Origin of the sequence: Bacillus sp. N12A5 (genome assembly GCF_026790125.1) — a bacterium.
GTDB lineage: Bacteria > Bacillota > Bacilli > Bacillales > Bacillaceae > Bacillus.
In genome coordinates this window covers 1-57,671 of sequence record NZ_JALAMR010000007.1, presented here as the reverse complement: position 1 = coordinate 57,671, position 57,671 = coordinate 1, and the positions used below count along the sequence as shown (strand labels likewise).

The window sequence follows — 57,671 nt, the reverse complement described above, 5'->3', positions numbered from 1 at the left end:
TCAAGCGGACAAAACGGCCATTTGGAAAAGCGGGCAGCGGGAGTTTAAAACGAAGGCCGATTATGTGCTGGTCGCGATCGGCAGAAAACCCCGTCTTGACGGATTACAGCTGGAGCAGGCTGGAGTTGATTTTTCCCCAAAAGGCATTCCGGTGAACGACCACATGCAGACAAACATTCCTCATATTTATGCATGCGGGGACGCAATCGGAGGCATTCAGCTGGCGCATGCAGCTTTCCATGAGGGCATCATCGCTGCCTCTCACGCTTCCGGCAGGGATGTCAAAATCAATGAGAAACATGTACCGCGCTGCATCTATACATCACCGGAAATCGCGTGTATCGGAATGACAGAACAACAGGCAAGAAGCATATACGGGGATGTGAAGATTGGCGAATTTCCTTTTTCCGCAAACGGCAAGGCGCTCATTAAACAGCAAGCAGAAGGAAAGGTCAAAATCGTGGCCGAACCGGAATTCGGCGAAATCGTCGGTGTCTCGATGATTGGACCGGATGTGACCGAGCTCATCGGCCAAGCGGCTGCGATTATGAATAGCGAGATGACGGCTGACATGGCGGAGCACTTTATTGCCGCCCATCCGACACTGTCGGAAACATTGCACGAGGCGCTGTTAAGCACGATCGGGCTTGCAGTGCATGCGTAACAAGGAAAAAAGCAGGCGCAGGGAATATACGGCGTCTGCTTTTTTTATTGTTGAAAGCGCTTTATTTTTCCCCTACAATAGATGAAAACGGCGTGTAAGGGAGGAGCGATCAAGGAGATGAATTCGGTCCCAAACGATTTGCAAACCTGGAAACGTTTTGTGAAAGACGGTGTGCTTGACGAAGCCCGTTTAAGAAAACGGATCGCCGAGTCATGGCATCGCTGCAAAAAAGCTGAGGTCAATCCTTATTTAGAAAAAGGCCCAAAGGTTTTACAGCAAACCGAGCTGGATCAGCAGTCAAAAAAGCATTCATTTTTCCTGACGACCGCAAAGCCTTACCTTGAAAAACTGCTGCCTGCCATAAAAGAAATGGAAATGATGGCGCTGTTAATTGATTCAGACGGCGTTGTTTTGGCATTGGACGGACATCCCCGTGCACTTTATGAAGCCAAATGCATCAACTTTGTTGAAGGCGCATGCTGGACGGAAACGGCTGTCGGAACAAATGCGATTGGCACGGCGCTTCACATTAGCGAGCCGGTTGCGATACAAGGATCAGAGCATTATTCAATTGCTTCCCATCAATGGAACTGCTCAGCCGCTCCGATTCACCATGAGGATGGCAGTCTAGCGGGTGTGATTGACATATCGTGTCCGGCAGCAGGCGCGCATCCTCATATGCTCGGTATTGCAACAGCGATTGCCTATGCCGCGGAACGGGAACTGGCAGCTAAAAGCCGTGAGAAAGAGCTGGAGCTGATCAGCCGTTTTGGGGATAGGGCTGCATCCCGTGTGCCAATGGTGCTCTGCAATACCAAACAGCATATCATCAGCGCGAGTGAAGCAATTCGAACCTCAATGCCGGATTGGCAGGGAAGGCACCTGTATGAATTGAAGGAAAGGGGCTTTTCAATCGAAAAAGCCGTCACTATGGGGGATGGCGGCACTTGTTTTTATCTCTCGGAACAAGAGAAAAAGACGGCGTTTCGATTCAATGGAGTCATCGGGAAAAGCGGCAGATCGCAAGCGATGCTGAAGAGCCTTCAACGAGCAGCTGCAGCGGATGCCACGGTCTGTCTGTCGGGTGAAACTGGAACGGGAAAGGAAGTCGCGGCACGTGCGCTTCATGAGAACAGCGGGCGGCGGCACGGCCCGTTTATTGCTGTCAATTGCGGAGCGATCCCGTCTGATTTGATTGAAAGCGAGCTGTTCGGCTATGCGGAGGGCGCTTTTACGGGAGCGAAACGAAGCGGCTACAAAGGCGCCTTCCAAAAAGCCAATCAAGGCACCTTATTTTTAGATGAGATCGGAGAAATTTCCCACTCGATGCAGGTTGCGCTTTTACGGGTGCTTCAGGAACGCAAGATTACGCCGGTTGGCGGGACGAAAGAAATTCCGGTTGATATCAGAGTCATTGCCGCCACGCATTGTGATTTGCGCGAGCTTGCCGAAAGCGGCAAAATCAGAGAGGACTTGTTTTACCGCCTGCATGTCTATCCGGTCGAACTTCCTCCTTTACGCGAACGCCCCGAAGATATTCCGGATCTTTTTCAGTACTACAAACAGAAACATCATTGGCCCGGAGAACTTCCTCCTGCTTTTTTGGAGGTGCTGAAGCAATGGAGGTGGCCGGGAAATATTCGCGAGCTGTTTAATGTGTTTGAACGTCTTTCTATCAGATTTCCGGACGGCAGGCTGAGAGATGAGCCGCTTACCGCTTTACTGGAGGCTGCCGGACTGCCGGTCAGCCCGGCAGAAAAAAAGCCGGCTGCTGCCGGCGCGCTGACTCTTCGTGAGAAAATCCAAAAAGATATCATCATCAAAGCGCTCGAATCTGCAAAAGGAAACGTCTCTCAAGCAGCCAAAATCAGCGGGATACCCCGCAGCACTTTCTACAAACGCCTGAAAAAATTCAATTTGTCCGCTGAATCATAAAGCATACTTCCTTCGGGAAATGGAAACATTATGTATGAAGGAGGGTGTTGCTATGAATATTCAAAGGGCGAAAGAAATTGTAGAATCTCCCGACATGAAGAAAGTAACATATAACGGCGTTCCTATTTACATTCAGCACGTAAATGAAGAAACTGGAACAGCAAGAATTTATCCGCTTGACGAACCGCAAGAGGAGCATGAAGTGCAGCTGACTAACTTAAAAGAGGATTAAACAAAAATGGCCCGCTTCATAAGCTGGCCATTTTGTTATCCGCGCGGCGCAAATAAGATGACGCAGACGCCGATGAGACAAATGAATGCACCGACCCAGTCATACAGATCAGGTGTTTTTCGGTCAACAAGCCATCCCCACAGGACCGCAAGCACGATGAATACCCCGCCATAAGCGGCATATACACGGCCGAAGGAAGGAAAGGACTGAAGCGTCGGAAGAATGCCATAGACAACAAGGATCAGCGCTCCGGCGATCCCATAGCCGACTGGCTTTGCCTCTCTCAGCCACAGCCAAACCAAATACCCGCCGCCAATTTCGGCAAGCCCCGCCGCGAGAAATAAAAGAATGGTAATCAGCATCACGCGCACTCCTCAAGTTGCTTTTCTCTTTCATTATAAAGGAGGAGAGCTGTTAAAGCTTTGGATGATTCTCAAATTCCTTTAAATACGCGCTGCGCTGAATCTCCGTAAATTGACCGATCCAATTGCTTTTCGCCTCTTCATTCAGATGGGGAAGGATATAGCGTTCAACCGCTTCGAAAAACAACGGATTCGGAATGATGTTCCAAGTGGGAATGCGAATGGTCTTCTGATCAACGGTTTGGATCAATATATCTTCCTGGAAAATTCCTTTTAGACTAAATTTATGGCGGCTCATCTCAATTTTCTTGATATCAGTAAACGTAACAGACACTTTGTCAGTGAACACTTCTCCATCTTTTCCTGTCTTGATGCGGAAAATGGTATTTCCCCGCGGGGTGAAAGCCGGAAAGAAGATGATAAATAAATATAAACAAAACAAGGTGAACAGAAAGCCAGCAGGAATGGCTAATAGGTAATATTTCGTTTGAAACGTAATACCCATATAAAAGAGCCAGAAACATGCTAATCCCATACCGGCAGATCCGACAAAAGCCCATATTCTCAGGAACATTTTGCTTTTGACTTCAATGATTTCTTGGTTTTTCAATGCTTTTCTCCTTTTGTTAATTCAATTCTTATCATTTTGAAATGATTTGATTTACAACATCCTTATGAGCAGGGAGGATAGAAAATTCATTCTGGGTGATGCCTGTGACAAGCCAAGTATGGTGGGCCCCCGGCAGGACAAATGCCATGTCAGCCACTTCAGGAGTGTTATCTTTGCCATATGCCAGACGCATAAGTGTATCCATTTTCCCTTTCCGCAAAGCCAGATCATTTACAAATCGGGTAACGTCCTCTTGGTGGTCATGTTTTTCAAGGAACTCTTTTAGATGTGAAGGGTTGTCTGAAGCGCCCTCCAAGAGCTTTTCAAATTCATTTGATGTCAATGTCACAATCGATTCTCTTTTATCCTCTGTATCTATTATATGTAAAAACTCATCTGTCTTAGCAAGTAACCCTTCACTTGATTCCATTTTTGTAATGCGATGGACTTGTTCATCAAAAAGGAGTTCGTGAGAGTACGTGCCGAATTTTGATACATGGCAGGACACATTCTGTTCGGCGCCTTGCCCGTTAAATTTAGAAAGCTTCACTGTATAGTCAGCGTCGTTTAATACATGGATAAACGGACAGTACTCGTCCTTTAACCGATATTGATGGTTCCGATATTCCGCCGCATCTTTGGCTAAGAGTGAGCGGCACGCTGCTTCGAACAAAGCGCCGAGCTGTTCATCTTCTATTTCCGGAAAATAGGCCTGCTTCAAGGCCATTCCCTGTTCAAAAAACCCTTCGCTGTAAAAACAAAATAAGAGTTCTTCTATGCTGATCGTAAACTGCTTCATTGTTTATTCTCCTATCCAAATGAAAGTTTCCCTTTGAGGAAATGGGTTGCGCCGTGTATAAGCGAATCCGCTGTTTTCTTTGCTTTTTCCATTCCTTTTTTCGCGCTGTCTATTCCTTTATGGATCGTTTTATTTGCCGCATCTATGCCGTCATTCACTGATTTCACGACTTTGCCGGCTGATTCCAGCCCTTTCTTGGCTGTATCGACGACAGCATGGATCGGTTCTTTCAGCTTTAAGGCTGCTTTTTCGGCAAAACTGGCTGTATATTTGGCGATTCGTTCTCCGACGACTCCGCCAATGTATGAACCTGCTGCCCCAAGAAGGACAGTACCCACAGGTCCTGCAAAGCTTCCGATTGCACCGCCGATGACAGCACCAGCTGTGGCACCGCCGGCAACAAAAATCGTATTATTCACAGCATTCCCGACGGCCTTGGCGTTTTCACGCTTGAGAACTTCCGGTTTGTTTTGGTATTTCGCGTAATTTTCAGCTATTTTCAAGCCCGCTCCGAACGTTTCGGTTGCACCGGTAATCAGTGTCGCGGTAATGGCATTTCCTTTAGCGAATTTCAATCCTGTTTTTCCGACATCCTTTAAAGTTGAGCGTACGCCGGCTTCATTAAGAAATCCTTTTGTGTAGCTCCTGACGCTGTTTGAAAAATCCACCGTATCCTGAGGAAAGTATTTTGTAAATTTTTTATGTACCAAATCCGAAAATGGCCGGTTAGTCTTTTTAAAGAAATATTTAGGATTCAAAAGCACTCTGGCGGCTTTTTGATAACGCGAGCTGTCAACAGCCCTGGAAATATCCAATAGAAGTTTTGAGTGCTGGGCGGTATGCAAGCCGCTTGGCTGTTTCACAAATTTCGTAAGCCCTAACCCGTAATATTTTCCCTGCGTCAGCATAAGGGCGGTTAAGCTTGTCAACGTACCGTATTTGTCGTAGGCATTGTAGAGCTTTCGCAAAATATCATCTTGTTCCACAAATTTATCGCCCGTTTTTCTGATGAAAATCTCATTGTCACTCAGTTTGGTGACGAGCGCCTTTCCTGAGCTCCACGCATCGCCCACTCCAGAAAAACAGCTGCTGTAGCGGGGATCGCATTGCAAAATCATCTGCCCCAGCTCCACATGCAGGTCCTTATATTTGTTTTCCATATCAGTTAATTCCGTGACTACATCATTTGCAAGCTGTTCGAGCTTATCCGGATCAACTGCAATGTTTCCTGACACACCGTTCACCTCCCGAGTTTATGTCTTTCCTCTCTTGCTTTACGTTCCATTTCTTCCATTCTGGCAATTTCAGCTTTTCGTTCTTCTATTTTGACTGCGGCTGCTTTTAGTTCCTGGCTTGTTTCAAGCAACTCCTGTTCAAATTGATCGTAGGCGGCTTTCGTTTCCTCGAAATCCTGGTCGAATGACTCTCTGGCTTTTCCCTGCCAGGCATCTCCCAATGCAGATAACCGGGATTCAAGCAGCATTTTGGAGCTTCTGACCTCTTCTGCGGCCGCACTGTACTTGTTTGCCAGCTCAATGACTTTATATGAGTCCAACTTTTGTCCCCTGCCTTTTCTAAATTCACGCACAATTGGATGTTTTATATAAATGATTATAAATAATTCGGCATGCATCCGAATCGTACAAAAGAACCTTTTCATAAGAATTGGAAGGGCGTATATTCACTTAAAATTCACAGTTGGTGAGACTTTAAGATTACAAAAAAGGTAAAAAAAAGAATCTGCAAGAGGGAGTCAACTTAATATTAGGAGTTTCTACGTTTGGAAGACGAATGTTTTCGAGGTAACCGTATATAAAAAAGAGCCTAAAATAGGCTCTAAACAAATTGCGTATTGCTTACTAATCATTAAAAATAGATTTTATAATCTTATTTATTGCTAAATAAACAAAGAATATAAACAAGCCACTCATCACATACATAATTACCAGTAAAATCAATTTTTGTTTTAATGTCATGTCGGGGACTGCTGAGATCCCGAGTGTCATGCCAATCATAGGAAGCAAATAGAGAATTAAAAAGATTTTTTTCTTATATGTATTCCAAGTGTTTTTCATTGTCTATCTCCTTGTTCTTTTAAAAGCATCTTATTGGTAACTTTATAACCTGTATAGATTGTTACAGTAGTGATCAAATACAATAAAAAAAGTAAAACGATCCTTATACCGATTTGGATGCCAGGTAGCATAAAAGTAATTAATGTCATACAAATCATGAAAAACAGATAATATAGTAAAATGAATGGTTTTTTATACTTTTTCCAAAATCGTACTATTAAATAGTCCATTTTATTAGCCTTTAAAAGTTTCTTGAAAAGCTTTTTCCTTTTAAATCTTGATATTCTGAGTTTATCTCGTCTCGAATAAGTTCGAATTTATTTGCTAAACTTCCCTGCCATGTATCCGAGGACAGAGATGGCTCAGTTATTTTATTTTTTGACTCCAAAAATTCTTGCTGGATATTTGTCAAGTTAGTTTTGCAAGCTTTGAGATCTTCTAAATTCTCCTTTTTTAAACTTAGTTGTGTTTTTACAAAGGATAATCCCAACATTTCACCAAACAACTTAAACACCTCATTGTCACATAATATGTAATTCTTTTGAACCGTTATTAAAAACAAAAGGGAGACTTTCCTAATGTTACATGATGGTATGTAATGGATGAATAGGAAATATAGATTATATTAATGATTTCTTTGTTATGTTGGTTTTAAATTAATGGAGGTGTTAAGTATGAATAGGCCTATTAGATCAGTTGTTTTACCTATTGTAAGGATTCCCTGCAAATGAGAAATTTCCCGCTCTGTGGGAAAAAACACTAAAGTTGATCAAATGACCTAAGTGCGTCAAACGTGTTACGGGACGGACCCTTTCATGGTATAAATGAAATGTAAACGTTATCAAGGAGGTCGTCATATGAAGAAAAAATCATTCTCAATCGTAATAGCGGGCGGAGGGAGCACTTTCACTCCAGGGATCGTTCTGATGCTCTTGGACCATTTGGAGGAGTTTCCGATCAGAAAGCTGAAGCTATATGATAATGATAAGGAAAGACAGGATCGCATAGCAGGTGCTTGTGACGTTTTTATCAGAGAAAAAGCGCCGGACATTGAATTTACAGCGACGACTGACCCAGAAGAAGCTTTTACAGATGTCGATTTTGTTATGGCGCACATAAGGGTAGGAAAATACGCGATGCGTGCGCTGGATGAACAAATTCCTTTGAAGTACGGAGTTGTCGGCCAGGAGACGTGCGGGCCGGGCGGTATCGCATACGGCATGCGTTCCATCGGCGGCGTGCTTGAAATATTAGATTACATGGAAAAATACTCGCCGGATGCGTGGATGCTGAATTACTCCAACCCGGCGGCGATCGTAGCCGAAGCAACGAGACGCCTCAGACCGAATTCAAAAATCCTCAACATCTGCGATATGCCGGTTGGAATTGAAGACCGGATGGCGCAAATTCTTGGCCTGGCCTCTAGAAAAGAAATGAAGGTCCGCTATTATGGATTAAACCATTTCGGCTGGTGGACATCAATTCAGGATCAAGAGGGCAACGATTTAATGCCGAAGCTGAAGGAGCATGTATCTCAATACGGGTATATTCCGAAAACAGAGGCTGAAGCTGTTGAAGCGAGCTGGAATGACACGTTCGCCAAGGCGCGTGACGTGCAGGCCGCAGATCCTGACACATTGCCGAATACGTATTTGCAATATTATTTGTTCCCGGATGACATGGTGAAAAAATCAAATCCGAATCATACGCGGGCAAACGAAGTGATGGAAGGGCGAGAAGCCTTTATTTTCAGCCAATGTGACATGATCACACGCGAGCAGTCCTCGAAAAACAGCGAAATTAAAATCGATGATCATGCTTCATATATCGTAGATCTAGCCCGGGCGATTGCTTACAACACTGGTGAACGAATGCTCTTGATCGTTGAAAACAACGGTGCGATTGCGAACTTTGACCCGACTGCGATGGTCGAGGTGCCGTGTATCGTCGGCTCAAACGGGCCTGAACCGATCACCGTCGGCACTATTCCGCAATTCCAAAAAGGGCTGATGGAGCAGCAGGTATCTGTTGAGAAACTGACTGTTGAAGCGTGGGCGGAGAAATCGTTCCAAAAGCTCTGGCAGGCGCTGATCCTCTCAAAAACAGTACCGAATGCGCGTGTGGCCAGGCTCATTCTTGAGGATTTAATTGAGGCCAACAAAGACTTCTGGCCTGAGCTTGACCAAAGCCCAACCCGCATTTCATAACTGAAATACCCCCCGTTTTCGAATCTGTTATTGTATATAATAGAAAGAAAATGGGGGGATCTGATATGAAGCTCGACGAACTGATTAATCAGCACTACGGCAAATTAAATGACAACGATTTTCATATTTTAAAATATATATTGAATCACAAGCACACGTGCTATCATCTTGGAATTGACGCGCTGGCCAAAGCTTGCAGTGTATCGCGTTCCTCGATTTTGCGGCTTGCCCAAAAGCTCGGTTTCAGCGGCTACAGTGAATTTCGCGTCTTTTTAAAGTGGGAAGATCAGCCGGAAGAAGGCGAGAGTATGAGTTTTCAAAAGCTGCTTGACGATATTGAATCAAATCTGAAATTCTTAAGGTCAAAGGACATGACGGAGATGTGCCAGCTGATTGATGAAGCCGACCGCATTTTCGTGTATGGATCAGGAAATGCGCAAAAGATATGCGCCCGTGATTTGCAAAGAATGTTTATTCCGCGCCATCGGTATCTTATTTTGATTGAAGACAGAAATGAATTTAAACTGATGCGCGATGATTTTAAAGTAAACGATCTGTTTATCATCATTTCTCTTTCCGGAGAAACACCGGAGCTGATTCCTCAGGCAAGAATGCTTTCTGCAAAGGGTATTCCCTTTATTTCCATTACGAATTTAAAAAACAATGTCCTCGCCCAACTGACTCCGCATAATCTTTATGCGGCAAGCAAACCTGTGACATTAAGTGATAAAACGGAAATTGTTGCTTTTGCACCATTTTTTCTCGTTGGCGAAGCATTGTTCCGCGCATATGTTGATTACAAAGAGGCAGAAAAAAATGACATTGAGTAGCAGGGGGTTCTGGTATGATGCAAAAAATTCAGCGCTTTGGAAGCGCGATGTTTGTGCCTGTTCTATTATTCGCGTTCGCCGGCATTATCGTCGGTATCAGTACGCTTTTTAAAAATAAAACCCTCATGGGCCCGCTTGCCGATCCTGACGGGTTTTGGTATCAGTGCTGGTATATCATTGAGCAGGGCGGCTGGACAGTATTTAATCAAATGCCGCTCTTATTCGCTATCGGCATCCCGGTTGCTTTGGCGAAGAAAGCTCAGGCGCGCGCTTGTTTGGAAGCGCTTACGGTTTATCTGACGTTCAACTACTTTGTCAGTTCGATCTTGACGGTATGGGGAGGCGCATTCGGCGTCGACATGAACCAAGAGGTCGGAGGAACAAGCGGGTTAACGATGATTGCGGGCATCAAAACACTTGATACCAATATTATCGGTGCCATCTTTATTTCTTCGATTGTCGTCTTTTTGCACAACCGCTATTTTGATAAAAAACTGCCCGATTTTCTCGGCATCTTTCAAGGCTCAACGTATATCGTGATGATTTCCTTCTTCATTATGATCCCGATCGCTTTGGCCGTGTCTTACATTTGGCCGATGGTTCAGACGGGAATCGGATCTCTTCAGAGCTTCCTGGTTGCTTCCGGGGCAGTGGGCGTCTGGATTTACACATTTTTGGAACGGATTTTGATTCCGACCGGCCTTCATCACTTTATTTACACGCCGTTTATTTATGGGCCTGCAGTAGCAGAAGGCGGGATCGTCACATATTGGGCACAGCATCTCGGAGAATATTCGCAAAGCGCCAAACCGCTGAAGGAGCTTTTCCCGCAGGGCGGATTCGCGCTTCATGGGAACTCGAAAATCTTCGGCATTCCGGGGATCGCCCTGGCGTTTTATGCCACAGCCAAAAAGGAAAAGAAAAAACTGGTCGCAGGGCTGCTGATTCCTGTTACGCTGACGGCGATTGTCGCGGGCATTACTGAGCCAATTGAATTCACTTTCTTATTCATTTCTCCTTTCTTATTTGCGGTTCACGCTGTGCTTGCCGCAACAATGTCGACAGTCATGTACATGGCCGGTGTCGTCGGTAATATGGGAGGCGGGCTGATCGAAGCGGTAACCTTGAACTGGATTCCGCTCTTTGGCAGCCACGGTATGACGTATGTGTATCAAATTTTGATTGGGCTCTCTTTTACAGCTATTTATTTTTTCGTCTTCCGATTCTTAATCCTCAAATTCAATATCGCCACACCGGGACGGGAAAAGGATGATCAGCAGGAAACAAAGCTGTATTCGAAACAGGAATACAGAGAAAGAAAAAACAAGGACGAAACGGCCTCCGCTGCTGAAACGGCAGATGATACCGCTTTTCTGTATATTGAAGCGCTGGGCGGAAAGGACAACATCACTGAAGTGACAAACTGCGCCACCCGTCTCAGAGTCAGCGTCAAGGATGAAACAAAGGTTGAGCCTGACAGCGTGTTCCGAGCGCTTGGCGCGCACGGCGTCGTCAGAAATGGGAAGGCGTTTCAGGTGATTATCGGATTGAGCGTGCCGCAGATGCGGGAGCGTGTGGAGAAAATATTAAATCAATAATGCCAGCCCTCCTTTTCGGGAGGGTTTTCGTTTGCCGTCAAAAAGAACGTCATAGTAAAGTAAGAAAGAGATAATCGAGTAAAAAAGGGGTTTGGAGGCTTTTACATGCAAAAGGCTTTATCGTTTTTAAAACCATACTCATTGCTGGTGGGAATTGCGCTGATTCTCATGTTGACGGAGCTTGCGGTTGAACTGATGCAGCCTTTACTGATCGCAAAAATCATCGATGATGGGATATTAAAGCAAGATATGCAGCGTGTATGGACATGGGGAGCGGTCATGATCGGACTGACGGTGTTATCATTTGCAGCAGGAATGCTGAATTCCTTTTATGCCGCCCATGTCAGCCAAAGCTTTTCTTATGATACGAGAAAAGGGCTTTTTCAAAAAATCCAGTCCTTCTCCTATTCTACATTTGGGCAGTTTTCGTCCTCTTCTTATATCACAAGGCTGACAAACGATGTCACACAGGTTCAAAACATGATTTTTATGAGTTTGCGGTTTATGCTGCGGGCACCGTTAATGATCGCAGGCGGTATTGTGCTGTCGCTCGCCGTTAACGTGAAGCTCGGCCTTTTTCTGCTTGTGACCATTCCGATCCTGATCGTGTTTTTGCTTTGGGTCCTAAAGAAAGGCGGGGCGCTGTTCCGCTCAGTGCAGAAGCGGCTCGATCAGGTGAATACCGTCATGCAGGAAAACCTAACAGCGATTAAGCTGATCAAAGCGCTGCTCCGCGGCAGCCACGAGGTCAAACGATTTATCAAAGCGAACACGAGGCTGATGGAAAAAACGGTTTCAGCCTTTCAGCTTGTGGAATTCACAATGCCTGTGCTGATGCTGATGATGAACCTCTGCATCCTTTTGGTTTTGTGGGCAGGGGCTTACAGTATCGCGGGCGGAGGCACTCAGGTCGGAGATGTTGTTGCAATTATTAACTACGCAACACGAATTACGGGCGCACTTTCGATGTTTCCGTTTTTGATTATGATTTTTACCCGTGCGAAGGCTTCAGGAGATCGAATTGGCGAGGTGCTTGAAACGGAAGGTGATGAGCGGGAGGAAGGCGCCATATCTGATCGTTTGGCGGGACGGATTGAATTTCAGCATGTATCCTTCCGTTATCCCGAAATGGACAGAGAAGCGCTGCGGGATGTAACATTTTCCGCAAAACCAAGAGAAACGATCGCGATTCTCGGCGCGACGGGGTCTGGCAAGTCTACGCTTTTTCAGCTCATTCCGCGGCTTTATCAGCCGGATTCAGGCAGCATTTACATAGATGAAAAGCCGATTCGTGATTTCCCGGCTGACGGGCTTCGCAAGCAAATTGGATATGTACCGCAGGAGGTGCTCCTGTTTTCCGGCACAATCAAAGAAAATATCGCTTGGGGCAAAGAAAATGCTTCACTTAATGAAATAATGGAAGCGGCCAAACATGCGCAAATTCATGAAACGATTATGAAGCTCCCAAATGGGTATGACACCGTATTGGGGCAAAGAGGCGTCAACCTGTCCGGCGGCCAGAAGCAGCGGATTTCCATCGCGCGGGCGCTGATCCGAAAGCCGGCCATCCTTCTTTTGGATGACAGCACAAGCGCGCTCGACCTGCAAACGGAGGCGAAGCTGCTTGAGGCGATCAGCACATATGAGTGCACAACTTTGATCATTACGCAAAAAATGACCACGGCGATGAAAGCTGATGAGATTTTGCTGCTTGAGGATGGCGAATTGATTGAAAAAGGCACGCACAATGAGCTGCTTTCTGAATCACAGCTATACAAGCGCATTTACGAGTCGCAATTCGGAAGGGAGGGGAGCGAGTCATGCTAAAAGACATCCGCAAGCCTTTCCAATATCCCAAACTGCCAATCGACAAAAAAGAGGGCGCGAAAAAGCGGGCAAAAGCAAAGGATACAAAAGGCACACTCAGGCGAATCTGGTCATACTTGGCTGAACGTAAAGGACTGCTGATACTTGTCATGCTGATGGTTGTGATCAGCGCGATATTCGGGCTTCTCGGCCCCTTTGTGATCGGAAAGGCCATCGACCACTTTATTGTTGGGCGAACGGTCAGCGGATTGCTTCCCGTTTTGCTGCTTCTTCTCGCCATTTATATCATCCAGTCCCTGTCGCTCTGGTTTCAAAACTATTGGATGATTACGATTTCTCAAGGCACTGTTTTCAGAATGAGAAGCGAGTTGTTCACCCATCTGCATGAGCTGCCGATTCCGTTTTTTGATAAACAGCGGCACGGCGAGCTGATGAGCCGGGTGACGAATGACATCGAAAATGTCAGCTCTACCTTAAATACGTCAGTCATTCAAATCTTGTCAAGCGTGATTACCTTTGTCGGAACAATTGCGGTGATGCTGTATATGAGCCCGCTCCTTACATTGATTACGCTGACCATTATTCCGGTAATGGCAGCGAGCCTGAAATGGATAACCAACCGAACGGGAAAGCTGTTTAAAGAACAGCAGAAAAACCTGGGTGAGCTGAATGGATATATTGAGGAATCTGTTTCCGGCGCAAAGGTCATCAAAGCCTATTCGCGTGAGAAGCAGATCACAGCCGAATTTCTCGAAAAAAACGCTGCGCTCAAGACGTCGGGTTTCTGGGCGCAGACGATTTCCGGTTTTATCCCGAAAGTCATGAACTCTTTGAACAACTTAAGCTTTACGATGATTGCCGCAATCGGCGGTTTTTTCGCGCTGAAAGGCTGGATCTCCATCGGCTCCATCGTCGTCTTTGCCGAGTATTCAAGACAATTCACACGTCCTTTAAACGATCTGGCCAACCAGTTTAATACGATGCTGTCTGCAATTGCCGGCGCTGAACGGGTATTTGACGTGCTTGATGAAAAAGAAGAGCGCGAGGATGAAAAGAATGCCGTGCATCAGCCGATCCAAACAGGAAGTATTGAATTCCGGAATGTGTCCTTCGGTTACGATAAAGGGCAGCAGACACTAAAACATTTACAGTTTACTGTGCCTGCCGGGCAGTCCATCGCGTTTGTCGGGCCGACGGGAGCTGGGAAAACAACTGTCACCAACCTGCTTGCCCGTTTTTATGAGCCTGACGAGGGAACGATTTTAATCGACGGTATAGATATTAAAACCCTTACCAGAGCAAGCCTGAGAAAAAACATGGGATTTGTCCTACAGGATTCGTTCTTGTTTCAGGGAACAATCAGAGAAAATATTCGATACGGCAGGCTTGATGCTTCCGATCAGGAAGTCGAAGCCGCTGCAAAAACAGCGAACGCCCACGGCTTTATTGAACGGATGCCAAAAGGATATGATACAGTGCTGACGCAAAACGGCTCGGGCATCAGTCAAGGACAGAAACAATTGATCTCCATAGCAAGAGCCGTGCTGGCCGATCCGGTTCTGCTCATTTTGGATGAAGCGACTAGCAACATTGATACTGTAACAGAAGTGAAAATCCAAGAAGCGCTTGCCCGTTTAATGGAGGGGAGAACGAGCGTCATCATCGCCCATAGGCTGAATACCATTCAAAGAGCGGATCAGATTGTCGTATTAAAAGACGGCGAAATGATTGAAAAAGGCAGCCATGATGAACTGATGCGCCAAAAAGGATTTTACTGTGACTTATACGATAGCCAATTTCAGAAATAAAGAAAAAGACCTTTGTCCCTCACAAAGGTCTTTTTTGTTACAGTTTTATAGTACTTTTATTTCATTTTCGTAAAATGTAACAAAATTACTTGACGTAAACAAGTTATGTATATATACTAGCTTACATTAAGTAAGTGATAACATTTATCAAGGAGGATCACATGAATAAATCATTTGAAATTGGCACATTACTTTTAAGGGTAATGACAGGTATTATCTTTTTTGTTCACGGTTTATCAAAGTTTCAGGGAATGGAGGGCACCATCCAATTTTTCGGCAGCATAGGCCTTCCAAGCTTTATGGCGTATGTCATCGCAGTGATTGAACTCGTTGGCGGAGTGCTTGTCTTCTTCGGATTGGCTACACGCATTGTCGGTGTTCTCTTTGCTCTGACGCTGGTCGGCGCCATTATGACAGTTAAGCTGAAAGCGCCATTCATGGGCAATTCAGAATTTGATTACCTTCTGCTTTTGACATCTGTCCACCTTGCGCTTTCCGGAAGCCGTTTCCTGGCGCTGGACCCGCTTGTGTTTAAAGCAAAAAAGAGCGATAACGTATCAGCATAAGAAAAGAGGCATACACAGCATGACCAGCATTCATGAGGATACAAACATTGGCTATGCCAAACTTACAATCCGCAGCCTGGAGCGCTCTCTTCAGTTCTACTGTAATGTCATCGGCTTTCAAGTCTTACAAAAGACTGACCGCCAAGCCGAATTAACGGCTGATGGAAAACACGTCCTGCTTGTTCTTGAAGAAAATCCGAGTGCTGTCGTCCTGCCTGAACGATCTGTAACCGGCCTTTATCATTTTGCGATTCTTCTTCCGAACAGGAAGGAACTTGGTATCGCGCTCGCCCGCCTGATTGAACACGGCATTGCCATCGGACATGGAGACCATGCTGTCAGCGAAGCGCTCTATCTGTCTGATCCTGATGGAAATGGCATTGAAATGTACGCTGACCGCCCCCGCAGCACGTGGCAGCGTGATCGTGAAGGAAACTACGTCATGACGACAACCGCGGTGGACATCGAGGGTCTTATGGAAGAAGCCGGAGCTGAGCGGAAAACAGCACTTCCGAACGATACAATGATCGGACACATTCATCTGCATGTCAGCGATCTGAAAGAAGCAAAAGCGTTTTACACAGATGTGCTGGGCTTTAACATTGTCGGAGACTATGCGGGCATGTCTGCTCTCTTCGTTTCAGCCGGGGGCTACCATCACCATATCGGCTTAAACATTTGGGCGGGACGAAACGCGCCGCCTAAACCGACAAATGCCAGCGGATTAGACTATTACACGGTTGTCCTGCCTCATCGGGGGGAACTCGATCGAGTGGCAGACCGGGTCAAACATGCCGGATATTCGATTGAAGAAACGGAAAACAGCTTCTGTGTGAAAGATCCTGTTTCCGGGGCCCATATTGTATTTGTGATTTGATTATAATCCCCTTTGCTGAAAAAACAGCTAGGGGATTTTTTATTTTCCGGAAACTCCTGTCAAAAATGCCTTGAGGCAGGTATGATAAAAAGGGAATTGGGTATTCGGGAGTGATGGGCGTGAAGGCTCTTATATTTACTAGAATTTTCACCTTAATGGTAAGCTGTTCGGTTTATTTTTTCCTTGTAGAGGACGACCGATGGTATGAGTATTTGTTCATAGCTGCGGGTGCGGGTGTTTTCTTAGCAAATCATCTTATATTAAGAGTAGAGAAATATGGCATCTTGTTTTGCCTCATTGATATTGCAGTTGGCTTTTCGTTCGGTTTCATGTTTCCGGGTACAGGTTTATATATTACATTGCTCAGCCCGGTTGCTGTTACCTTTTTTCTGAAGGGATTTGACCGCAAAACTGTGTGGTTTGTCCTTTGTTTTTGTTTTATGATGTGGCTGATTGTTCTCATTCGCACATATCGTATGTTCGGTGATGAATATGTGATGGATCATTGTATCAGCATGACATTTGTTGTCTTCTGCGGAGTCGTAGGCAAATTAATCCGCAAGCTGATGGATGCGGAGGAAACGGCAAAACAGCAGTATCAGGAACTGACGGAGTCCCACCTGGCGCTGTCTGCTGCACACCAGGAGCTGCATTTATATGCGAAACAGGTTGAAGAGCTGACCGCCATTCACGAGCGGAACAGAATGGCAAGGGACATCCATGATACAGTGGGGCATAAAATGACGGCTCTTCTCGTTCAGCTGCAGCTTCTTCGTGAATGGCAAAAAAGAGACGGCCAAAAAGCGGAGGAGACGGTCGGGATATGTGAAACGCTGGCACGTGAAGCGCTTGATGATGTCCGCTTATCAGTGCGCACTCTGCAAACGGAAAACAGTCCTTCATTAATTGAATCCCTAAAACAGCTGACAGAAGACTTTTACAAGAATGCGGGAGTTGCAGCCGAATTTGCGGTCAGCGGTGATCCTGCAATGATCCCGCTGTCTCTTCATCCGACTTTGGTCAGAACGGTGCAGGAAGCACTGACCAATGCCAAACGGCACGGCGGCGCCACAGCCTGTTCAATCCAGCTTGCCTGCACACCGGACAGCATCCGCCTTGTCATTAAGGATGACGGAAAAGGAAATCCCGAGACTGCACTCGGCTTTGGCCTGTTGAATATGAAAAAGCGCGCAGCGGAGCATGGGGGATTGATCCGTTTTGAGAGCGAACCGGATAAAGGATTTACTGTAATCGCCGAATTTTCACTGGCTAATAAAAAATGGAGCTTCGGGCCCGCGCAGCAAAAGGAGAGTTTATCATGATTAAGATCATCATTACCGACGATCAGGATATCGTCAGAGAAGGGCTGGCCTCCTTGCTTCAGCTCAGAGACGAGCTCGATGTCATCGCCACGGCGCGAAACGGACAGGAAGCCTACGAAAAGGCGAAGGAACTTAAGCCGGATATTGTGTTAATGGATATCCGAATGCCGGTGTCCAACGGAGTTGAAGGAACAAAATTGATTACAAGCTCGCTGCCCGGCGTAAAGGTTTTGATGCTGACGACCTTCAAGGATTCAGAGCTGATTGCAGAAGCGCTTGAAGAAGGTGCGAGCGGGTATCTGCTGAAGGATATGTCGGCAGATACGATTGTAAAAGCAGTGATGACTGTTCATTCGGGCGGAATGGTGCTTCCTCCGGAACTGACTGCCCAAATGCTGAATGAATGGAAGCGTGAAAAACAGCTGAAAGGAATAAACGAGATAGAAAAACCTAAGGAGCTCTTCGACCTGACCGAGCGTGAAATGGAAGTTCTGGCTGAGCTGGGGTACGGGCTGAATAACAAAGAAATTGCCGAAAAGCTGTTCATTACAGAAGGTACAGTAAAAAATCACGTTTCAAGCATTATCAGCAAGCTGTCTGTCAGAGACAGAACCCAAGCCGCCATCTATTCCGTCAGATATGGTATATCTGTCTTTTGACATATGACGTTCAGCATATGCGTTTCTTTGAAAAGGCCTTTTTCCAGGCCTTTTTTTCATGCCTTATGTTCTATCTGCCGCTACATGCCGCATGCCTCTCTTTTTTCTACAATGGCAATGGGATTAAAAAAGGAGTGAAACGACATGCTGCAAGCAGAAAACATCAAAAAGGCATATGGAAAAAAAACAATCGTGAAAGGCATTTCTTTTTCCCTTCAAAAAGGGGAGTCGTTCGGGCTGCTCGGCCCAAACGGAGCGGGAAAGTCCACAACCATCTCGATGATTTCCGGCCTGGTGCCGCATGACAGCGGGCGCATCACAGTCGGCGGCTATGTCATCGGAAAAGAAACGGCCAAAGCGAAACAAAAAATCGGCGTTGTCCCGCAGGAAATTGCTTTATATCCGACGCTGACAGCCATTGAGAATCTGATGTTTTGGGGGAAAATGTACGGACTTTCACACGGCGAGGCCAAAAAAAGATCGGCAGAGGTCCTTGAATATGTAGGCCTGACTGAGCGGGCCAAAGATAAAATTGAAACGTTCTCAGGCGGAATGAAACGGAGAATCAACATCGGGGCCGCCTTAATGCATAAGCCAGAGCTGCTGATCATGGATGAACCGACTGTCGGCATCGACCCTCAATCGAGAAATCATATTTTAGAAACGGTGAAACAGCTTAATGAAACAGGCATGACAGTGATCTATACGAGCCATTACATGGAAGAGGTCGAGTATTTATGCGACCGGATCGGCATTATAGATCGTGGAGAAATGATTGCGATCGGTACAAAAACCGATTTGTGCAGCCGTCTTGGAGGCGATACCATCATTCAGCTCACGGTTAGCGGGATGGACGAAGCGTTTCTTTTTGCGATCCGTTCTTTGGCTCATGTCAATAATGTCACAGTACAAGAATCAGAGCTCAAAATTGACATTTCTGCGGCCCGCCATGAGAAGGTTGTCACCAGTCTGCTTGCTGAAGCCGCTGCCCACCATATAAATCTGCTGTCTCTTCAGGTGCAGGAACCAAATCTGGAGCGCCTATTTCTGAATCTGACCGGACGCACTTTGCGGGATTGAGGAGGGACTTCTATGAAAAAAAGCATATGGATCGCATGGAAAGATGTCAAAATCAGAATCAAGGACAGAAAAGGATTTATGATGCTTATCTTAATGCCGCTGATCCTAACGTGTATTTTAGGGGCGGCGCTTGGATCGGTTGTTGACGGAGGCAGCCAGATTGATGACATCAAAGTCGGCTATGTCCAAGCTGATCAGTCAGAAGCAGCGAACATGTTCAAAACAGATGTACTCAAAAAAATAAAGTCGATAAAGGTCACACAAGCCGGCAGTGAAGATGAAATGAAGAAACAGCTTGATGAAAAGAAAATCGATGTCGGCATCGTCATTCCGAGCCAATGGGAAGCCGGCAAAACTTCAGCTTTTGTCTATGCTGACCCTGATCAAACCTTAAAAAGCGCCATTATCAAAACAGCCGCCGGCTCTTTTATAGAGCAATATAGAGCGGTAAAGGAAGCCGCGTCAGCCTCAATGGACTACCTCAGCAAAACAGAAGCTGTCAAGCAAGGAAAGCTTGATCCTTCACATTTTGCAGAAAAGCTGGTCAAGACGCTCGAAAAAGAAACGGGTAACAAGCCCACTGTGACGGAGAAATCAGTCGGCAGCAAAGCCGTTACCAGTTTTCAATACTATTCTGCGGCAATGCTTTGCATGTTTATGCTGTTTCATATGACAGTCGGGGCGAAATCGTTCTTACAGGAAAAGGATACGGAAACGCTTGCCAGAATGCTGCTGACGCCTGCGCAAAAATATGCCATTCTCTTTGGAAAATGGCTCGGAACCTATCTGTTTGCCATCTTACAGTTTTTTATATTTGTCATTGTCACAACCTATGTATTTAGTGTGGACTGGGGCGGCAATCTGCTGTTAGTAAGTGTACTCGGGCTTTCTTACGCTGCCGCTGTATCCGGCATTTCTATGCTGCTTGCGTCGTGCATCAGCGATATGAAATCAGCAGATGCGATAGGCGGATTCGGTATTCAATTGCTTGCGGTTCTCGGCGGGTCCATGCTGCCGCTGTACCAATTTCCGGACGTCTTGCAGTCTGTATCCAAAGCGGTGCCAAATCGATGGGCGCTTGACGGCTTTCTTTCTTTAATGGAAGGGGGAGGCTGGGCTGACCTTCAAATGCCTGTCCTTCTTTTTGCGGCGATCGGCCTTTGTTCACTCGTGCTTGGTATCAGACGGCTTCATACAAGATAAGGAGGTACACCAAGTGAAAAAAATCATAGCCATTTGCGGCATTGAGCTTTCTCTCATTTTCAAGAAACCGCAGAATTATTTGATGATGTTCGCTGCCCCGCTTTTGCTTACCTTTGTATTTGGGAGTATGCTTGGCGGTAATGATGATAAGCTGCGTCTTGCAATCGTTGATCAGGATGATACGATTCTCTCACAGCATTATATTCAGCAGCTGACGGCACACGATGAGATGTATACGTTCGAAAACATGTCTGAAAGCAAAGCATCAGAAAAGCTGAAACAAAAGAAAATTGCCGGGATCATTGTCATTTCCCGCTCCTTCCAAGCACAGCTGGAAAATGGAAAACATCCTGAGCTGATCTTCCGCCACGGCCCGGAGCTGTCGGAAGCGCCGATGGCGAAACAGTACGCAGAAAGCACATTGGCAAAGCTCAATATTCAGATTGCAGCGGCAAAAGCGGCGGGTCAGGCTGCAGGGGAGAACTGGAAGGCGGCTTATAAATCAGTTATCGCAATAGAGCATGAAGATGCAGTGCCAGCCGTAAAACAAAAGGCGCTCAGTGATAAAAAAGAAGGCACGGGCATAAGTGATACAGCTTCCAGAGCAGCAGGCTTTTCTATCCTGTTTGTCATGCTGACCATGATGGGGGCAACGGGAACCATCTTAGAAGCAAGAAAAAACGGCGTCTGGTCCAGATTGCTTACAGCCTCCGTCAGCCGAGCGGAAATTGGTGCAGGATATGTGCTGTCCTTCTTCGTCATTGGCTGGATTCAATTTGGCATATTGCTTCTCGCAACCCATTGGCTGTTTGGCGTTAACTGGGGGAATCCGGCTGCGGTTATTGTGTTAGTGTCGCTTTTTCTGCTGACTGTTGTCGGCTTCGGATTGGTGATTGCGGCCAATGTCAGAACGCCGGAACAGCAGCTTGCGTTCGGCAACTTATTCGTCATCGCAACATGTATGGTAAGCGGAATGTATTGGCCGATAGACATTGAGCCGAAATTTATGCAGTCTATTGCAGAATTTCTTCCGCAAAAGTGGGCGATGAGCGGGCTGACTGAGATTATCGCAAACGACGCGCACGTCACAGATATTCTCGGGATTTGCGGCATCCTGCTTGCTTTTGCGGCAATTACCTTCACAGTGGGGCTGAAAGCGCTCCGCGCGTAAAAAACATCTGCCGTTTAGGCAGATGTTTTTTTGCATGTGGGTAAACCGCATTCGTATGGGTGCAGCCTGAAGGGCGCTCCCGGTTAATCCTTATCGATCATAGCTAAAATTGATTCCAGCCAAGAAACATAATTTTTCTCTCTCTCCAGCGCTTTCGTCAGCACAAGATAGTGGCCGAAGTCTGGTGAAGAAAACGACATCGGCTCCGCTGAAGCCATAAGCTTTTCATAGCTTCCCTGCAGATCAGACAGCTTGGCTTTGCGTTTTTGCAGCTGGTCTTTGAACAACTCAGAAGCCTCCTGTCGCGATAGACAAGAAATGAAATAAGCCTTCAGCATAAATTCATCCTTCACCGTCTCCGGTATCGGCTGGTGGCGGATCAGCCAGTCATGCAGCTCCTGCTTTCCGCTGTCTGTCAGGGTGTACATTTTTTTCTCAAGCTTTGTGCCTTGAATTGTCGTCCGGAACGTGATAAAACCTTCATCCGTCAGCTTTTTGAGCTCAGGATAAATCTGGCTGTGCTTGGCGCTCCAAAATTGGCCGAGCTCCTCTTTAAAATAACTCGTAATATCGTATCCGCTCAATTCGCCTTTTCGCAAAAGCCCTAATATGGCGTATTTTAATACTCTCATGCTTTCCTCCGTGTCTATGGCTGTTTCACAAAAAAGATGAGCCAATGCTCAACTGTGATCCTAACTGCCTATTCCCCTTATTATAGAAAAGGGAGGAAGGGAACACAACCTGTCTACTTGGGAAATAAAGATGATAGGTACGAAATGAATCGAAGAATATGGGATTCAGCTTCATTTATCATTTGAAAAAAATATATATAATTAATTTTCTGAAAAAAACATTAACAAAGTAGATGTTTTATGTATAATAGGAAATTGGTGGTACAAACATTTTAAGGGGGAAATAAACGTGAAAAAAATACTTTTTGCATCCACTATCTGTTTATCACTGATTCTATCTGTTCTAGCCGCGCCGCCGTCAAGCGCAAAAGCTGAATCAGTACATAATCCTGTTGTTCTTGTTCATGGAATAAGTGGTGCCTCATACAACTTTTTCGCTATTAAAAACTACTTAATTTCTCAAGGCTGGCAAAGCAACAAACTGTATGCAATTGATTTTTATGATAAAACAGGGAACAACCTAAATAACGGCCCGCAGCTCGCTGCATATGTTGACCGTGTTTTAAAAGAAACGGGAGCCAAAAAAGTAGATATTGTGGCTCATAGTATGGGAGGCGCCAACACGCTGTATTATATTAAATATTTAGGCGGGGGCAATAAGATTCAAAATGTGGTAACGCTTGGAGGGGCTAATGGTTTAGTTTCATCAACAGCACTGCCGGGCACAGATCCAAATCAGAAAATCCTCTATACATCTATCTACAGTCTAAATGATGAAATTGTAATCAATAGCTTGTCTCGTTTACAAGGAGCCAGAAACATCCAGCTTTATGGCATCGGCCATATTGGCTTGCTTTCTAATAGCCAAGTGAACGGCTATATCAAAGAAGGATTGAATGGCGGAGGCCTTAATACAAATTAATAGTTCATTGCCAAAAACCTGCTGTAACAAGACAGCAGGTTTTTTCGATTCTCTAAAACAAGAATTTTTAAGACCTTAGTCTATAATTCATATTCTAATTTATGTCATCAGGCACTTTTCCAAAGTGGTTCAGACATGTTAAGGTACAACCATCGATTTCTAAAAATTTGAAATAAAAGGAGCGCTGTTATGCAAATTAAAGAAATTTTTATGATCCGCTGCATTTCGTGCTTAAGTGTCGTTCTGCTCCATATCATTTCAATGGTCCTGATGCTTCAGGCAGAAGCTCTCGCTGATATGTCTCACACTATTGATTCGTTCCGCACACTCCTGATGTTCAGCACGCCTGCTTTCATCTTCATCTCTGAATTTTTGCTGGCGCGTTCTTATCCTGACGGGGTCCCGGACGGTTTTTTAAAGAAGCGGGGGAAAGTGATTTTCGTCCCTTTTTTATTTATCGCGGCTGTCGATGCGCTGCTGATGACAAGTGCGATGGGGGGAGAGGTAACCTTTCTTGCGTTCGTGCAAAAGTACCTGGCGAATGTATTCTTAGGAAACTTTATTGGATACTTCATTCTTGTTATTTTTCAATTTTACTTTCTGCATATGCTGTTTCATGAGTATCTGAAAAAAGCATCGCTGAAATGGGTGCTGTCCATTTCATTTGTGGTGACAGCGGCATATTTAAGCTATTTCGCTGTAGTCAGTCCTGCTTCTGCTCCTGCTCCTGAAGAGGGCGGGGGGTTTCCATTTTTCTGGGTTCCGTTCGCAGGCTGGCTTTTCTACTTTTGTCTTGCCTACTATTGCGGAAAAGAGTACAAGCGCTTTTTAACGCTGCTGAACCAATACCGCTGGGTGGTATACGGCGCCGCAATTGCTTCTGGCGCGCTGGTTGTCACTGTTTCTTATGTTGGTGAAATCGGCATGATCAGCTCAAAACGGCCCGATATCATGCTGTACTCAACAAGTATGATTTTCCTGTGCTTTCACTTGTTTTCTAAAATAAAGCATGTGCCGAAAATCATGATGTTTATCAGCAACTACTCCTTTTCGATTTATCTGCTCCATGCCTATTTTATGATTATCGGCTACGTGCTGCTTTTGAATATGCCCGAAATACCTGCCGTACCGGCTGTTCTCCTGTTGTTTGCCGTGTGCACAGCCGGCCCGATCCTGACCTCATGGGCGCTGAATAAATGTAAATACGGTTATTTATTTGTAGGGAAGGTCTATCAGCCAAAACAGAAGAAAGTAACAGTAGAAGTGCGTGATCACGCGGGGTGAAAAATAAGCGGCAGGAGAGAGGCTCCTGCCGTTTGTAATGTGTTATTCTGTTTACATTATGATTGCAGTCTCCATTCCTTCAACCTTCAGCGGGTTTAATTTATGCACGTGCACAATCTTTTTCTTGTAAAATAAAGGAGAAGATTGAACCGAAGGGAGAACATACATGACAACAGCCAATCTAAGCTATCCAATAGGAGAATACCAGCCGAGGGAATCCGTATCGAAGGAGCTGAAAGAAGAATGGATTCAGGCGCTTGAAGAGGTGCCGGCCAAACTGATGCAAGCCGTTGAAGGCTTGACAACCAGCCAGCTTGACACACCCTACCGGGACGGGGGATGGACCGTTCGCCAAGTTGTTCATCATCTGGCTGACAGTCATATGAACGGCTATACTCGTTTTAAATTGAGCTTGACGGAGGAGACACCGGCCATCCGTCCGTATGATGAAAAAGCATGGTCAGAGCTAAAGGACTCGAAAACAGCAGATCCGAGCGGTTCACTAGCACTTTTACAGGAGCTTCACGGACGATGGACGGCTCTTCTCCGCAGTCTAACGAAGCAGCAATTTCAGCGCGGGTTTTACCATCCTGATACAAAGGAGATCATGACGCTAGAAAACGCGCTAGGGCTGTATGTCTGGCACTCACATCACCATATCGCTCATATTACGGAACTTTCCAAACGGATGGGGTGGTCTTAACGCTTTTGCCGGCGGAAAGCCGGAAGAGTGATAGCAGCAATCACCAGCAGTGAAATCACAGCAGCAGCGGCATATAAATGATGATAGCCGCTGGCGATACTTGCATGAATGGCGTCGCTTATCGCGGTTTGGACTTCAGGCACGGGAATGCGTTCGATTTGTTCTTGTAAAGAAGAAACATCAGAACTGTTGATTTCCGGAATCATCTGCATCGCCTTTTCTGAATGTCCGCTGTCCGGTAAGCGGCTGCTGATCTCATCGTCGATTTGGTTAAACCCGGCTGTGATAAAGCCTGCATAAAGAGTAGGTGCCAATGTCAGGCCAATTTGCCTTACCAATGAAAGTGTGCCGAGCGCTGTGCCCTTATTCGTTTTCGCTGCCTCTGATACAAGGACGTTCAGCGGCGCGCCTAACAGAAAGCCAAAACCGATCCCAGCTATCACACTTGCGATCACAAACTCCCATTTCTCCGTCACCCAGAGCGGAAATAAAGCAAATCCCACACATGAAATGATTCCCGAAAGAACAATGGTTTTCACCGGTCCTTTTTTGTCTGTGAGAACTCCGCCAAGCCAGGCCCCAATTCCGGAAGCTAACGCAAGCGGCGTCATCCAATAGCCTGCTTTTGCCGCGGGGACGCCTAAATACTGCTCAACATATGACGGGATAAAAATGACCGCCGCCAAGAGTCCGCCGGATAACAAACCGATCATAAGCGTGCGCTGAAACGTGCTGTTCCGCAGCAGAGAATACGCCAAAATCGGATCGCCCCCGCGCATTTCAACCTGTTTTTCAAACCAAACAAGCCCTGCAAAACAGAGAATGCCAAAAAGAATACACCCATAAACCTCCGGATCTCCCAAGCTGTTTAAAAGATGTGCTCCGTCAAGATTCGTCATGCCGTACATCACAGCTAAAATCGACAGGGACAGAAGGAAGATTCCAGCCGCATCGAGACGTTTAGCTTCAGGCGCTTTTGTTTCCGCAATAAAACGTGCACCGAAAACAACCAATAGCACCGCGATCGGCAAATTAATCAAAAACAGCCAATGCCAAGACCCGGTCCAATCTAGCAGAAAGCTTCCAATATTTGGACCGAGCACAGCAGCCATCCCATTCATCGCGCCAAGCAGCCCCAGCGCCTTCCCCTGTTGTTTCTTTGGAAGGGTCGCGAGAATGTGCGAGCTGCCGATGATGAAAATCCCGCCGCCCCCAAGCGCCTGAATCAGCCGAGAGATTAGAAAGAGCGGAAAGCTTTGGCTCAAAGCAACTAGCAAAGAACCAAGCCCGAACAGACAAACCTCAATGATAAATAGTTTCTTTCTGCCGTAGCGGTCGGAGAGCTTTCCGACGATTGGCACACTGACGCTAAGACCGAGCGTATAAAGGGTAATGCCCCATGATCCCCAGGAAGGAGAAACGGCAAACGACTCGTTTATTGTTGTTAAAGCAGCCGAAATAATTCCGTTATCAAGCGCAGCCATAAACACACCAATCGTAAACAGGCTGATTGCCCACTTTTGGCTTTTCTGCTCTGTTAATGCTTCAGACATATTCATCATCCCCTTTTTTAATTCACTTTGAATATATTATTCATTTTAAATGAACTAAATGTCAAATAAAAAAAGCCTGCGCCCGCAGTTTGCGGATGACAGACTTTAACCTTATTCCTTTTTTGCTTTTTCCAATGCTTTGGAAAGGATAGAAAGCCCTTCGGAAACGGCCTGCTTTTCTTCGGGAGAAAGCAGTTCCAGTGAACGCTTTAATTTCAGGTGGCCCTTTTCATACAGACCGCGAAAAATTTTTTTTGCATTTTCTGTCAACTGAATAACTACAGAGCGGCGGTCTTCTTCAGAATGTGAGCGTTTGACAAATCCTGATTTTTCAAGGCGGTCAAGCAGTCCTGTTGTATTGGACAGGGAAGCCCCCATTTTTTCAGCGATGTCGCTCACTTTCAGTGTTCCGTGATTGTTTAATAGCATCAGCACTTTCATCTGCGGCATGCTCATATCCAGCTTCATCCACTCAGACACATCACCGAGTCCGGCAGAGGTTAAGACCTTCATATAGAGCACCCATATTTCCCGCTCCTCAGATGAAAGAATGTTTTCGTTTAAGACTGTAGTATCATGTAAATTATATTCCATTTCATCACTTCCTCATCATTCGCTCCTTTTACCATATTACTCGATTTTCACTGCTGAAAGAAAGGGAGCAGAAACTGTATTAGGGACTTTGTCCGAAAAATAGCGGTAGTGTATAATGAGTTGGAGATTATTGGGGGAAAAAGATCGAACTAGAATATGATTGGAGAGACCATTGCTGATTAAAAAAAATGCTTTATCAATGTTAAAAATCGTTTTTCCTATTGCTGTTTTGCTATTTGTTATTTATCAATCGAAAAAAGAACTGACAAATCTGTCATTCAAACGTACACTCATGGTCATCAACGGGCTGGAACGAACGGACTTATTCATCCTTGTATTGATCGGCTTGCTGGCTGTGGCGGCCATGTCGCTGTATGATTACGTCCTGAAATACTCGCTGCGCCTATCGATCACGAACGGAAAGGTATTCAGGGTTTCCTGGATCGCCAATTCATTTAATAATGTGCTCGGGTTTGGCGGTTTGGCCGGAGTCGGGTTAAGAATGATGTTTTATAAGGAGCATACGAAGGACCATAAGGCCCTTGTGAAAGGAATCGCCTGGCTGACATCATCTATGCTGCTCGGGTTATCTGTATTCAGCATATTCGTCGCTGCACGAGTGCTGCCAGTGGATGAAGTGATTCATGAAAAGCCTTGGCTGTGGGCGGTCGTTATCGGTTTTGCGCTAATTTTGCCAATATCCCTGGCAGTGTCCAAAATAAAAGGCAAAAAAGGCGAAGATGAAGAGAATGCGGATAAAGTGAAAAATCCGATTTTCGCATATATTGGCGCTTCGGTTGCCGAATGGCTTATGGCTGGAGTCGTCATCTACCTGTCTTTGTTTGCGATGGGCATTCATGCCGATATGAGGTATGTGTTCGGTGTATTCGTCATTGCGGCGATCGGAGGGATGATCAGCCTCGTGCCGGGCGGCTTCGGCTCGTTTGACCTTTTGTTTTTGCTCGGGATGGAGCAGCTTGGCTATCACCAGGAGGCGATTGTTACATCAATTGTTTTGTACAGGATCGTCTATTCATTTATCCCATTCGGTCTCGGACTGTTCTTTGCTGCCGGCGACCTGACCGAAAATACAATGAAACGGCTCGAAACGAACCCGCGCATCGCACCGGCTATTGAGACGACAAACGTTTTGCTTATCGTCCAGCGGGCAATCTTAGTGAGAATTTTGCAAGGCTCGCTTTCGCTTATTGTGTTTGTTGCCGGCTTGATTGTCTTGGCGTCAGTATCCTTGCCGATTGACAGGCTTACCGTCATTCCGCACATTCCGCGCCCGGCGCTTTTGCTGTTCAACGGGCTGTCCTTAAGCTCAGCGCTCATTCTGCTGATTTTGCCGATCGAGCTTTATAAACGGACAAAACGATCCTATACGATGGCGATAACAGCCCTCGTCGGCGGGTTTGTGTTCAGCTTCTTAAAAGGACTCAATATCAGTGCCATATTCGTATTGCCGATGATTATTGTATTGCTTGTGCTTTTGAAAAAACAATTTGTCCGGGAACAGGCATCCTATACGCTGGGGCAACTGCTTTTCGCTGTAGCGCTTTTCACTGTGGCGCTCTTTAACTACAACGTCATCGCAAGTTTCATTTGGGACCGGATGAAGAAGGTGATGCGGCATGAATATTTCGTCCACAGCGATTCTCATATTACGTATGCGACGATCATGGCAATTATCATCGTGCCGCTGTTCTTCTTCATATTTACAATGGTGTATCATAAGAAGACAAAACCCATCGGGGAAAAAGCTGATTCCAAACGCCTTGCTTCGTTTTTAAATGAAAATGGGGGCAACGCGCTGAGCCATCTCGGCTTTCTTGGAGATAAGCGGTTTTATTTTTCAAGTGACGGAAATGCAATGCTGCTGTTTGGAAAAATCGCCAGAAGACTGGTCGTGCTCGGCGATCCGTCAGGCAAAAGAGAATCATTCCCGCTCGTTCTGGAAGAATTTCTAAATGAAGCGCATCAAAAAGGCTTCAGTGTCCTGTTCTATCAAATTGAACGAGAGGACATGGCGCTGTATCACGATTTTGGCTATAACTTCTTTAAACTGGGCGAGGAAGCCTATGTGGATTTAAATACATTTACCCTGACAGGGAAGAAAAAAGCCGGCCTCCGGGCTATCAATAACCGGTTTGAACGGGAGGAATATACCTTCCATGTGGATCATCCCCCATTTTCCGAAGCGTTTTTGGAGGAGCTGAAACAGATCTCTGACGAATGGCTCGGCCCGAAAAGGGAGAAGGGGTTCTCGCTCGGATTTTTTGATCGCTCCTATTTACAGAAAGCGCCGATCGCCTACATGAAAAATGCGGAAGGAGAGATCGTTGCATTCGCAAATGTCATGCCGATGTATCAGGAAGGGGAGATATCAGTTGATCTGATGCGCTACCGCGATGACGCCCCAAACGGCATTATGGATGCATTGTTTATCCGGATGTTTTTATGGGCGAAGGAGGAGGGCTTCACGTCGTTTAACATGGGGATGGCGCCCTTGGCCAATGTTGGCACGGCTTTTACATCCTTCTGGTCAGAAAGATTTGCCGCCATCATTTTTAATAATGTCAGATACATGTACAGCTTTAGCGGACTAAGAGCCTTTAAAGAAAAATACAAACCCGAGTGGCGCGGCAAATACTTGGCGTACCGAAAAAACAGATCTCTTTCTGTCACCATGTTCCTCGTCACGCGTCTGATCGGCAAAAGCAAAAAAGACTCCGTCTCGTAAGACGGAGCCTTTTTTATTTTGTTTTTAAGAAATAGGTTTCAATATCATCAAGCAGATAGTTTGCGGCTTTAATACCGCCTGCGGTTGTCCACACCACATCATCAACTTCATGGGCATTACCTGACTTCACGGCCTTCAGGTTTTTCCATAGTGAACTGCTAGTCCACTGATTGGCCCATTTTTCATTTTCTTTTGCATTATCGGCTTTATATGTAAAATAAAACAGCACATCTGCATCCATATCAGGAATGGACTCTTTACTGTCTGTTGAGAATGTAAATTGGTCCTTCTGTTTCTTAAACAGCTCCACTTGTTTTTCAGGGCGTTTGAAGCCAAGCTGGTCTAAAATAATCCCCGAGAATGAATCGGTATAATAGATTCTTGACTCGCCGGATAAAAAGCGTACGACAGAAACGGTTTTGTCAGTCTGGTCGCCAAGCTTGTCTTTTAAATCAGAAGCGCGTTTATCAAAATCGGCAATCACTTCCTTGCCTTTGTCTGCCTTATTCACCGCGTTGGCGTACAGAGTCAGGTTGTCCTTCCAGTTCCCGGCTAAAGATTCAGCGAAAACAGTCGGCGCAATTGCGTTTAACTGATCATAAATTTTTTCCTGGCGCACTTTGTTTCCGATAATTAAATCAGGCTCTAATTCTGCGATGGCTTCCACATTCGGTTCTGTTTCAAGACCGACGTTTTTAACACCTTTCATGTCATCTTTCAGATAGTCATACCAAGGGTCGCCCTTCCATGACTTTACGGCTCCGACCGGCTTCATGCCAAGCGCTAAGAGCGCTTCTGTTCCTTCATTTGTTAAAACAACAATCCGTTTTGGATTGGCGGGAATGTTGTCTGATGTCCCCATTGCATGTTTGACCGTTCTTGTTTTATTGCTTGATCCCTCGCTGTTGCTTGAACTTTCTGAACCATTACAGGCAGAAAGTACCATAGCGGCCATTAAAATAACGAATAGCATGCTGATATGCTTTTTCATCTTTTTCCTCCTGATATTGAAATTCATTATCATTTAGATCATAATAAGCAGTGTTAAGAGTGTCAATCCCTAATTGAGGATTATTCTCAAAAACAAACATTACATAGTAAGTAACTAGGAGAATTAGATCATGATCTGCAAAAAGGCATCTTCAAAATGGATTGTGTTAGTATGTCTGATTTTCATTTTACTGGCGGCTGTCTGCGCAAGCGTCGTTTTCGGCTATACAGGTACGTCATGGGGACAGGTTTATCAGGCGTTTACTTCCTTCAACGGAACAAATGAGCATGTCATCATCAAGGATGTCAGGCTTCCGCGCGCTTTGGTTGCGACAGTCGTCGGCGCCTCGCTTGCAGCCGCGGGAGCTCTCATGCAGGCGCTCACAAAAAATCCGCTTGCGTCACCGGGCATTTTCGGGATTAATGCCGGTGCCGGGTTTTTTATTGTTGCCGGATCGTTTTTTCTGCATATTCAGTCACCCCAGGCGCTGGTATGGAGCTCGTTTCTAGGGGCAACATTTACCGCCGCGATCGTCTATGCCGCAGGATCGTTTGGAAGGGAAGGGCTGACGCCAATCAAACTGACGCTGGCGGGGGCTGCCATGGCGGCCATGTTTTCTTCTCTCACCCAAGGCTTGCTTTCTGTCAATGAACTCGAGCTTGCTCAGGTGCTATTTTGGCTGACCGGCTCTGTGCAGGGCAGGAGTCTGGATCTGCTGATGACAATGCTCCCGTATGCAGCTGCAGCGCTTGTGATCTGCTTCTTTCTTGGCCAAAAGATTAATCTCCTCGTCATGGGAGAAGATGTGGCAAAAGGACTCGGCCAAAAAACGGGCCTGCTGAAATGTGTGATGGCAGTTTGTGTTGTTTTGCTTGCCGGATCTGCTGTTGCCATTGCCGGGCCTATTTCCTTTATTGGCATCATTATTCCGCATTTTGCCCGATTTATCGTCGGCAATGATTATCGCTGGGTTCTGCCGTTTTCCTCGGTTTTGGGTGCGATTTTGCTTGTTGCGGCGGATATCGGTGCGCGATACATCATTATGCCCCAGGAAGTTCCTGTCGGGGTCATGACCGCAATAATCGGTATGCCTGTGTTTGTGTACATCGCTAGAAGGGGGGCAAAACTATGAAACTTCGTTTTGGCGTTACCGCGGCTGAAAAAAAAGCATGGATCGTCTTTTTTGTGTTACTGGGATTAACTGCAGCTGTATTGATCATAAGCGCTGGTCTCGGGCAAAGGTTTATTCCTCCCTGGGATGTGGCAAAAACATTTTTTGGTGCAGGTTCGAAGCTGAACGAACTGATGATTATGTCATTCCGCATGCCAAGAATTTTGACCGCATTATGCGCCGGCGTCTGTTTGGCGGCGGCAGGCGCAATATTGCAGGGGCTCGTCAGAAACCCTCTCGCATCTCCGGATATTATCGGAATAACGGGAGGAGCGGCGGTAGCAGTTGTGCTTTTGATGATGTTCTTCTCAGATCGCAGCAGTACACTTACGATCAGTCTGTCATGGCTTCCGGCGGTTGCTTTTATCGGCGCCTCAGCAGTCGGACTCGTCGTCTATTTATTGGCATACAAAAATGGTGCCTCTACATTTCGGCTGGTGCTCATCGGGATCGGATTTTCCATGTCGGCACAAGCGATGACCACCCTCCTGATGATCAAAGGCCCGATTTACCGGGCATCCCAAGCTAATGTGTATATTACTGGGTCAGTTTATGGGTCAAACTGGCAGCATGTAAAAATAGCTATTATTTTATCTGTCATTCTCTTATTGATTTGTATGATTGCGCTAAAAAATATGAATATACAGATGCTGGGCGAAGATATTGCGGCGGGTGCGGGAAGCGCCGTGCAGCGAAATCGTTTTTTCTTGCTTCTTTTGAGTACGGCTCTTACGGGCTGTGCGGTTTCGGTGGCCGGCACAATCGGTTTTGTCGGGCTGATGGCGCCCCATATTGCAAGGCGGCTCGTTGGCTCGTCTTATGGTGCGCTGCTCCCGGTGTCTTCACTCATCGGGGCTTTGCTGATCTTAACAGCAGACATCGCCGGCAGAACCTTATTTGCTCCGGTGGAAGTGCCAGCCGGCGTTTTTACTGCAGCTATCGGCGCCCCGTATTTTATTTATTTGCTCTATAAAACGAGAAATTCTTGATCGTCAGCACTCCCATTTTCTTAAAAAGAAAATGGGTTTTTCTGATAATTACTGAAAATTCACAATCATTTTTGCTATACTGACAGAGACATTGATAAAGAAAGGGCGGCAGACAAGTGAAAGAAATAAAGGTATTAAAATATGAAGCATTTACAAGCAGTCCCGGCAAAGGAAACCCTGCAGGCGTCGTATTGCAGGGGGGCAATTACACTGACGAAGAGATGCAGACCATAGCTGAGCGTGCCGGATATTCAGAAACCTCCTTTATCCGCAAAAGCGAGTCGGCTGATCTTGAACTCCGTTACTTTACCCCTGGACACGAAATGAATTTGTGCGGTCATGCAACAGTCGCTTCTCTGTACGCATTATGTGAAAAAGGAATGCTGGAGAGCGGAAAAACGTACAGCATCCAAACGAAAGCCGGTATCCTGCCTGTGAAGATTGCTGAAAAAGGCGGCCGCATTCATATCACGCTTGAACAGGCTTCTCCGCAATTCAAACCATTTACCGGCGATCGGGAAAAACTTGCCGGCGCATTGGGAATCACCGAAGCGGATTTTCATGAAGACCTCCCGATTGTGTTTGGCAGCACCGGCATTTGGACAGCTATCGTTCCGCTACGATCATTAGAAGCTTGCAAAAAAATGGTTCCGGATAACAAGCAATTTCCGGAAGTGTTAGTTGATCTGCCAAAGGCTTCAGTTCACCCGTTTACCTTTGAAACCGTTCATTCCGACAGCGACCTGCACGGACGCCACTTTTCATCCCCGTATTCGGGAACGGTAGAAGACCCCGTGACCGGAACAGCATCCGGCGTAATGGGGGCTTATATGAAACAGTACGGCAATTCTGAGCAGCGTGAATTTATCATTGAACAAGGGCAGGAAATCGGGAAAGACGGAAAAGTGGAGATCGAAATGAACGAAGTCGGCAGCCATGTGAAAGTGAACATGACAGGAACAGCCGTTTACTCAGAAACCCGTATTCTCAAAATCTAATACGGATGATGGTTTACAAAAAGATGCACTTTCCGTTATCATTATGAAATGATAATCATTTTCAATTACTTAGGAAGGTGAGACGGTATGCCTCAAACCGAACAGATACATCAGCATTCAGCACTGCGGGACATCATACGCAGCAGAAGATCAATTCGAAAATTTAAACAGGAGCCAGTTCCTTCAGCAGTCATTCTTGACATGCTTGAAACGGCAAAATTTGCGCCAAACCATAGAGTGACAGAGCCGTGGAGATTTATTTACGTTTCCAGTGAGACAGGAAAAGCAAACCTGATCAACACATTTGCAGCGTTCTCTAAGAAATCCAAGCCGGATATGACAGAGGAAAAGCTTCAAAGCTTCAAAAACACACTTGGACGCGTCCCGGGCTTTTTGCTTGTCGTGTTTCAGGAAGATGAAAACGAAAGAGCGCGCGACGATGATTTTGCGGCAACCAGCTCATTGATCCAAAACCTTCAGCTTCTTGCCTGGGAAAAAGGAATCGGCATGGTTTGGAAAAGCGGAAAAATCCTTTACGACAAAGAAGTTCATCAAGCCTTTGGTTTACAGGATAATGAACGATTCGCTGCCATCATACAAACGGGCTATCCTGACGAAGCGCCGAAAGTGAAAGAACGCACGCCGATCCGTGAACGCTTCACCGAAATGTAAAAAACCCCCTGTCTCAAACGGAGACAAGGGGTTTTTCATTAACGGGTTTTCTTTTTCGCTCTGTTGTCGGCTGCTTTCGCACGCTCTTGCGCTTCGCGGTCATTCGCATCAGCAAGCTCGCTTGAATATTCTTCGTAAACGCCGTCAGTTTCCCTTTTTAATGCATCGGGAACTTGAGGAAGTTTTTGTTTGTTTTTATCACGGTTTTTGTGGATATGATTTCTGCCCATATCAAATTCCCCCTAAAAAGTGATATCAAACAAACATAGTATCTGGCTTTAAGGGGCTATGTATTCCTACTTCCGCTTAGCAGCTTTTTCCGCTTTTTTAAATTCGCCTGAATAAAGAACTTCCTGCATTTTTTTCAGGTTGGCTCCTTGCTGATGCTTCTCCCTCTTCTTTTCCATAAAAAGGACCTCCTTCAACCATGTTATTCTTAAGGTTGACGCTTCCTTCTGTTTTTATACAGCCAATCGGTTCGTTAGCAGCTGTGAGAGTGCAAATTCAAGATCCGAATAGATAAAACGAAACCCAGAGGTCATCGCTTTTTTTGGGAGAGCGCGCTGTCCTTTGACAATCAGAAGACTCATTTCACCCAATGCTTTTGATAAAAAGAATTCTGGAACAGGGAGCCAGTGCGGACGGTGCTTGACCCGTGCAATCGCTTTTCCGAATGGCTTCATTTCCACAGGGTTGGGTGCGGTGACATTGATTGGACCTGAGATGCGGGCGTTTTCCATCGCGTATCGGATCATCTGGGCCGCATCCTCTACGTGAATCCACGACAGCCACTGTCTGCCCGTTCCGATTGTGCCGCCGGCCAGAAGCTTATAGGGAAGAACCATAAGCGGGAGAGCGCCTTTTTCTCCAAGCATTACGCCAAATCTTGCATAAACTGTCCGGATGCCCATCGCCTCAATGTTCTGTCCTTCCTTTTCCCACAGGTGCGCAGTATGACTGAGAAAATCCTCATCTGACGTTGCAGAATCCTCTGTAAAGGTTTTCTCTAGGCTTGTGCCGTAAATACCCACGGCACTGGCTTGGATCAGTGTCTGCGGCTTCTCCTTCTGTTTATGAATAAGCCGCTGCACTTCACGCGTCGCATTGATACGGCTGGAGAGAATGTGCTGCTTCGTTTTCTCTGTCCAGCGGCCAAAAATCGATTGTCCCGCAAGATTTATCCAGACATCTATCTGAGGAAGCTCCTGCTCCGGCGCGGCTCCATCTGTTAGCCATTGGACATATGTCATATTTTTTTGTTCAGTTTCCCTTGCGTTTCTTGATAAAATATAAACATGGTGTCCTTGGCGGGTAAGAACGCCTGTCAGATGCTGGCCGAGAAAGCCGGATCCGCCCGTTATTGCGATATTCATGAACATCTCTCCTCATCGTTCTGGTAAATATACTTTACCTCATTTTCATAAAAGAAAACGCGTTTCAGGCCTGAGAAGGGAGATAAAGATGCCGTTTATTACAAAAATATCAACGCAAAAAAAGAATACGGAACGCTTCAATATTTTTCTCGATGATAAATACGCCTTCAGCGTGGACGCGGATGTGCTCGTGAAATTTGAGCTCAAAAAGGGAAAAGAGCTTGATGACCTTGACATCATTGAGATTCAATACGGCGATGAAGTAAAGAAAGGCTTCAACCGTGCGCTTGAATTTTTATCCTACCGAATGAGGTCAACAAAAGAGGTCAAGGATCACCTAAAGAAAAAAGAAACCCCGGCGCCCGTCATTGCAGAAGTCATCCATAAGCTCAACGACTATAAGTACCTAAACGACCAGGAATTTGCCGCAGCCTACGTCAGCACCCACAAAAAAACGAACGGAAAAGGCCCTGACGTTTTGTTTAGAGAGCTGAGAGCGAAGGGAATTGACGACGATACAATTAAGGACGCGCTAAGTTCCTTTTCCTTTGAAGATCAGATAAGAGAAGCGGTCAAGCACGTTGAAAAGCTTCTCAAAAAAGATAAAAAGCTTTCGACGAAAGAACTTAAACAGCGCGCCCAGTTGCAGCTTCAGCGCAAGGGCTACTCATTTGATGTCATCAGCGCGGCGCTTGAGCAGATTGAATATGAAAATGATGAAGACACAGAGAAAGAGGCGCTTCGCCTTCACGCTGAAAAGGCGTTTAGAAAATACCGCTATGACGGCTCATATGAAAGCGCCATGAAAGTGAAACAATTTTTATTCCGCAAAGGATTCTCACTCGATTTAATCGAGCAATTTCTGCAGGAAGAGGAGTAGCTAAAAATGGAAAAACGATACAGTCAAATGACAACGCACGAACTCAATACCGAAATCGCATCACTTTCTGAAAAAGCAAGAAAAGCGGAACAGCATGGAATCATAAACGAACTGGCAGTGCTCGAACGGAAAATTACGATGGCAAAAGCATATTTACTGAACCCGGAAGATTACTCACCGGGAGAAACATATCGTGTGGAAGACACTGAGGACGAGTTTACCATCAGTTATTTAAATGGCGTTTTCGCATGGGGATACAGGACCTCTTCCCCTCAGCAAGAGGAAGCGCTGCCAATTTCAGTATTGAAAGAAAAAGAATAAAGCGTAACAGGAGGCTGATTATCAGCCTCTTTTTTTGTGCAGCACATTTACACGAAATCTTAAAGAAAAAATCATTGAATTCACTCCAAAAATCTTTTAAGATGAAACTCGTTGTTTTTTAAAACTAAAGGAGGCGATGACGTTGAGTATCAAAAACCCATCTGTAAAATTCATTATATTTGTTCTTATGATTTGTACATTTTCAATCGGCTATACAGAATACGCGGTGATGGGTATTTTGACGTCGATTGCCAATGACTTTCATATACAGGTTTCATCTGCGGGTCTTCTCGTCACGGCTTATGCGGCAAGCGTTTGTTTGACAGGACCGATCGTCACCATCATTTCCGTCAAGCTTCCGAGAAAGCCTGTGCTTCTTGGGCTGATGGCGGTTTTTATCCTTTCCAACCTGATGAGTGCGCTCGCGCCTAATTTTGCAGTATTGGCCATATCAAGAATTTTATCTGCGTCCATTCACGGCGCTTTCTTCGCGATTGCCATGGTATTTGCCAGTGAAATGGTTCCGCCTGAAAAGCGTGCCGCTGCCGCTGCATCAATGAATGGCGGGCTGACAGTGGCTCTGATGCTTGGGGTGCCATTCGGCTCTTATCTCGGAGATGTCCTGAATTGGAGAGCTGTATTTTCTATCATTACCGCCCTAGGTGTCATCGGATTCTTAGGCCTTATGGCTGCCGTGCCGAACAGAAAACCAAAAGTGATCCCGATGCTTATGAATGAATGGGGAGTATTTAAACACAAACAAGTGCTGTATTCCTTCGCGATTACGATTTTAGGCTATTCTGGCGTCTTTATCGCCTACACCTTTATCGAGCCGATCTTGAGGCATTCAGCCGGATTCAGCACGGTTGGCATTACAGGCGCCCTCTTTGCGTATGGCTTGGGGGGCGTTGCAGGGAATTTCTTTGCTGGAAAAGTGCCGCTGCCTTTGCTGACTCGGACGATGATCGGCGTAATGATCGGTTTAATCGGTGTTCTGGCTGTATTTCCTTACATCGCCATTTACCCGGCTGCAGCCATTGTGGCAACGTTCCTATTCGGGGCATGCGCATTCGGCACGCCGCCTCTTCTGCAAACAAAGGTCATTTCCTCATCTGAGGGCGGCACAACCATTGCCGCAGCTGTCAGCGTATCAGCCTTTAACCTTGCCAATGCCCTTGGTGCATGGATCGGCGGAATGATTTTAAACGGAACAGGCTCTTATTCCTGGCTGTTTGCAGGAGGTGCGCTTATGACCGCATGCGGACTTGTGCTTTCTACCTTCTCACACTTATCAGAAAAGAAGAGCGTCTACGAATATCAAGTCAATAAAGGGTAAAAACAGCTGCAGCGCATGCAGCTGTTTTCTTTACCGTTTGCCGGAGGCTCTCATTCTTTCTTGAGGATGCTGATTGATTGATCCGTCAGCACGTTTCGAAGCATAATCGTCCTTTGCTCTCGGTTCGCCCTGAAATTTGTTTTCGTTTTCGTAAGGAAATCCTTTTTCTTTATTCCGGACCATGTCATTTCCCCCTAGGTTCGAGATCAAAAAGTTGCGTCTTTGCAGATGAAGACGTAAGGTTAGTATATGGAGAACAACACGTTTTAAAGCGTCATTTTTTTCCTGAAGAAAGGAGACTGCACATATGAATACGTACATTGAGAAACTGACAAATCTGCTTCTGGAAAAGAACGATATGATCAGCTATATACAGGCAAAGACATGGGTGGAATTGTTATGGAGCGATTTCGAAGCCACCTATGCGAAAGCGGGACACGCCTATCAGGGTGAAAAAATGACCGAAAAAATCGTTTCGCAATGGATTGAAAACTATGGCAGCCAGCTTCACCTTTTCCAAAGCTCCCGTCATGATGTAAATGATTACTTAAACCAAAGCAGAGGCCTTTTGCATTAAAAAACCTGCCGTTAGCATCCGGCAGGTTTTTTGTTTTCTTAAAATGAACTTAACAGAGAGAGAAAAATAAACAAAACGGGTTTCACCCGCCGGTCAATCAGGGAATACCACTTATATCTTGTCAAATGCGAGGAGGAGCTTTATATGAAAAAGAAACAAGTGATGCTCGCTTTCACAGCTGCCGCAGGACTGGGTTTGACAGCACTTCATTCCGCTCCCGCAGCAAAAGCTGCGCCCCTTCACGACATATCTGTCAGCATGCCATCATCCGATTCTTACATCATAAAAGCAGGAAAGCTGAATGTCCGGACAGAGCCAAATCATAAAGGTGAAATTCTTGGCACTGTATCATCAGAACAAAAAGTCACAGTTAATGGATTCGCAAATGCCGATTGGGCTCAAATTCAATTCAAAGGAAAAAAAGCATATATTTCAACACACTTCTTAATGAAAACCGCAAGCCAAGTGAAAACAGTAAAACAGACAGCCTTCTATGCACCGACACCCGAAAACGGAAAAGCCAAACAACTCTCATCCGGAACGGAGGTGACAATACTCGGATGGGGATTCAGTGACAACGGCGGTTTTGACTTTAACTGGGCATTTGTTGATTACGGCGGTGTCCAAGGCTATATTCACACAAAGGATTTACAAATACGATAAAAAGGCAGGCAGAGGCTTGTCTTTTTGCCTGTGGATGAAACATTTCTTCTTTCTGCACGTAACAATGAGAAAGGAGATGATGATATGGCTGGTTTGGTCGGCGGAGGGCTCATGATCATTGCGGGTATACTGATCAAACTGTTTCCTCCTAAATCAATCAACAGTATGTACGGGTACAGAACGAGACGCTCAATGACAGATCATAGATTATGGAATGAAGCGAACCGTTACAGTGCATCATTGATGATCCTTTCAGGGTTGGTGATTGCGGGAACGGGTTTGCTGCTGAGATCAAACTGGATCGTTTTTCAGCTGATCCTGCTGCTTGCCGCCTGTGTCATCACGTTTATGCTAACGGAGAAAAGGCTAAAAAACATGACGCAAAGTCAAGGAGGAGATATATGTGGACGGAGTTAAATGCCAATTTGTCAAAACAAACGGAATCACGCTCCATGTTGCAGCCGCAGGGCCGGAGGATGGCCCGTTAATCGTCCTGCTTCACGGGTTTCCTGAGTTTTGGTACGGCTGGAAAAATCAAATCAAACCGCTTGCCGACGCTGGTTACCGGGTCATTGCTCCTGATCAGCGAGGCTACAATCTCAGTGACAAACCGGACGGTATTGAGGCATATCGGATTGATACATTAAGAGATGATATCATTGGCATTATTACGCAATTCACAGAGCGAAAAGCGATTGTCATCGGTCATGACTGGGGAGGTGCTGTCGCATGGCATTTGGCTTCCACACGACCGGAATATCTAGAAAAACTGATTGCCATCAACATCCCGCACCCGCACATCATGAAATCCGTAACACCGGTTTATCCGCCGCAATGGCTGAAAAGCTCGTATATCGCTTACTTCCAGCTGCCCGATATACCGGAGGCATCGCTAAAGGAAAATGATTATGAAACATTAGATAAAGCGATTGGATTATCGGACCGTCCAGAGCTTTTTTCTTCTGAGGATGTCAGCAGGTACAAAGAAGCGTGGCGACAGCCGGGCGCACTGACTGCTATGCTGAACTGGTACAGAGCCCTCAGAAAGGGAAGCCTTGCAGAGAAAACCCCTTACGAAACAGTACCTTACCGGATGATCTGGGGAATGGAAGACCGCTTTTTAAGCAGAAAGCTGGCGAAAGAAACGGAAAGGCATTGCCCGAATGGACATCTCATTTTTGTAGATGAAGCCTCCCATTGGATTAACCACGAAAAACCAGCCATCGTCAATCAGCTGATTATGGACTATCTTACAAAGTAATGAGTCGGGATTCTTTCGATCCGTCTGCCATAATGGCAGACTTTTTCTGTGCGTTTTTTTCATAGTCTGTTTTAAACATGACAAAATAACAATAAAAATCATGAATGTCACCTGAAAAATGTAACAAAAAACAGGTTTAAACGACTTTAAAAAAAGGAATAGCCTTACTGAAGATTTGTGCAAAAACTCCCCTAAGGCAATGCTTAAAAAGAATAATAAAAAGAAGGTGCCTTAATGAAGCAAGGATTAATCTCAATTATTATCCCGTCTTACAATGAAGGGTATAATGTCAAGCTCATTCATGAATCTTTGAAAAAGGAATTTAAGAGCATTCATTATGATTATGAAATTTTCTTCATAAACGACGGAAGTGTTGATGACACGCTTCAGCAGATCAAAGACTTGGCCGCCGTATGCAGCCGGGTAAAATACATATCTTTTTCTCGAAACTTCGGAAAAGAAGCCGCGATTCTGGCAGGCTTTGAGCATGCCCAAGGCGAGGCGGTTATTGTAATGGACGCCGATCTGCAGCATCCGACCTATTTGCTGAAGGATTTTATTAAAGGCTATGAAGAAGGCTATGATCAAGTCATTGCCCAAAGGAACAGAAAAGGGGACAGCCCTGTCCGCTCACTCTTGTCCTCTCTGTATTACAAGTTCATCAATAAAGCGGTGGAGGTTGATTTGCGTGACGGTGTCGGGGACTTTCGGCTGTTGAGCCGCCAAGCCGTGAACGCCCTTTTGAAGCTGAGCGAAGGCAACCGCTTCTCAAAAGGTTTGTTTTGCTGGATCGGCTTCGATCAGAAAATTGTGTTTTATGAAAATGTCGAACGAAAAAACGGCACATCCAAATGGTCGTTCAGCAGCCTGTTTAACTACGGGATGGACGGCGTTGTATCATTTAATCATAAACCGCTGAGAATTTGCTTTTATACCGGCATTTTCATTTTGCTGCTTTCCATCATTTATATCATTACTACATTTGTTAAAATTTTGACAAACGGCATTTCTGTGCCAGGATATTTCACTATCATCTCAGCTGTGTTATTTCTCGGCGGAGTACAGCTGTTAAGCCTCGGAATCATAGGGGAATATATTGGCCGAATCTATTATGAAACAAAAAAACGCCCGCATTATTTGATTAAAGAAGCGAATATCCCGAACAAAGACATGCCTGAAACGAACGAATTGAAAAGCGTGCGGCGTCTGACAAAAATGCACTGAAATCACCAATACCATTGGCAGTGCTTTTTTTGCGTGTCTACTACCATCTCAAAAGCAAGACTGGAGAATGTATATGAAAAGAAAATATGTCATGATCTATGCGGCCAGTCTGCTGGTCTCCATTCTGGCACATGCTTTTTTTGTGAAAGAATGGGCGGACGGCAGATATATGACAGGTCCGGGTGACGGGCTTGCGCAAATGATCGTATTTAAACAATTATTATTTGACCAATATTCACACGGGAATTTTTTCTACAATTACTCATTCGGACTTGGCGGCGGCACATTCAGTCAGCTTGGCTATTATTTTTCTGCTTCCTTTCTTTTTCTTGCGGTCTCTGCCGCCGTCTGGCTTCTTCAAGCCGTACAGCTGATTGGAGAAGCGGATACGCTTTTTTGGGCAGAGTCAGCTGTTTTTATCAGCATTTTCAAACTGAGCGTGATCATCTTTACGGCCGCTTCAGTTTTTCACTACCTTCTCAAACATAGAGCAGCGTCGTTTACGGGGGCCGTGTTATACGGTGTGTCGATCATTTATTTCCGCCACGAAGCGTATTGGGAATTCTTTACCGATACTATGATTTGGCTTCCTCTGCTTGTGCTCGGAGCAGAAAAAATCATGAGAGAGCGGCGTCCGGCATGGTTTATCGTTGCGTGCTCGCTGACGTTAATCAACAATTTTTACTTTGCATACATAAACCTCATATTCATCGGAATCTACGTGCTGTTCAGGTGGCTGATCAGACTGGAGGAACATGAAGAGAAAAGATGGATTCAATGCAGAATGTTTTTGGTTTCGGGCATCGTTTCCTTTGGCATCAGTGCGGCTGCGTTTGTGCCGGTGGTATACGGTTATTTAAACAACCTGCGCCCTCCGTACAGCCAAAAAATAGAGTGGTTCAATTTCGATGATAATATCTTATTTTCGAGCCGGATCATCATTTTGCCGGCTGCCTTTCTGCTGTTTTTGTTTATTGTGACGTTTTACAAAAACCGCGTGTTTCGACTCTTTGCCGGATTGAGCCTGCTGTTTATTCTGTTTCATTTCAGCCCGTATGCAGCAAGTGTGTTTAACGGCTTTTCCGCCCCGCAAAACAGGTTTGAATATGTTCTGGCCTTTACGATCGCCGGTGCGGCAGCGGCGGGCCTGTCACAGCTTGCCAAGCTCAAGCGCAAAGAACTGCTCCCGGCCGCCGCTCTTGTTCTGCTTCTTTACTTGTATCATATCCAACGGTATGAGCTGGATCTATGGAAGCCTGCGAATGAAAGCATTCTATTGCTTTTATTCCTGACAATCGCTGCCTTGTTTGCTGCGGCTTTTGCGAAGAAATGGGCAACGGTGGCTGTGTACGGTGTGATCATTCTATCCTCTCTCTTTGTCGCCAACACCTATCAAAAGCACGCACTCTCTGAAGGTGGCGGCCTGGACAGTGTGACAAGGGCATATCTCACAGGTGAGGAATACAGAGGACAAGAATCAGCTGAACTTATCAGGCGTTTACAGAGGGAAGACGATGATCCGCTCATGAGAATCGACTGGATGAACGGGGTTCGCAATAATACGCCAATCATTTACGGATTCAATGGTTTCAGTGCCTATTCCAGCATTTTAAACAAAGATTTGCTGAGCTTCTATTGGAATGAGTTGAGCATCGATATGGGGAGGGAAAGCGTCAGCCGTTATGCGTCATTGGGAGACAGGGCGAATTTGTACAGCCTGCTTTACGGCAAATACTATATGACGGAAAAAACAAACGAAGCCAGCGTCCCGTACGGCTTCAAAAAGTATTTGGAATCGGAGCATTATGTCGTTTATGAAAATCAATACATGCTTCCTTTCGTCAAATCAGCCGATGCCATATACAGCGAAAGCGAGCTGGACAAAATGCCCGCACTTTCGAAAGAACAGGCAATGCTGAAAGGGATTGTAATAGCAGATCCATCGGGAAAAACGGAGCAGGCACCAAAACTGACCAATCTTCTTCCTGAATCTGACATCACCGCAAAACATGCCCAGTATCAAAATGGACTGTTTACCGTAACTGGAGAAAGCGGAGGAGAACTAATGATCACTCCGAAACAGGCGTCATCCGCTCCGGGAGACTACTATGTCAGCTTTTATTTGAAAAGCAAAGCAAAAGACAAAGGATTTACGTTAAAGGTAAATGATTATGTCACGACGAGGAAATCAAACCAATCGATTTATAAAACCGGAGTAAATGATATCACGATCAGAGTGCCTAAATCAGGCGCTATCTCAATCAAACTTCCGAAAGGAACGTATGAGCTGAGAAACATAGCGCTTTATGAAGAAAACTATCAAACGCTGAATAGCGCAGTACTGCAAAATAAGACAGAGAAAGCAGACGACCTGAAATGGGATAAAAATAAGCTGACGTTTGCATATCGCCTTCCGAAAAATGAGTACATCATGCTACCGATCCCCTATGAAAAAGGCTGGGAGCTGAAGGTCAACGGGAAACCGCAGACGATCGAAAAAGCAGATTATGCTTTTATAGGCTTCAAAGCGCAAAAGGGAGACAATCACATTGAACTGACCTACTATCCGCCATACTTCAAAATATCGGCGCTCATATCTTTCGTCAGTCTGCTGCTTGCTGTTTTATATATAAGACGAAAAAAAGCCCGGCTCTAAATAGAGCCGAGCTTTAGTTTTTTCTGAAGCTTTTCTTCGCTGAATATCCATCCCGTATAAGAAGATCGAATTTTGAGGTCATGGCCGATATGAACGATAGCCACAAACGGATAATGGCCTTTGCTCCGATAACGAAGGTCAATAAACCTCACCTCATAATGATCTTTAAACGTATCCACTTCCCACCGGTAAACCGGAGAAAACGACAGAAACGCCGCGATGTTATCATCCTGTTTTGCCGCTTGCATCACTTCGGTTTCAGGAACTGGCACGCGGTTAAACGTATCCAGAATCACCACATGTCCTTCCATGCTTCTTCCTACATAAAAAGCATGGGCTGTCGTCACGGCGATCCGCCATTGTCTGAATTTCATCGTTGGGGAAATAATAATGCTTTCGATCTCATCATGAATCATCTCATGTAGCTTCCGTTTAATTCTCAGCTGCATGATCAGGCGCACCAAATAATAGCCTGCCAATATGATATATAAGCTGAGAAATGTGATGCCGGGACTGCCGCCTGCATACCAAACCGCAATCGCCGCCAGATGGCTGATAAAAATAAACGGATCAAACGTATTAATCAGGCCGAGCGCAACCCATTTTTTCGAAAACGGACGTATCGCTTGCGTTCCGTACGCGTTGAAAATATCAACAAAGACATGCAGCACGACTGCCAGCAGTGTCCACAGCCACAGGTGCAGAAAATCGGCCTGCGGATAAAATATATACAGAATGGCCGGGATGATGACAGACCAAAATAAAACGGCGGGAATTGAATGGGTAAATCCTCTATGATTTCTTATATAAACCGCATTATTTTTAAGCTTTAACACAGTATCAATATCCGGAGCCTGAGAGCCCGCAAGCGTTGCGATCATAACAGCGTGAGCCATTGCCGGATCTGATCCGACTACAGGATCAAGCGTTGCAATACCGCCCAGTGCGATGCCCATGACGACATGTGTGCCTGTATCCATAGGTGACCTCCTTGCAGGATTGTCCTGCACATTCACTTTTGTAAGATATTCCCCATTTTCATATACCCAATTTTTAAATCGATTCAATCGTTCTCATATGTTTCCGCTTTTTCTTTACTTCTATTTAATGTAACATATTATCGTACTGTGCCCTTAGTGTACAACAAAAAACAGTCGAAAGAAAAGCGGGGCGCGAAAGACTGGGGAGAAACATATATGAACGTACTTGAAGACAAATTAAAACAAAAAGACATACAGCAATTTCGCGATGATTTAATCTCATGGTTCGAACGGGAGCAGCGCATGCTGCCGTGGAGAGAGGACCAAGATCCATATAAAGTGTGGGTATCTGAAGTGATGCTGCAGCAAACGAGAGTAGAGACGGTGATTCCATACTTTCTGCGGTTTGTGGAACAGTTCCCAACAGTGGAAGCGCTCGCTGATGCTGATGAAGAAAAAGTGCTGAAAGCATGGGAGGGGCTCGGCTATTATTCCCGAGTCAGAAATCTGCAAAGTGCGGTAAAAGAAGTGAAACACGAGTACGGCGGCATTGTTCCATCAGAAGAGAAAGCGTTTGGCGGCTTAAAAGGCGTCGGCCCTTATACAAAGGGAGCTGTGCTCAGCATCGCCTATAATAAACCGATTCCTGCGGTTGACGGAAATGTGATGCGTGTCATGTCCAGGATTCTTTCCATTTGGGACGATATTGCCAAGCCAAAAACAAGAACGATCTTTGAAGAAGCAGTCCGTGCATTCATCTCCAAAGAAAAACCATCTGAATTCAATCAAGGCCTGATGGAGCTTGGAGCCTTGATCTGCACGCCGAAATCGCCTTCATGCCTATTATGTCCAGTTCAGCGGCATTGCTCGGCATTTGATGAAGGCACTGAACGGGAACTTCCGGTAAAAAGCAAAAAGAAAAAGCCCGGAATCAAAACAATGGCCGCAATCGTGCTGACTGATGAAGACGGACAAGTGTATATACACAAACGGCCGTCAAAAGGTTTGCTTGCCAACCTGTGGGAATTCCCTAATCTTGAAACGCAAAAAGGGATTAAGACCGAGCGCGAACAGCTCGCTGCATTTTTAGAAAACGAATGCGGGATACAAGCTGATATTAGTGATCTGCAAGGTGTAGTAGAGCACGTTTTCACCCACCTGGTATGGAATATTTCTGTGTTTTTCGGTAAAGTAAAACAAGTGTCGGATACCGTTGAGCTGAAAAAAGTAACGAAAGAAGAGCTCGAACAATTTGCGTTCCCGGTGTCACATCAAAAAATCTGGAAGATGGCAGTGGAAGCAGCCGCATACTCGGCTGCTCCGTAAGAACGTCTTAATCGTAAGTGACGCGCGTGCCGTGGCTGTAGTCCGCTTCATTGCGCTTCATGCCGCCGCGCGCTTCAATTTCTTGCGTTAATTCCCGGTATTTTGATTGGCCTTCTTCGTTCAAATAAGGCATAATTTGCTGAAAGGCATGATGAAAATAGGCGAGTTCACTGTTTTTCCACTCTTTTTTGGAAACCATGTTTAATTCGCTCATATCACGTCCGACATACATAACAGAAGACCCCCTTATAAGTTCTTGCCATTATTGTTTGTGGAAATAAAAGAACTATACGCTACAAGGAGATGAGGAAAAATGGAACAAAATAAATGCGCACTCGTAACAGGAAGCAGCCGAGGTGTCGGAAAAGCAGCTGCGATCAGACTTGCTGAGAACGGCTATAACATCGTCATTAACTATGCACGCAGCAAAAAAGCAGCTTTGGAAACAGCGGAAGAAATCGAAAAGCTTGGCGTCAAAGTGCTTGTCGTAAAAGCAAACGTAGGACAGCCGGCAAAAATCAAAGAAATGTTTCAGCAAATTGATGAAACGTTCGGCAGACTTGATGTTTTTGTCAATAATGCCGCTTCAGGCGTTCTGAGACCTGTCATGGAATTAGAAGAAACACATTGGGACTGGACGATGAACATTAACGCGAAAGCATTGCTTTTCTGCGCTCAGGAAGCAGCCAAGCTAATGGAAAAGAACGGAGGCGGGCATATCGTCAGCATCAGTTCTTTAGGCTCTATCCGCTACCTTGAAAACTACACGACGGTTGGTGTATCAAAAGCGGCGTTAGAAGCATTAACCCGTTATCTTGCAGTGGAACTTTCACCAAAACAAATTATCGTCAATGCCGTTTCAGGCGGAGCGATTGACACAGATGCACTGAAACACTTCCCGAACAGAGAGGATCTGCTTGAGGATGCGCGTCAAAACACGCCGGCGGGACGCATGGTCGAAATTAAAGATATGGTTGATACAGTTGAATTTCTAGTGTCTTCCAAGGCTGACATGATTCGCGGACAGACAATTATCGTTGACGGCGGACGCTCACTGCTCGTTTAAAAATTTTTAAAAAAGAGGAATAGCCATACGGTCACCTGCACATTCTAATGACCGTGGAGGTGATAACAATGGCTAACTCAAACAATTTCAGCAAAACAAACGCACAACAAGTTAGAAAACAAAACCAACAATCAGCTGCTGGTCAAGGTCAATTCGGCACTGAATTTGCTAGCGAAACAAACGTTCAGCAAGTCAGAAAACAAAACCAGCAATCAGCTGCTGGCCAACAAGGTCAATTCGGCACTGAATTCGCTAGTGAAACGAACGTTCAGCAGGTAAGACAGCAAAACCAATCTGCTGAACAAAACAAACAACAAAACAGCTAATCACTGAAACAGAAAAAAGCACTTCATCTTCGGGTGGAAGTGCTTTTTTTCTGTTTGAAAACGACAAAACTTGTGAAAGGTCTACAGAATGAGTCAAAGGGTTTGCTGAATTGGGATCGAAATGAATAAAGGAGGAAACGTTTATACTTTCACCGGGCTAAGGAGGAACCGATGACGGAATTTGAAAAGCTGGTAAGCGAACAAATGAAAACGATGGATAAGCTTCTCGATCTCCAATCAGAGCTCGACCGCTGCAAACAAATTGAAGCAGAACTCCGGCATTTGGAAAGGGATGCAAGGCTGCACGATATTCGGGTTGAAATTGCGGTAAAACGGAAACACCTTGCCGATATTCAAGATATGTTTCAAAAGCAGACAGAGCAGGTGATTCGTTCTTATCGCAGCTCAGAAAAGCCGTCTTCCTTTGTGTAGAGCAGGAATGTGCCATTCCCCGGCCGGAATGGCTCTTTTATTTTCATTTTTCAATTTGTAACGTTATAATAGGTAAAAGACGTTGTCGGTAAGCAAATTTGGACATACTAACTGTAGGGCTTTATAGAAAGTAGGGGAGAAATATGGGCTATCCCAAGGAAGGAGAAACCATTCAAATTCACAGCTATAAGCATAACGGGCTGATTCATAGAATTTGGAATGAGACAACAATCTTAAAAAGTACAGAAATGTGTGTCATCGGAGCCAATGACCGGACGATGGTAACCGAATCAGACGGCCGGACATGGATAACGAGAGAGCCCGCAATCTGTTATTTTCACGCAAGACAATGGTTTAATGTCATCGGGATGCTGAGGGAAGACGGGGTTCATTACTATTGCAACATCAGTTCTCCATTTGCCTATGATGGCGAAGCAATTAAATATATTGATTATGACTTGGATGTTAAGGTTTTCCCTGATATGACCTACAATATTCTCGATGAAGACGAATATGACGATCATCGGAAAGCCATGAATTACCCAAAAGAAATCGACAGTATTTTAAGAGACTACTTAAACACGCTGCTCCACTGGATTCACCAGCGGCAGGGGCCGTTTGCGCCCGAGTTTGTCGATATGTGGTATGAACGGTATTTGCGCTATACAAAATAATAGTTACGTAAAAACCTGTTGCGGGGTACAACAGGTTTTTCACATGGGCTCACACACATCATGGTAAAGAGAGAGGGGGAATCAACGTGGGGGTCATGAAACGCTACATGCAATTCGTCAAACCTTATAAGAAGCAAATTTTTATTACAGTATTAATCGGGATCGTAAAATTCTCCATTCCGCTTGCTCTCCCATTGCTTCTGAAGTACGTAGTTGATGACATTATTCAAGGAGGCGGCACGGCCAGTGACAAAACCACGTCATTGTTCACCATTATGGCGATCATGTTCGCCTTATTTTTAATTTTGCGCCCGCCTGTTGAATATTATCGTCAATATTTTGCCCAGTGGACAGCCAGCAAGGTGCTTTATGATATAAGGGCCAAGCTGTTTGACCATATACAGAAGCTGAGCCTTCGGTTTTATGCGAATACGAGAACAGGGGAAGTTATTTCCCGAGTGATCAATGATGTAGAACAAACAAAGGATTTTGTCATCACGGGTCTGATGAATATATGGCTTGATATGCTGACGATTTTGATTGTGATCTCTATCATGCTGACACTGGATATTAAATTAACACTGATCTCTATCGTTTTATTTCCATTATACGGCATATCGGTGAAGTATTTTTACGGCCGTTTAAGAAAGTTGACAAGAGAGCGCTCGCAGGCGCTCGCTCAAGTACAGGGTCATTTGCACGAGCGCATTCAAGGCATGCCTGTTATCAGAAGCTTTGCGATAGAAGATCATGAACAGGCTCATTTTAATGAGAAAAACAGCCATTTCTTAGATAAAGCCATCCGCCACACGAATTGGAATGCCAAAACCTTTGCGGTCGTCAATACCATAACAGATTTGGCGCCGCTCATCGTGATTGCATGCGCCGGTTATTTTGTCATTAATGGACCGCTGACAGTCGGAACAATGGTCGCGTTTGTCGGATATATTGACAGAATGTACAACCCTGTTAGAAGGCTGATTAATTCGTCTACAACATTGACACAGTCAATTGCATCAATGGACAGGGTGTTTGAATTTATTGACGAGCCGTATGAACTCACTGACAAACCAAATGCCATTAAGGCAGATCAGATCCGCGGAGATGTTGAATTTCAAAACGTTTCATTTCAATATGAGAAGGAAAAAGAAAACATTCTCCATGATGTCTCTTTAAAAGTGAATAGAGGAGAAACTGTAGCTCTCGTCGGCATGAGCGGAGGGGGCAAATCAACACTCGTCAGCCTGATCCCGAGATTTTATGATGTGACAAGCGGCAGATTGCTGATTGACGGGACAGATATTCGCGATTATGAAGCGAGAAGCCTTCGCAACCAGGTTGGCATGGTGCTTCAGGATACCTTTTTATTCAGTGAGACGATTCGGGAAAATATCGCAATCGGCAAACCTGATGCCACTCTTGAAGAGATTATGGAAGCTGCCAAAGCTGCCAATGCCCATGAATTTATTATGAGTTTTCCTGAAGGGTATGAGACCCGGGTGGGAGAAAGAGGCGTTAAGCTGTCAGGCGGGCAAAAGCAGCGAATCTCAATTGCGAGGGTATTTCTGAAAAATCCGCCGCTCCTCATTTTAGATGAAGCGACATCAGCTCTTGATTTGGAAAGCGAGCATTACATTCAAGAAGCGATGGACAAACTGGCGAAGGACAGAACAACTTTTGTTGTTGCCCACCGCTTATCGACCATCACACATGCGGATAAGATTGTTGTCATGGAAAACGGCACAATCATCGAAATCGGAACCCATGATGAGCTCATGGACTATGACAGCCAGTACAAGCACTTATTTACCATTCAAAATTTGAACTGAACTTGAATCTTATATCCTTTCAACAAGGGTATAAGATTTTTTTGTATATAAAAAAGCCCGGCTCTGTAACCGGGTTACTCTTCTGTTTCTATTTCGCAGTCTTTCGGATGATACGTTTGAAAACTTGTGATAAGTGTTTCTAAATGTTCAAGCTGCTCGCGGTATTCTACTGCACTTGCCATAATATTGAGCATGTTGTAATCAATAAGCTCATCATCCGTGTTCTGCTGGTTTTTTAAAAATGATTTTGTTAAAAGCTGCTTATATCGAATGCCTTCTTCAACTGCGTCATCATGCGGCTTGATTTTGCCGACAAATCGCATCAAAATCCGTTCATGCCAGTGAAGCAGGTAATCAAGTTCTTCAGTCAGTGTTTCCTGAAACTCTTCCGGCATATGATAGATGTCGTTTTCCAGACGATGCAGCTTCTTAAGTGTATCAAGCGCTCGGTTTGCAGTAATGATTGCCTGTCTGAACAGGACAAGCTTTCGTGATTTTACATAAGTCGTTTTCTTAAAGTAACTTCTTTCTTCTTTATATAGAAGATAAGTCTGATCAAGTTTGATCATTTTTTCTTTCAGTTTTTCAATATCCTCTTTCAAAATCGAATGCTCTGTTGACTGCCGCATGCTTAGCCTGATCCACTTCATAATTTCTTCTGTGTTTTCGACTGTATTATGAATCAGCTTTGTTTCGTACTTAGGAGGCAAAAACACAAGGTTAACGATAAAGGAAGAAAGCACCCCTAAGATGACTGTGCTTGTTCTGATCAGCGCGAACATTAAAAAGTCGTCGCCGGCAGATTCTAATATCGCAATGACTGTTACAAGAGCAATTGAAATGGTATGTTCAATTTTAAGTTTCAGCATGATTGTAATGACAATAACTGCTGTCAACCCGATCATAATCGGGCTGGGTCCAAAAATAAGGCCGAACACTGTGGCAATCACAGCTCCGATGATATTTGCCTGAACCTGATCAATAATAATGAGAAAAGAGCGGTAAATCGACGGCTGGATCGCAAATATCGCTGCAATCCCAGCGAAAATCGGCGCGGGAAGCCCAATCCACGAAGCCAAATAAAGGGCAAGTGTAATCGCAATCCCAGTTTTGAAAATGCGGGCACCAAGTTTCATTAGTTTGTGCGTGCATTCCTTTCTATAGTAAATTGTGTGACATAGCAAATGGCTAATCCTTAAAATTCCCGGTCAGTTTATTTGCTAAACAATTAAGTAATATACAGGGATCGATACAAATATTCAAGCTATTTTTCAAGAAAATGACCAAAATCTTACACGATGTTAGAAGCAATAAAAAAACAGGAGCTCAATGCTCCTGTCAAAGGTGTCTGATTCTAGTTTTTAAGATGTTTAAAAGCATCCTCAACCGCTGCAAGCGTGTCTTTTATATCCTGCTCTGTATGTGCTGTTGTAATAAACCAGGCCTCATATTTAGAAGGTGCTAAATTAATTCCGCGTTCCAGCATCAGCTTGAAAAACGTAGCGAATGTTTCTCCGTCACTCCGTTCAGCCTGCTCATAATTTTCAACTTTCTCATCAGAGAAATAAACCGTAAGTGCACCCTTTAACCGGTTAACCGTAATTGTGATGCCGTGTGTTTCCGCGTGCTGTAAAATGCCCTCCTCCAGCATTGCGCCTAGATGATCAAGCTTTTCATACACGCCTTCCTCTTTGAGTACTTCCAGACAAGCGATGCCTGATAGGATGGAAGCTGGATTCCCGGCCATTGTTCCAGCCTGATAAGCCGGTCCAAGCGGAGCTACCTGCTCCATGATTTCTTTTTTACCGCCATAGGCGCCGATCGGAAGTCCGCCGCCGATAATTTTTCCGAGAGCCGTTAAATCCGGTTTCACCTGTAAGAGATCTTGCGCGCCGCCATACATAAAACGGAAAGCCGTAATAACTTCATCGTAAATAACGAGAGCGCCTGCGTTGTGCGTCAATTCATTTACTTTTTCTAAGAAACCTTCTTTCGGCTCAACGATACCGAAGTTGCCGACAATCGGTTCAACGAGAACCGCCGCGATTTCACTGCCCCATTTATCAAGGGCCGCTTTGTAGCTTTCGATATCATTAAATGGAACTGTGATCACTTCGTTTGCGATGCTTTTCGGTACACCGGCTGAGTCTGGTGTGCCGAGAGTTGACGGGCCGGAACCTGCAGCGACAAGAACAAGATCTGAATGTCCGTGATAACAGCCTGCAAATTTAATGATTTTGGTCCGGCCTGTATATGCGCGAGCCACACGGATAGTCGTCATAACAGCTTCTGTTCCCGAATTGACGAATCTTACTTTGTCCATAGCAGGAATGGCTTCTTTGAGCATCTTAGCAAATGTAACCTCATGTTTCGTTGGGGTACCGTACAATACACCATTCTCTGCTGCTTTTTTAATCGCTTCTGTAATATGCGGGTGGGCATGTCCTGTAATAATTGGACCGTACGCCGCTAAATAATCAATGTATTTGTTGCCGTCCACATCCCAAAAATAAGCGCCCTTTGCTTTTTCCATTGCGACGGGAGAACCGCCGCCGACTGCTTTATATGATCTAGACGGGCTGTTTACACCGCCGACAATGTGCTCTAATGCCTCATTGTGAAGTTCAATTGATTTTGTATGCAAGAATAAAAACCTCCTATATCTCCATGCGTCCCTTCTATTGTAGCATGCTTCTGAACAAGAACAATGGATTCAAACTTAGAATGAAGGGGATAGTTGTAATCTGGACAAGAATTGGATACGCTTAATAAAAACACATCCGGAGGTAACGTAATGACTATTGAAATCGGACAAAAAGCGCCAGATATTGAGTTGAAAGGCGATCATGGGGAAACAGTAACATTATCGGATTATAAAGGTAAGTATATCGTGCTTTACTTTTACCCAAAGGACATGACACCGGGATGCACAACTGAAGCATGCGATTTTCGGGACAGCCACGAAAGCTTCGCTGAACTGGATGCCGTTATTATCGGCGTCAGCCCGGACAGCCAGGAAAAGCACGGGAAATTCAAGGAGAAGCATAACCTTCCATTTCTGCTTCTTGTTGATGATGAACATAAGCTGGCAGAGGCGTTTGACGTATGGAAGCTGAAGAAAAACTTCGGAAAAGAATATATGGGAATTGAGCGCTCCACTTTTTTGATTGACAAAGAAGGCCGGCTCGTAAAAGAATGGAGAAAGGTAAAAGTGAAAGACCATGTCGCTGAAGCCCTACAGACACTCAAAGATATGTCGGAAAAGTAAATTCGTCTGTCATCCTCTTACGGAGTGCTTACTTTTGCCCTAATACCAATTGACAAATTATCGTAAAAAGAGTTACACTAATTATAAACATTACAATGTAAGAATTTTTTTTAGAAGAGAGGTGCATGACGGATGGCTGCACATGAACTAAAAGAAGCCTTAGAAACGTTGAAGGAAACCGGAGTTCGCATTACTCCTCAACGTCATGCGATTCTGGAATATCTCGTTAACTCTATGGCTCATCCAACAGCGGACGATATATATAAAGCTCTGGAAGGGAAATTTCCTAACATGAGCGTAGCGACGGTATATAACAATTTGCGTGTGTTTCGGGAATCCGGTTTGGTGAAAGAGCTCACATACGGCGATGCTTCCAGCAGATTTGATTTTGTCACATCCGATCACTATCACGCGATTTGTGAAAGCTGCGGCAAAATTGTGGACTTCCACTACCCGGGCCTTGACGAAGTTGAACAGCTCGCTGCCCATGTTACGGGTTTTAAAGTAAGCCACCACCGTTTAGAAATTTACGGCGTCTGCCAAGAGTGTTCGAAAAAAGAAAACCATTAAAAATAAGCTGACCGCACGAAAACGGTCAGCTTATTTTATTTGGAGATTTTCTTTTTATTATATGACTCATCAAATTCTTTTCCTTCTAAGTCTTTATCTAAAGTCAAAGGCTCCCTGCAATGCATGCACATATCTACTCTTCCTAAAACCTTTGTCTCTTTTTCGCAGCCCGGACATATGACGCGGACCGCTTTGGTCGAAAGCATTCCAATCCAAAAGTAAACAACCGTGCTGAGTCCGATGGATAAAAGCCCAAGTATCATAAACAAACTGGAAAGCAAAACCGACTCTTTGAAAAAGATCCCGATGTACATAATGATAAACCCAACGAAAACCAAACTTAACGCAAATGTTCTGATTTTATTAATTTTGCTGGAGTATTTCGCCATGTCCATCCCCCTCTGATTTAACTATAGCACAAAGCCGATGGGATTTTCTTCATGTTTTCGGTTGAACTGGAATTTACATATGGAGACTTACTGTGAAATTGTTTATAATAGTTCAATGTGTTTAGAAAAAAGGAATTTCGTTTTAACCATAGAATTGAATCAAATAGAGAATAAAAAAATTTTGAACAATTGCATTGGAGGAATAGTGATGGATAATCTTCTCCGTCCAATTTACCAAGAAAGAGCAAGTCATCCCAATACACTGGCTGTCATAATGATTGAGAGAAGAAACAAAACATCTTCCTTAACAGATAATTTTGATGCCGCTTTGCTGGTGATTGTAAAGGAGGCTGACGAGCCTGTTTTTATAAAGCATTATGAATTTGACCAAAAAACAGCTTCTTTGCATGTGGTAACAGATTCTCAGATTCAAGAATGGATTTTGCTCGGGACAAATAGAAGAATCATAGATTGGATTGTAAACGGAAAAGTCATGTTTGATCGCAATGAATACATTGCTGAGCTGATTGACAGGCTGAATACATTTCCGTTTGCTGAACGCAAACTGAAGATCGGACTCGAATACGGAAAATTAATCAGAAGATATGTTGAAGGAAAAGCTTTTTTTGAAGCCAATCAATTTTTAGATGCCTACAACGCAGTTGTTCATGCGCTGCATCATTTAGCGCGTATTGAAGTAATCGACAGAGGATTCCATCCGGAAACTACGGTATGGAGCCAAGTGCGCCAGATGGAGCCACAAGTGTACAAATTATATTCCGAGCTCATCGAAAGTCACGAGAGCTTGGGAAAAAGACTCGAATTATTATTCTTAGCAAATGATTTTCTTATTCATTCCAAAGCCGAGATCGGTTCGGCACATCTTTTCGAAGTTATGAAAGAAAAAGACATTTGGCAATTCGGTGAGCTTCTTCAGCATCCTGACCTAGAGCACTTTACCCAAGACCTTGGCGTTATGCTTGATTACCTGACGGAAAAGGGACTTATCAACGTCAGTCAGATGGAAACGAAAGGACAGGCTGTCTATCACCGAGGATATTCTTTTAAAAAAGATGTTGACTCTGATTCTTGACCGTGTTATATTATTAAACGTCGCTGATGCGCTTACGAAAAAATGAGCTCACAGCGGCGGAGAAATAAATTAAAAAAACATTTGACAAAAGAAAGTCGAAATGTTATATTAATAAAGTCGCTTCGACAAGAAGTGAAAATGATCTTTGAAAACTAAACAAGACAAAACGTACCTGTTAATTCATTTTTTATAAATCGCACAGCGATGTGCATAGTCAGTCAAACTACTTTATCGGAGAGTTTGATCCTGGCTCAGGACGAACGCTGGCGGCGTGCCTAATACATGCAAGTCGAGCGGACAGATGGGAGCTTGCTCCCTGATGTTAGCGGCGGACGGGTGAGTAACAC

General features: G+C 45.0%; 60 protein-coding genes and 1 rRNA gene (1 of these 61 running past the window's edge). 42 read left to right on the top strand and 19 right to left on the bottom strand.

Annotated elements, in window-relative coordinates:
- The 3 genes from acoL to MOC09_RS08330 form a co-directional block, all read left to right on the top strand.
- Positions 1-664, top strand: the end of a protein-coding gene (gene acoL, locus MOC09_RS08340) for an acetoin dehydrogenase complex dihydrolipoyl dehydrogenase (RefSeq protein ID WP_268360455.1). It extends 713 nt beyond the left edge of the window; 664 of the gene's 1,377 nt are visible here — the last part of the coding sequence; its start codon lies beyond the left edge, outside the window; its stop codon occupies positions 662-664.
- Between the two features lie 117 nt (positions 665-781).
- On the top strand, positions 782-2,599 hold the full coding sequence (locus MOC09_RS08335; RefSeq protein ID WP_268360456.1) for a sigma-54-dependent Fis family transcriptional regulator: 1,818 nt from the start codon (positions 782-784) through the stop codon (positions 2,597-2,599).
- Between the two features lie 52 nt (positions 2,600-2,651).
- Positions 2,652-2,831: a small acid-soluble spore protein H gene (locus tag MOC09_RS08330; protein WP_024573066.1), complete on the top strand. Its 180-nt coding sequence runs from the start codon at positions 2,652-2,654 to the stop codon at positions 2,829-2,831.
- Positions 2,832-2,866: 35 nt separating this feature from the next.
- Here the strand turns inward: MOC09_RS08330 and MOC09_RS08325 are convergent, their stop codons facing one another.
- The 6 genes from MOC09_RS08325 to MOC09_RS08300 all read right to left on the bottom strand — a co-directional run bounded on the left by MOC09_RS08325 (position 2,867) and on the right by MOC09_RS08300 (position 7,182).
- Positions 2,867-3,196, bottom strand: a complete 330-nt coding sequence (locus MOC09_RS08325; RefSeq protein WP_268360457.1) for a YnfA family protein — start codon at positions 3,194-3,196, stop codon at positions 2,867-2,869.
- Positions 3,197-3,245: 49 nt separating this feature from the next.
- Entirely contained in the window at positions 3,246-3,803 is a 558-nt protein-coding gene (locus MOC09_RS08320; protein WP_268360458.1) for a YfjD family protein, read from the bottom strand.
- A gap of 31 nt (positions 3,804-3,834) precedes the next feature.
- Positions 3,835-4,602: a hypothetical protein gene (locus MOC09_RS08315; protein WP_268370172.1), complete on the bottom strand. Its 768-nt coding sequence runs from the start codon at positions 4,600-4,602 to the stop codon at positions 3,835-3,837.
- An 11-nt stretch (positions 4,603-4,613) separates the two neighbouring features.
- Positions 4,614-5,837 (bottom strand): hypothetical protein, encoded by a 1,224-nt coding sequence (locus MOC09_RS08310; protein ID WP_268370170.1) that lies wholly within the window; start codon positions 5,835-5,837, stop codon positions 4,614-4,616.
- 5 nt (positions 5,838-5,842) lie between these two features.
- Positions 5,843-6,157, bottom strand: coding sequence for a WXG100 family type VII secretion target (locus MOC09_RS08305; RefSeq protein ID WP_268360461.1), 315 nt, complete (start codon positions 6,155-6,157; stop codon positions 5,843-5,845).
- Between the two features lie 761 nt (positions 6,158-6,918).
- The gene (locus MOC09_RS08300) at positions 6,919-7,182 is read right to left on the bottom strand and encodes a YwqH-like family protein (RefSeq protein ID WP_268370169.1); all 264 of its coding nucleotides are present in this window, start codon (positions 7,180-7,182) and stop codon (positions 6,919-6,921) included.
- Positions 7,183-7,534: 352 nt separating this feature from the next.
- Between MOC09_RS08300 and glvA the strand changes: the two genes are divergently transcribed.
- The 12 genes from glvA (at position 7,535) to MOC09_RS08240 (ending at position 21,825) form a co-directional block, all read left to right on the top strand.
- Positions 7,535-8,884 (top strand): maltose-6'-phosphate glucosidase, encoded by a 1,350-nt coding sequence (gene glvA, locus MOC09_RS08295; protein WP_268370168.1) that lies wholly within the window; start codon positions 7,535-7,537, stop codon positions 8,882-8,884.
- A gap of 65 nt (positions 8,885-8,949) precedes the next feature.
- A complete protein-coding gene (glvR, locus tag MOC09_RS08290) occupies positions 8,950-9,714 on the top strand; it encodes a MurR/RpiR family transcriptional regulator GlvR (RefSeq protein ID WP_268360463.1) in 765 nt (254 codons plus the stop codon).
- 14 nt (positions 9,715-9,728) lie between these two features.
- A complete protein-coding gene (gene malP / locus MOC09_RS08285) occupies positions 9,729-11,312 on the top strand; it encodes a PTS maltose transporter subunit IIBC (protein ID WP_268370167.1) in 1,584 nt (527 codons plus the stop codon).
- Positions 11,313-11,417: 105 nt separating this feature from the next.
- Positions 11,418-13,139: an ABC transporter ATP-binding protein gene (locus MOC09_RS08280; protein WP_268370166.1), complete on the top strand. Its 1,722-nt coding sequence runs from the start codon at positions 11,418-11,420 to the stop codon at positions 13,137-13,139.
- Complete coding sequence (locus MOC09_RS08275; RefSeq protein WP_268360466.1) at positions 13,133-14,947, top strand: ABC transporter ATP-binding protein; 1,815 nt, start codon at positions 13,133-13,135, stop codon at positions 14,945-14,947. Before MOC09_RS08280 ends, MOC09_RS08275 begins: the two co-directional genes overlap by 7 nt.
- A gap of 161 nt (positions 14,948-15,108) precedes the next feature.
- Complete coding sequence (locus tag MOC09_RS08270) at positions 15,109-15,513, top strand: DoxX family protein (RefSeq protein WP_268357860.1); 405 nt, start codon at positions 15,109-15,111, stop codon at positions 15,511-15,513.
- A gap of 19 nt (positions 15,514-15,532) precedes the next feature.
- Entirely contained in the window at positions 15,533-16,390 is an 858-nt protein-coding gene (locus MOC09_RS08265; protein ID WP_268357859.1) for a VOC family protein, read from the top strand.
- Between the two features lie 119 nt (positions 16,391-16,509).
- The gene (locus tag MOC09_RS08260; protein ID WP_268370165.1) at positions 16,510-17,712 is read left to right on the top strand and encodes a sensor histidine kinase; all 1,203 of its coding nucleotides are present in this window, start codon (positions 16,510-16,512) and stop codon (positions 17,710-17,712) included.
- A complete protein-coding gene (gene lnrK / locus MOC09_RS08255; RefSeq protein ID WP_268357857.1) occupies positions 17,709-18,371 on the top strand; it encodes a two-component system response regulator LnrK in 663 nt (220 codons plus the stop codon). Before MOC09_RS08260 ends, lnrK begins: the two co-directional genes overlap by 4 nt.
- Positions 18,372-18,515: 144 nt before the next feature.
- Positions 18,516-19,451, top strand: coding sequence for a linearmycin resistance ATP-binding protein LnrL (lnrL, locus tag MOC09_RS08250; protein WP_268357855.1), 936 nt, complete (start codon positions 18,516-18,518; stop codon positions 19,449-19,451).
- A gap of 12 nt (positions 19,452-19,463) precedes the next feature.
- Complete coding sequence (locus MOC09_RS08245) at positions 19,464-20,654, top strand: ABC transporter permease (RefSeq protein WP_268370164.1); 1,191 nt, start codon at positions 19,464-19,466, stop codon at positions 20,652-20,654.
- Between the two features lie 13 nt (positions 20,655-20,667).
- Positions 20,668-21,825: an ABC transporter permease gene (locus MOC09_RS08240; RefSeq protein ID WP_268357853.1), complete on the top strand. Its 1,158-nt coding sequence runs from the start codon at positions 20,668-20,670 to the stop codon at positions 21,823-21,825.
- Between the two features lie 83 nt (positions 21,826-21,908).
- Here the strand turns inward: MOC09_RS08240 and padR are convergent, their stop codons facing one another.
- Entirely contained in the window at positions 21,909-22,457 is a 549-nt protein-coding gene (gene padR, locus MOC09_RS08235) for a transcriptional regulator PadR (RefSeq protein ID WP_268357852.1), read from the bottom strand.
- Positions 22,458-22,746: 289 nt separating this feature from the next.
- Between padR and estB the strand changes: the two genes are divergently transcribed.
- From estB to bstA, 3 genes are all read left to right on the top strand, one after another.
- Entirely contained in the window at positions 22,747-23,379 is a 633-nt protein-coding gene (gene estB, locus MOC09_RS08230; RefSeq protein ID WP_268357851.1) for an esterase EstB, read from the top strand.
- Positions 23,380-23,568: 189 nt separating this feature from the next.
- Entirely contained in the window at positions 23,569-24,663 is a 1,095-nt protein-coding gene (locus MOC09_RS08225; RefSeq protein ID WP_268357849.1) for an acyltransferase family protein, read from the top strand.
- 166 nt (positions 24,664-24,829) lie between these two features.
- A complete protein-coding gene (gene bstA, locus MOC09_RS08220) occupies positions 24,830-25,366 on the top strand; it encodes a bacillithiol transferase BstA (protein ID WP_268357848.1) in 537 nt (178 codons plus the stop codon).
- Here the strand turns inward: bstA and MOC09_RS08215 are convergent.
- Positions 25,363-26,919: an MFS transporter gene (locus MOC09_RS08215; protein WP_268370163.1), complete on the bottom strand. Its 1,557-nt coding sequence runs from the start codon at positions 26,917-26,919 to the stop codon at positions 25,363-25,365. The genes bstA and MOC09_RS08215 overlap by 4 nt on opposite strands.
- A gap of 111 nt (positions 26,920-27,030) precedes the next feature.
- Positions 27,031-27,513 carry a MarR family transcriptional regulator gene (locus MOC09_RS08210; protein ID WP_268357846.1) on the bottom strand — a complete coding sequence of 161 codons (483 nt, stop codon included), beginning with the start codon at positions 27,511-27,513 and terminating at the stop codon, positions 27,031-27,033.
- A 172-nt stretch (positions 27,514-27,685) separates the two neighbouring features.
- On the opposite strand from MOC09_RS08210, the gene mprF reads away from it, so the two are divergent.
- A complete protein-coding gene (mprF, locus tag MOC09_RS08205) occupies positions 27,686-30,259 on the top strand; it encodes a bifunctional lysylphosphatidylglycerol flippase/synthetase MprF (protein WP_268370162.1) in 2,574 nt (857 codons plus the stop codon).
- A gap of 13 nt (positions 30,260-30,272) precedes the next feature.
- On the opposite strand, the gene MOC09_RS08200 is transcribed toward mprF, so the two are convergent.
- On the bottom strand, positions 30,273-31,250 hold the full coding sequence (locus MOC09_RS08200) for an iron-siderophore ABC transporter substrate-binding protein (protein ID WP_268370161.1): 978 nt from the start codon (positions 31,248-31,250) through the stop codon (positions 30,273-30,275).
- A gap of 130 nt (positions 31,251-31,380) precedes the next feature.
- On the opposite strand from MOC09_RS08200, the gene MOC09_RS08195 reads away from it, so the two are divergent.
- From MOC09_RS08195 to MOC09_RS08180, 4 genes are all read left to right on the top strand, one after another.
- Positions 31,381-32,382 carry an iron ABC transporter permease gene (locus MOC09_RS08195; RefSeq protein ID WP_268357842.1) on the top strand — a complete coding sequence of 334 codons (1,002 nt, stop codon included), beginning with the start codon at positions 31,381-31,383 and terminating at the stop codon, positions 32,380-32,382.
- Positions 32,379-33,410, top strand: a complete 1,032-nt coding sequence (locus MOC09_RS08190; protein WP_268370160.1) for a FecCD family ABC transporter permease — start codon at positions 32,379-32,381, stop codon at positions 33,408-33,410. Before MOC09_RS08195 ends, MOC09_RS08190 begins: the two co-directional genes overlap by 4 nt.
- 116 nt (positions 33,411-33,526) lie before the next feature.
- Positions 33,527-34,408 carry a PhzF family phenazine biosynthesis isomerase gene (locus MOC09_RS08185; RefSeq protein ID WP_268370158.1) on the top strand — a complete coding sequence of 294 codons (882 nt, stop codon included), beginning with the start codon at positions 33,527-33,529 and terminating at the stop codon, positions 34,406-34,408.
- 87 nt (positions 34,409-34,495) lie between these two features.
- The gene (locus tag MOC09_RS08180) at positions 34,496-35,080 is read left to right on the top strand and encodes a nitroreductase family protein (RefSeq protein WP_268370157.1); all 585 of its coding nucleotides are present in this window, start codon (positions 34,496-34,498) and stop codon (positions 35,078-35,080) included.
- 38 nt (positions 35,081-35,118) lie between these two features.
- Here the strand turns inward: MOC09_RS08180 and MOC09_RS08175 are convergent, their stop codons facing one another.
- The 3 genes from MOC09_RS08175 to MOC09_RS08165 all read right to left on the bottom strand — a co-directional run bounded on the left by MOC09_RS08175 (position 35,119) and on the right by MOC09_RS08165 (position 36,453).
- A complete protein-coding gene (locus tag MOC09_RS08175; RefSeq protein WP_087992610.1) occupies positions 35,119-35,310 on the bottom strand; it encodes a YfhD family protein in 192 nt (63 codons plus the stop codon).
- Between the two features lie 66 nt (positions 35,311-35,376).
- Positions 35,377-35,487, bottom strand: a complete 111-nt coding sequence (locus MOC09_RS08170) for a YfhE family protein (protein WP_003223230.1) — start codon at positions 35,485-35,487, stop codon at positions 35,377-35,379.
- A 54-nt stretch (positions 35,488-35,541) separates the two neighbouring features.
- Complete coding sequence (locus MOC09_RS08165; protein WP_268357837.1) at positions 35,542-36,453, bottom strand: TIGR01777 family oxidoreductase; 912 nt, start codon at positions 36,451-36,453, stop codon at positions 35,542-35,544.
- An 88-nt stretch (positions 36,454-36,541) separates the two neighbouring features.
- On the opposite strand from MOC09_RS08165, the gene recX reads away from it, so the two are divergent.
- The 3 genes from recX (at position 36,542) to MOC09_RS08150 (ending at position 38,990) form a co-directional block, all read left to right on the top strand.
- Complete coding sequence (gene recX / locus MOC09_RS08160) at positions 36,542-37,333, top strand: recombination regulator RecX (RefSeq protein ID WP_268357835.1); 792 nt, start codon at positions 36,542-36,544, stop codon at positions 37,331-37,333.
- A 6-nt stretch (positions 37,334-37,339) separates the two neighbouring features.
- Positions 37,340-37,654, top strand: coding sequence for a YfhH family protein (locus MOC09_RS08155; RefSeq protein ID WP_268357833.1), 315 nt, complete (start codon positions 37,340-37,342; stop codon positions 37,652-37,654).
- Positions 37,655-37,796: 142 nt separating this feature from the next.
- On the top strand, positions 37,797-38,990 hold the full coding sequence (locus tag MOC09_RS08150; RefSeq protein WP_268367258.1) for an MFS transporter: 1,194 nt from the start codon (positions 37,797-37,799) through the stop codon (positions 38,988-38,990).
- A 30-nt stretch (positions 38,991-39,020) separates the two neighbouring features.
- On the opposite strand, the gene MOC09_RS08145 is transcribed toward MOC09_RS08150, so the two are convergent.
- Positions 39,021-39,173 carry a small, acid-soluble spore protein K gene (locus tag MOC09_RS08145; protein WP_003223241.1) on the bottom strand — a complete coding sequence of 51 codons (153 nt, stop codon included), beginning with the start codon at positions 39,171-39,173 and terminating at the stop codon, positions 39,021-39,023.
- 124 nt (positions 39,174-39,297) lie between these two features.
- Here MOC09_RS08145 and MOC09_RS08140 point away from each other — a divergent pair, with 124 nt between their 5' ends.
- From MOC09_RS08140 to MOC09_RS08115, 6 genes are all read left to right on the top strand, one after another.
- A complete protein-coding gene (locus MOC09_RS08140; RefSeq protein ID WP_268357830.1) occupies positions 39,298-39,567 on the top strand; it encodes a YfhJ family protein in 270 nt (89 codons plus the stop codon).
- A 144-nt stretch (positions 39,568-39,711) separates the two neighbouring features.
- Complete coding sequence (locus MOC09_RS08135) at positions 39,712-40,230, top strand: SH3 domain-containing protein (protein WP_268357829.1); 519 nt, start codon at positions 39,712-39,714, stop codon at positions 40,228-40,230.
- A gap of 84 nt (positions 40,231-40,314) precedes the next feature.
- On the top strand, positions 40,315-40,647 hold the full coding sequence (locus tag MOC09_RS08130) for an SdpI family protein (RefSeq protein ID WP_268370155.1): 333 nt from the start codon (positions 40,315-40,317) through the stop codon (positions 40,645-40,647).
- A complete protein-coding gene (locus MOC09_RS08125; protein WP_268357827.1) occupies positions 40,634-41,491 on the top strand; it encodes an alpha/beta fold hydrolase in 858 nt (285 codons plus the stop codon). Before MOC09_RS08130 ends, MOC09_RS08125 begins: the two co-directional genes overlap by 14 nt.
- A 234-nt stretch (positions 41,492-41,725) precedes the next feature.
- Entirely contained in the window at positions 41,726-42,715 is a 990-nt protein-coding gene (locus tag MOC09_RS08120; RefSeq protein WP_268360262.1) for a glycosyltransferase family 2 protein, read from the top strand.
- Between the two features lie 73 nt (positions 42,716-42,788).
- Positions 42,789-45,371 carry a YfhO family protein gene (locus tag MOC09_RS08115; RefSeq protein WP_268370153.1) on the top strand — a complete coding sequence of 861 codons (2,583 nt, stop codon included), beginning with the start codon at positions 42,789-42,791 and terminating at the stop codon, positions 45,369-45,371.
- On the opposite strand, the gene MOC09_RS08110 is transcribed toward MOC09_RS08115, so the two are convergent.
- Positions 45,368-46,351 carry a metal-dependent hydrolase gene (locus tag MOC09_RS08110; protein WP_268360260.1) on the bottom strand — a complete coding sequence of 328 codons (984 nt, stop codon included), beginning with the start codon at positions 46,349-46,351 and terminating at the stop codon, positions 45,368-45,370. The genes MOC09_RS08115 and MOC09_RS08110 overlap by 4 nt on opposite strands.
- Positions 46,352-46,567: 216 nt before the next feature.
- Between MOC09_RS08110 and mutY the strand changes: the two genes are divergently transcribed.
- Positions 46,568-47,677, top strand: coding sequence for an A/G-specific adenine glycosylase (gene mutY / locus MOC09_RS08105; RefSeq protein ID WP_268360259.1), 1,110 nt, complete (start codon positions 46,568-46,570; stop codon positions 47,675-47,677).
- 7 nt (positions 47,678-47,684) lie between these two features.
- On the opposite strand, the gene MOC09_RS08100 is transcribed toward mutY, so the two are convergent.
- On the bottom strand, positions 47,685-47,909 hold the full coding sequence (locus MOC09_RS08100; RefSeq protein ID WP_268360258.1) for a hypothetical protein: 225 nt from the start codon (positions 47,907-47,909) through the stop codon (positions 47,685-47,687).
- Between the two features lie 81 nt (positions 47,910-47,990).
- On the opposite strand from MOC09_RS08100, the gene fabL reads away from it, so the two are divergent.
- The 5 genes from fabL to MOC09_RS08075 all read left to right on the top strand — a co-directional run bounded on the left by fabL (position 47,991) and on the right by MOC09_RS08075 (position 52,004).
- On the top strand, positions 47,991-48,743 hold the full coding sequence (gene fabL, locus MOC09_RS08095; RefSeq protein WP_003223262.1) for an enoyl-[acyl-carrier-protein] reductase FabL: 753 nt from the start codon (positions 47,991-47,993) through the stop codon (positions 48,741-48,743).
- 68 nt (positions 48,744-48,811) lie between these two features.
- Positions 48,812-49,069, top strand: a complete 258-nt coding sequence (gene sspE, locus MOC09_RS08090; RefSeq protein WP_268367259.1) for a gamma type acid-soluble spore protein SspE — start codon at positions 48,812-48,814, stop codon at positions 49,067-49,069.
- Between the two features lie 171 nt (positions 49,070-49,240).
- A complete protein-coding gene (locus MOC09_RS08085) occupies positions 49,241-49,501 on the top strand; it encodes a YgaB family protein (protein WP_268360256.1) in 261 nt (86 codons plus the stop codon).
- Between the two features lie 143 nt (positions 49,502-49,644).
- Entirely contained in the window at positions 49,645-50,175 is a 531-nt protein-coding gene (locus tag MOC09_RS08080) for a DUF402 domain-containing protein (RefSeq protein WP_003223272.1), read from the top strand.
- Between the two features lie 86 nt (positions 50,176-50,261).
- On the top strand, positions 50,262-52,004 hold the full coding sequence (locus MOC09_RS08075) for an ABC transporter ATP-binding protein (protein WP_268370151.1): 1,743 nt from the start codon (positions 50,262-50,264) through the stop codon (positions 52,002-52,004).
- Between the two features lie 74 nt (positions 52,005-52,078).
- Here the strand turns inward: MOC09_RS08075 and MOC09_RS08070 are convergent, their stop codons facing one another.
- Positions 52,079-53,140 (bottom strand): aromatic acid exporter family protein, encoded by a 1,062-nt coding sequence (locus MOC09_RS08070; RefSeq protein ID WP_268360253.1) that lies wholly within the window; start codon positions 53,138-53,140, stop codon positions 52,079-52,081.
- A gap of 218 nt (positions 53,141-53,358) precedes the next feature.
- Positions 53,359-54,648 (bottom strand): glutamate-1-semialdehyde 2,1-aminomutase, encoded by a 1,290-nt coding sequence (locus tag MOC09_RS08065; RefSeq protein WP_268370149.1) that lies wholly within the window; start codon positions 54,646-54,648, stop codon positions 53,359-53,361.
- 150 nt (positions 54,649-54,798) lie between these two features.
- On the opposite strand from MOC09_RS08065, the gene bcp reads away from it, so the two are divergent.
- Both bcp and perR read left to right on the top strand, forming a co-directional pair.
- A complete protein-coding gene (bcp, locus tag MOC09_RS08060; RefSeq protein ID WP_268360251.1) occupies positions 54,799-55,272 on the top strand; it encodes a thioredoxin-dependent thiol peroxidase in 474 nt (157 codons plus the stop codon).
- A 132-nt stretch (positions 55,273-55,404) separates the two neighbouring features.
- Positions 55,405-55,842, top strand: a complete 438-nt coding sequence (perR, locus tag MOC09_RS08055; RefSeq protein WP_010333472.1) for a peroxide-responsive transcriptional repressor PerR — start codon at positions 55,405-55,407, stop codon at positions 55,840-55,842.
- Positions 55,843-55,877: 35 nt separating this feature from the next.
- On the opposite strand, the gene MOC09_RS08050 is transcribed toward perR, so the two are convergent.
- Positions 55,878-56,231, bottom strand: coding sequence for a YgzB family protein (locus tag MOC09_RS08050; protein WP_268360250.1), 354 nt, complete (start codon positions 56,229-56,231; stop codon positions 55,878-55,880).
- A gap of 208 nt (positions 56,232-56,439) precedes the next feature.
- On the opposite strand from MOC09_RS08050, the gene MOC09_RS08045 reads away from it, so the two are divergent.
- Complete coding sequence (locus tag MOC09_RS08045; RefSeq protein ID WP_268360249.1) at positions 56,440-57,324, top strand: nucleotidyltransferase-like protein; 885 nt, start codon at positions 56,440-56,442, stop codon at positions 57,322-57,324.
- A gap of 228 nt (positions 57,325-57,552) precedes the next feature.
- Positions 57,553-57,671: ribosomal RNA gene (locus MOC09_RS08040) — 16S ribosomal RNA — on the top strand; the annotation flags it as partial.

Bases quoted from the DNA above. Each gene is read 5' to 3' on its own strand.
- MOC09_RS08335 (WP_268360456.1), top strand. From the start codon at position 782: ATGAATTCGGTCCCAAACGATTTGCAAACCTGGAAACGTTTTGTGAAA.
- MOC09_RS08330 (WP_024573066.1), top strand. From the start codon at position 2,652: ATGAATATTCAAAGGGCGAAAGAAATTGTAGAATCTCCCGACATGAAG.
- MOC09_RS08315 (WP_268370172.1), bottom strand. From the start codon at position 4,602: ATGAAGCAGTTTACGATCAGCATAGAAGAACTCTTATTTTGTTTTTAC.
- glvA (WP_268370168.1), top strand. From the start codon at position 7,535: ATGAAGAAAAAATCATTCTCAATCGTAATAGCGGGCGGAGGGAGCACT.
- glvR (WP_268360463.1), top strand. From the start codon at position 8,950: ATGAAGCTCGACGAACTGATTAATCAGCACTACGGCAAATTAAATGAC.
- malP (WP_268370167.1), top strand. From the start codon at position 9,729: ATGATGCAAAAAATTCAGCGCTTTGGAAGCGCGATGTTTGTGCCTGTT.
- MOC09_RS08280 (WP_268370166.1), top strand. From the start codon at position 11,418: ATGCAAAAGGCTTTATCGTTTTTAAAACCATACTCATTGCTGGTGGGA.
- MOC09_RS08275 (WP_268360466.1), top strand. From the start codon at position 13,133: ATGCTAAAAGACATCCGCAAGCCTTTCCAATATCCCAAACTGCCAATC.
- MOC09_RS08270 (WP_268357860.1), top strand. From the start codon at position 15,109: ATGAATAAATCATTTGAAATTGGCACATTACTTTTAAGGGTAATGACA.
- MOC09_RS08265 (WP_268357859.1), top strand. From the start codon at position 15,533: ATGACCAGCATTCATGAGGATACAAACATTGGCTATGCCAAACTTACA.
- lnrK (WP_268357857.1), top strand. From the start codon at position 17,709: ATGATTAAGATCATCATTACCGACGATCAGGATATCGTCAGAGAAGGG.
- lnrL (WP_268357855.1), top strand. From the start codon at position 18,516: ATGCTGCAAGCAGAAAACATCAAAAAGGCATATGGAAAAAAAACAATC.
- MOC09_RS08245 (WP_268370164.1), top strand. From the start codon at position 19,464: ATGAAAAAAAGCATATGGATCGCATGGAAAGATGTCAAAATCAGAATC.
- padR (WP_268357852.1), bottom strand. From the start codon at position 22,457: ATGAGAGTATTAAAATACGCCATATTAGGGCTTTTGCGAAAAGGCGAA.
- MOC09_RS08225 (WP_268357849.1), top strand. From the start codon at position 23,569: ATGCAAATTAAAGAAATTTTTATGATCCGCTGCATTTCGTGCTTAAGT.
- bstA (WP_268357848.1), top strand. From the start codon at position 24,830: ATGACAACAGCCAATCTAAGCTATCCAATAGGAGAATACCAGCCGAGG.
- MOC09_RS08215 (WP_268370163.1), bottom strand. From the start codon at position 26,919: ATGTCTGAAGCATTAACAGAGCAGAAAAGCCAAAAGTGGGCAATCAGC.
- MOC09_RS08210 (WP_268357846.1), bottom strand. From the start codon at position 27,513: ATGGAATATAATTTACATGATACTACAGTCTTAAACGAAAACATTCTT.
- MOC09_RS08200 (WP_268370161.1), bottom strand. From the start codon at position 31,250: ATGAAAAAGCATATCAGCATGCTATTCGTTATTTTAATGGCCGCTATG.
- MOC09_RS08195 (WP_268357842.1), top strand. From the start codon at position 31,381: ATGATCTGCAAAAAGGCATCTTCAAAATGGATTGTGTTAGTATGTCTG.
- MOC09_RS08190 (WP_268370160.1), top strand. From the start codon at position 32,379: ATGAAACTTCGTTTTGGCGTTACCGCGGCTGAAAAAAAAGCATGGATC.
- MOC09_RS08180 (WP_268370157.1), top strand. From the start codon at position 34,496: ATGCCTCAAACCGAACAGATACATCAGCATTCAGCACTGCGGGACATC.
- MOC09_RS08175 (WP_087992610.1), bottom strand. From the start codon at position 35,310: ATGGGCAGAAATCATATCCACAAAAACCGTGATAAAAACAAACAAAAA.
- MOC09_RS08170 (WP_003223230.1), bottom strand. From the start codon at position 35,487: ATGGAAAAGAAGAGGGAGAAGCATCAGCAAGGAGCCAACCTGAAAAAA.
- MOC09_RS08165 (WP_268357837.1), bottom strand. From the start codon at position 36,453: ATGAATATCGCAATAACGGGCGGATCCGGCTTTCTCGGCCAGCATCTG.
- recX (WP_268357835.1), top strand. From the start codon at position 36,542: ATGCCGTTTATTACAAAAATATCAACGCAAAAAAAGAATACGGAACGC.
- MOC09_RS08155 (WP_268357833.1), top strand. From the start codon at position 37,340: ATGGAAAAACGATACAGTCAAATGACAACGCACGAACTCAATACCGAA.
- MOC09_RS08145 (WP_003223241.1), bottom strand. From the start codon at position 39,173: ATGGTCCGGAATAAAGAAAAAGGATTTCCTTACGAAAACGAAAACAAA.
- MOC09_RS08140 (WP_268357830.1), top strand. From the start codon at position 39,298: ATGAATACGTACATTGAGAAACTGACAAATCTGCTTCTGGAAAAGAAC.
- MOC09_RS08135 (WP_268357829.1), top strand. From the start codon at position 39,712: ATGAAAAAGAAACAAGTGATGCTCGCTTTCACAGCTGCCGCAGGACTG.
- MOC09_RS08130 (WP_268370155.1), top strand. From the start codon at position 40,315: ATGGCTGGTTTGGTCGGCGGAGGGCTCATGATCATTGCGGGTATACTG.
- MOC09_RS08120 (WP_268360262.1), top strand. From the start codon at position 41,726: ATGAAGCAAGGATTAATCTCAATTATTATCCCGTCTTACAATGAAGGG.
- MOC09_RS08115 (WP_268370153.1), top strand. From the start codon at position 42,789: ATGAAAAGAAAATATGTCATGATCTATGCGGCCAGTCTGCTGGTCTCC.
- MOC09_RS08110 (WP_268360260.1), bottom strand. From the start codon at position 46,351: ATGGATACAGGCACACATGTCGTCATGGGCATCGCACTGGGCGGTATT.
- mutY (WP_268360259.1), top strand. From the start codon at position 46,568: ATGAACGTACTTGAAGACAAATTAAAACAAAAAGACATACAGCAATTT.
- MOC09_RS08100 (WP_268360258.1), bottom strand. From the start codon at position 47,909: ATGTATGTCGGACGTGATATGAGCGAATTAAACATGGTTTCCAAAAAA.
- fabL (WP_003223262.1), top strand. From the start codon at position 47,991: ATGGAACAAAATAAATGCGCACTCGTAACAGGAAGCAGCCGAGGTGTC.
- sspE (WP_268367259.1), top strand. From the start codon at position 48,812: ATGGCTAACTCAAACAATTTCAGCAAAACAAACGCACAACAAGTTAGA.
- MOC09_RS08085 (WP_268360256.1), top strand. From the start codon at position 49,241: ATGACGGAATTTGAAAAGCTGGTAAGCGAACAAATGAAAACGATGGAT.
- MOC09_RS08080 (WP_003223272.1), top strand. From the start codon at position 49,645: ATGGGCTATCCCAAGGAAGGAGAAACCATTCAAATTCACAGCTATAAG.
- MOC09_RS08070 (WP_268360253.1), bottom strand. From the start codon at position 53,140: ATGAAACTTGGTGCCCGCATTTTCAAAACTGGGATTGCGATTACACTT.
- bcp (WP_268360251.1), top strand. From the start codon at position 54,799: ATGACTATTGAAATCGGACAAAAAGCGCCAGATATTGAGTTGAAAGGC.
- perR (WP_010333472.1), top strand. From the start codon at position 55,405: ATGGCTGCACATGAACTAAAAGAAGCCTTAGAAACGTTGAAGGAAACC.
- MOC09_RS08050 (WP_268360250.1), bottom strand. From the start codon at position 56,231: ATGGCGAAATACTCCAGCAAAATTAATAAAATCAGAACATTTGCGTTA.
- MOC09_RS08045 (WP_268360249.1), top strand. From the start codon at position 56,440: ATGGATAATCTTCTCCGTCCAATTTACCAAGAAAGAGCAAGTCATCCC.